The sequence below is a fragment of the Streptomyces sp. NPDC002499 genome (genome assembly GCF_053595415.1).
On record NZ_JBSFXO010000022.1, the window covers coordinates 1 to 53,603 of the forward strand.

Sequence of the window (53,603 nt, forward strand, 5' to 3'; positions counted from 1 at the left end):
CGCGCACCTTGGACTTGGCATCGCGCACGTAATCCCGCGCGTGCTCAAGGGTCTTGAAGGGGTGGTCGGCGGTGCCCTTCCCGGTGTCCTTGCCGGTCGGGGAGACGTAGACGGTAAGGCCGGACGGTCGCGCGGCGGCCTGGGCCGGGGCGACGGTCAGGGGCGCCGCCGCGGCGGCCAGGGACACGGCGGCTATGAGAACTCTTCGCACGGGCACACGGCGGCCCCTGCGCGCAGACGGAACAGACACGGAAATCCAATCGCCTGGGGGATGTGACGCGGGAGGCCGGTCGTCCACCGGCCTCTCCGGACGTCGGTCGGAATGCGCCCGTACGAAGTCGGCCTAGGAGGCGGACGTCTGCGGGGGCAGTGAGGAGTCGCCGGGACCGGCGCTCGTCGAGGGCCGCGCGGGTGCCCCGGGGGCGGCGCGGTCACCGAGGTTGAACAGCCGGTCGCGGATCTTCCGCTCGAACTGGGTGCGCGTGGTGGCGATGTGCTCCACCATCAACTCGCTCGCGAGATCGGCCTCCCCCGCGGCGACCGCCTCTGCGATGGCGAGGTGCTGTCGTGCGGCGACCTCCAGCGAGCCGGGGGCGTCGCCGTGGAAGAGCAGCACGTCGGACTGGGAGGCGAGGCGCCGCACGCCGGCCACGCTCGACCTCAGGAACACGTTGTGCGCGGCGGCGCCCACCGCGTCGTGGAAGGCCTCGTCGGCCTCGGCGAAGGCGTGCGCGTCGCCGCGCTGGGCCGCCGTCAGTGACCTCTGCGCGGCCTCCCTGATGGTGCGGACCTCGATGGGGGTGGCGAGGCCCGCGGCCCGGCGGGCCGTCTCCGACTCGATCACCGTGCGGTACTCCAGGAGCATCAGGACGTCGTCCATGCTCGTCGGGCGGAAGTGCGCCAGGTGATCGTCCACCAGCCCGCCGGAGGCCTCCGCGACGAAGATGCCGGCGCCTCGCCGTACGCTCAACCGGCCGATGGCGGCCAGGACTTTGACCGCCTCGCGGGTGACGTTGCGGGAGGCGCCCAGGACTTCGGCCAGGCCCGCTTCCGTGGGGAGCCGGTCGCCGGGGCGCAGGTTCTGCCCGGCGATGTACTCCAGCAGCTGCTCGGCGACGAGTTCGTACCCCGGCCGGTAGGGACCGTCGGCCCCCGGTGACGCATCGGCCACTGTGCAACCCTCCATGCCTGTGGATTAACCCGGTTCATCGATGATGGTCACTATGGCATCCGGGTTTCACGGAGGGAAGATGTCGAACAGAACCTGATTCATGTGGTGGATGTGGCGGGGTATCGCCAAATGAAACAGGTCTATTGGCCGGAGAGGCGTCTCGGCCCGGGAACGGGAAAAGGTGCCGGCCGAGGAGAAGGATCTCCTCGGCCGACACCCTGTGCTTCCTCTGCGTCCGGGCGGCTCAGCCCGTCGCGTCCACCAACGCCAGTTCGTGCAACCGCTCCGGCGGGCCCGGGCGGGCGTAGTACCAGCCCTGGGCCGTGTCGCAGCCCAGTATGCGGAGTTGTTCGGCCTGGGCGCCGGTCTCCACGCCCTCGACCGTGACCGCCAGGTCCAGGCTGTGGGCGAGGGAGACGATGCCTTCGACGATCTTGAGGTCGACGGGGTCGGCCGGGAACTGCTGCATGCTCTGGGTGAAGGAGCGGTCCAGTTTGAGGATGCTCACCGGCAGCCGGCGGAGGTTGGCGAGGTTGGAGTAGCCGGTGCCGAAGTCGTCGAGGGCGATGTCGACGCCCATCTCGGCGAGCCGGCGCAGGGGTTTGAGGAGGTCGTCGTCGGCGCCGATGAGCGCGGACTCGGTGACCTCCAGGCAGAGGGCGTCGGGCTGGACGCCGGCGCGCTCCAGGATGTCGACGGTGTCCTGCACCAGGCCGGGGTGGGTGAGCTGGCAGGGCGAGAGGTTCACGTTGATGCGCATCGGGCCCGCGTCCTCGAACCGCTCGCGCCACTCGCGCGCCTGGCGGACGGACTGTTCGAGCACCCAGCGGCCCAACGGGACGATGAGGCCGGTGTGTTCGGCGAGCGGGATGAAGCGGTCCGGGCCGAGGACGCCGTGCTGCGGATGCAGCCAGCGCACCAGGGCCTCGGCACCGCGGACGGTGCCGTCGCCGAGGTGGACCAGGGGCTGGTACTCGATGAAGAACTCGCCGCGCTCCAGGGCGATGGGCAGCGCCGTGGTGAGCCCGTGCCGGGTGATGGCGCGGGCGTCGGCCTCCTCGTCGGCGAGCTCGTAGCGGTTGCCGCCCGCGGACTTGGCCCGGTACATGGTGATGTCGGCGCTGCGCAGCACCTCGGCGGGGGTGCGCTCGCCCGCCGGGCCCTCGACGATGCCGATGCTGCCGCGCACCAGGAGTTCCCTGCCGTCCACGCTGATCGGCGTGACCAGGGCGTTCATGATGCGCTCGGCGAGTTCGTCGACCTCGCGCTCGGTGCCGGTCCCGGTGGTCAGGGCCACGAACTCGTCGCCGCCGAGCCGGGCGACCATCTCGCCGGGCGCGGTCGCGCACGCCTGGAGGCGGTCGGCGACCTCGACGAGCAGCCGGTCGCCGGCCGCGTGACCGAGGCTGTCGTTGATGGCCTTGAAGCCGTCGAGGTCGAGGTAGCACAGGCCGAAGCGCTGGCCGGTCCCGGCGCCCAGCGCCTTCTCCAGCCGCTCGAAGAAGAAGGTCCGGTTGGGCAGGCCGGTCAGCGCGTCGTGCGTGGCCTCGTAGCGCAGCCGGAGGTTGAGCAGCCGGCGCTCGGTGGTGTCCTCCATGAGGGCGAGCTGGTACTGCGGTTCGCCGTCCGCGTCACGCAGCAGGGAGACCGTCAGATTGGTCCACAGAGCGGTCCCGTCGGGCCGGGAGAAGGCCTTCTCCACGTGGTAGTGCTCGCGCTCGCCGCGGACCAGCTCGTCGTAGAGCGTCCAGGTCTGGGGCGCGTCCTCGGGGTGGGTCCACTCCTGGACCCGTCGGCCGCGGAGCATCTGGTCGGTGAGGCCGAACATGCGCAGCAGGGCGCCGTTGACTTGCAGGATGTTGCCTTCGAGGTCGGCGATGCCGATTCCTATGGCCGCGCCCTCGAAGACGGCCCGGAAGCGGGCCTCGCTCGCGTGCAGCGCCTGGGCGACCACGCCCTGCGCCTTGAGCGCGGCCGCCGAGATCGCCTCCTGCTCGGCCAGGGTGCGCTCACGCAGCGCCTGGGCGTACCCGGCGGCCATGGCGTGCTGCAACCGGGCCGCGCGGGCCCGCAGGTCCTCCTGGTCGCCGTCCTCGCCGCAGTAGAGCACCAGGTAGGCGTGCACACAGTCCAGCGAGCGGCTGAGCGCCTCGGGGTCGGTGCAGTGCGCGGCGACGAGGGCGGCGCCGACCGCCCTGCCCTCGTCGGCGTCGAGCGTACGGGTGTGCAGTGCCTGGCTCAACCGCCGCGCCAGCGGCAGGAGTTGCTCCTCGAACTCCGGCCGGGTCAGCGACGTCGAGGTCACCGGGAACACCGCCCGGCTCCAGATCGTCGCGAACCGGCGCAGTCTGTCCTCCGGCCCGTCCGGCTCCGCGCTCACGCCGTGCGCCCCACGCCGGCGAACCCGGAGAACGCGTAGGGATCCTCGTCCTCCAGTGCCGTCTCCGGCCGCCAGTGCGGCATCGGCACCAGTCCCGGTTCCACCATGTCGTACCCCTCGAAGAACCGCGCGATCTCCTCGCGCGAGCGCATGATCAGCGGGTTGCGAATGTCCTTGTATACGTCCACCGTGCCCGCGGCCCGCTCCGGGGGGAGCGGGATTCCCTCGTACGAGGCATGGGTGAGGATCAGCTGGCTGCCGGGCGCGAGTGCGTCGCGCAGTTGGGCCACCGCTTCGTACGGGTCGTCCTCGTCCTCCACGAAGTGCAGTATGGCAACGAGGAGCAGGGCCACCGGCCGGTTCACGTCGATCAGCCGCTGCACTTCGGCACTTGCGAGGATCTCCTGGGGCTTGCGGAGGTCGGCGGCGACGACGTCCGCGTCCTCGTTGCCGGCGAGGACCGCCTGGCTGTGCGCGACGGCCACCGGGTCGTGGTCGACGTAGACGACATGCGTGCCGGGCCGGGCCGACTGGGCGACCTCGTGGACGTTGCCGAAGGTCGGGATGCCGGAGCCGATGTCCAGGAACTGGGTGATGCCCTCGTCGACGGCGAACCGCACCGCGCGGCGCATGAACGCCCGGTTCGCCTGCATGATCTTGGGAAGTCCCGGCATGAAGTCCATGGCCTTGCGGGCCGCTTCCCGGTCGACCTCGAAATTGTGCGAACCGCCCAGGTAGTAGTCGTAGATGCGCGAAACGCTGGGCACCGAGATGTCGATGCTCCGGGGGGCCCAGGCGGGACGCTCCATCTATCTCTCCAAGCCGTAGGCGATCCGGTGTTCGAGCTGAGGCTACTGATCGCCTGCCAACGGGGCGAGCCCAAACGGAAATTGACCGTCCGTTCCCGGTCACTGCCTGCGGCACATGCCGTAATCGCCCGCTCAAAAAGGGCAACTCGACGCCCTCCGAAGAGCAAAAGATGCCCGCCGGAACACGAAAGCGGTCCGCCCCCTCCGTGCGGTGCGGAGGGGGCGGACCATTCGATCGTGCGCTGTCCGGTGCGATCAGCCCTGGGGAGGTGATCCCTACTTCTTCGGTGCGCCGATCGGCTTTCCGTCGGGCGCCATGACGTACCAAGTACCGCCGACGCCCTGACCGTTGGTGTCACCGGGAGCCTCGTCACCGGCGAAGGTGTACGCCGGCCAGCAGTCGACGGTCATCTGCTTGATGCCGTCGGGCCGGGTGATGGCCATGAGGCCGCTCTTCTTGAGGCCCTTGGTGTCGTTGGCCTCGACCGGGCCGACGACCGGCCACTTGTCCAGGCAGGCGCCCGTGCAGTTGGAGATCGGGTCGGGCCAGGCCACGTCCTTCAGGAAGCGGTAGACCGTGTGGCCGTTCTTGTCGACGACGATGTCGCCGAGCTTGGCGTCCTTGCGCACGGAGAGTCCGGGCAGGCTCGCCAGCGTGGCCTTCTTGCCGTCGGGGGCCAGCGCGAACCACTTCTTGCCCACGCCCTGACCGGTGATGTCACCGGCCTTGGTGTCCTTCGCATAGCGGTACGCCGGCCAGCCGCCGATGGTGAGCTGCTTGGTGCCGTCGGTCCGGGTGACCTCGCCGAGCAGGGCCTTGTCGATACCGGCGCCGGCCGTGGCGTCGTCCGCGGGCACCGGCGGCCAGGCGGTCGCGCAGTCGCCGTCGCAGCTCGACTTGGGCGGCTCGGCGGTGTCGTCGTCGAATCGGTAGAGGGTCAGGCCCGTGCCATCGGTGAGCACCTTGCCGAGTTCGGCGTCCTCGGCGACGGCGAGCTTGCCCGCGGGAGTCGTCTGGGTGCCCAGATTCTGACCGTCGGCGCCGTAGCCATTGCTGGGGCTGGCGCTCGCGCCGGCCGCGGGGACGCTGCCGTAACCGCCCGCAGGCGCTGTGGCGCCCACGTTCTGGCTGCCCACCCCCGACGTTCCGCTTTCCTGACCGCACGCCGTCGTCAGCGCCAGTACAGCCGCAGCGCTTGCCACGAGTGAGGCGCTCCGCCAGGAGGTCTTCATCTTCAACTCCCCATAATCCCAAGGCTTATCGCAGCGCCCTGCTGCGCCGCCGCACGGCACTGAGTACGCATGGGGTCTGCGGTTGTGTTCAACCGCCCCGCATATTTCTTTCCGGAACCTGTGACACAGGCGCACCAACCTGTGCGACTCGCCCCGTTTCTCGCGCATACGTGCGCATTGCCGGAGACGTGAGCGAGTCCTGATCAAACCCCCGGACCCACTACTTCCCCCGTTAGGACCAATCCTTCTGCGCCATCGCGTGCGCGGGCCCGCGAGGGCTCATGATCTCCGTCGTGCATCGACCCGAACCGACCCGAATCGGCCTCACCGCCCGGCTGTTGGCACCGGTGACGCTGGCCTGGCTGCTGATGGGGGCACCGGCGGGCGTGGCGGTGGCCGACGCGTGCGCGTACGCCTCGACCGGCCCGGACGGCACGGAGGCGGTGGCGGTCGCCGGAAGCCTCGACTGGCCGACCCCTCCGGGCTGCCCCAAGCCCCCGCCGCCTCCGCCGTGTCCCGAGCCCACGCCGAGCCCGACGCCCAGCCCCCCGCCGAAACCGCCGCCGCCCAAGCCGAAGCCCACACCCACACCCACGCCGAAGCCGCCGCCCCCGAAACCGAAGCCCACTCCGAAGCCGACCCCCACGCCGCCGCCCCCGGCGCCGGCCCCGCCACCCGCCGCCCGGCCGGCCCCGCGCCCGCCGGCCCCGACTCCCCCGCCCCCTCCGAAGCCCACGCCCACTCCCCCGCCGAAGCCCTCGGCCAAGCCCGCCCCCGGCCCGAGCGCCAGTCCGGTGAGCTACCCGAAATACCGTGCGCCGGCCCCCAAGCGGCCGACCCACAACAGTCCATCCCCGCTCACCTTCGTCCTGCTGATCACGACTCCCGCCGTGGTCGCCGTCGCCGCGCTGCGGCCGCGCTGATTCCTGGAGGCACCTCTTGCCGGAATGGCTTGTTCTCACTCTCGCGATGCTGGCCGCGTGCGTCGTGGTGGTCATCATCACCTTCCTGCGGCACCGCACGGCGTCCGACGACGAGGACACCAGTGAGACCCCCGACGTCATCGAGTACATGACGATGTGGATCGGTGTGGTGTACGCCATCGTCCTGGGCCTGGCCATCGCCGGGGTGTGGGAGGCCCGCAGCGCCGCCCAGGACCACGTGCAGGCCGAGGCCGTCGCGCTGCACGAGATCTCGGAACGGGTCCGGGTCTATCCGCCCGACGTCCGTGACCGCATTCGGGACGACGTCAACGCTTATGTCGGACAGGTCGTCAACAAGGAGTGGAAGTCGATGGCCGACCGCGGCGAGGTCACCCAGCGGGGCAATGACCTCCTGGAGAAGATCCGCGTGGACGTCACCGACTACCAGCCGACGACGGACTTCCAGGCACAGGCCTACCAGCCGCTGATCGACCAGGTGATGGCGGCCGACCAGGCCCGCAACGCACGGGCGGACGCCATGGGCGCGACCATGCCGGGCGTGGTGTGGTTCGGACTGCTGACCGGAGCCGCGGTCACCATCGGAATGATCTTCGCCCTGCAGATCCGGCGCACCGCGCGTGAACTGATCCTGGCCGGGCTGTTCTCCGCCCTGATCGCCTTCCTGCTGTTCCTCATCTGGGACTTCGACTCGCCCTACAGCCGGGGCATCACGGCGTCGGCGGAACCCTTCCTGCGGCTCTTCCCCCACATCGGGGGCTGACGGCCCTTCAAACGCCGTTCCCCTGAGCGGCCCACACGGTTGCCCCATTCGCACGACTGCGATCGCGCACACGTACACATGTTCCTAGCGTTTCGATCATCGAGGTGCATTTCCGGCGCAAGCGGAACAGGTCCGCTGCTGCTCCTCGGGGACCGGAGGAACCACCATGCGCGCGATACGCGTCGCTTCGGCCGCACTGCTGGGCATCAGCGCCCTCGCTCTTTCCGCACCCGCGGCGGTCGCGAGCCCCGACGGCAACATCACGCCGTTCGGCTTCAGCGTCCTGCCCTCGACCATCGCGGCGGGCGGTCAGGTCACGCTCCAGCTGAACCGTGACGGCGGCTGCCGAGGCACGGCGACGGTCACCTCGGCCGTCTTCGACACGGTGCGGATCCGCCCCGGTCAGTCGTCGGCGACGGCGATGGTCGACTGGGACGCCAAGCCGGGCGCGCTGTACCAGGTGACGTTCGCGTGTGACGGCGCGAGCGGATCGACGGATCTCACCATCGCCGGCGGACGCCCGGTCAATCCCACACCGGTGCCGCTCAATCCCTACCGGGGCGTGCACGCCGGTGAGGGCGGCAGCATCGCCGGGTTCGACGTCAAGGAGCTCGGTATGGGTGCCGCGCTCATCGTGGGCTCGGTCGGGGCGGCGTACCACTTCTCGCGCCGCCGCACCGGCGAGGACGGCGGCTGACCCCGGCGCCCCACCCGCACAGGCCTTCGCCCCGGATCCTGACAAGGGATCCGGGGCGAAGGCCTGTTGTGCGTGCGATCCGACCTCCGAAGGGGGTGAGGTCAGATGCGCTTCTCGGACCGCCTGCGCATCCAGAACAGTCCGCTGCCGACGGCGGCCGCGGCCACGAGACCGCCGCCGATCGCCATGTCGGTCGGCGTCGCCCCGCTGGTGCTGCTGCCGCCGAGACCACCGCGGACACCGCCGATGACGGTGAAGGCGGCGGGGTTGACGACGGATCCGTTGGCGCAGGTGACCGTGATGCTGTGCGAGCCCGTGCGCACGTTGCGGTTGACCGTGGCGGTGCCCCGCATCAGGCTGCTGGTGCCCGAGAGGGTGGTCGCCGGGAACGCGTCCGAGGTCGCGGTGGCCGGTCCGGTGCAGTTGTCGACGGTCAGGGTCAGCTGCCCGCCCCGGGCGATGACGCTGGGCAACGCGACGATGTTGCTGGGACTCAGGTTCATTCCGTCGCGCGCGACGGCCGCCGGAGCGGCGAGTCCGAGTGCGGCGACCGCGACGGCCGAGGCCGCCAGGGCACGAGTGGTACGCATGTGATCCTCCGCGGAAGACGCCCCGGGACCTGTTCCCCGGTGGATCGGCGAGAAAGCGCCTCCCAGACAGACCCTCAGTTGCCTTGCGCGAAGCCGCATTTCGGCGCTGGTCCGTCCTGGTGAGAAGACACGCCGAGGGATAACCGCACAATCGGATATCACCGCAGGTCACGGACCGTCAGAAAATTCCTGCGCACGGCAACTCGGATGGCGCACCAAAGGAGTACGGGAAAGGGAACGGCCGGACCACAGCAGGAACGACGACACGGTGACGGCCACCCGTTCGCTTCTCCCCCGTCGCCGGTTTCGCGCGCGGGACTTAGCGTTCTCGTATGCGCGAATGACGTGGCGACGGCCGCGTCGAGAGGGGTAATCGAATGTCTGCGTTCGAGCTGGCCGACGAGGAGGAGCCGCAGTCGAAGAAGCGTGCTCCTTGGGGCGTGATAGCGCTTGTTCTGCTGACCGGCCTCGCGCTCATTCGGAATGGTTCGGGAGAGTTCGACGTGGGTCCGCCACAGCCCGCCTCGGCGGCCGCGGCCGACAGCCATGTGCCCGGGACCTTCGCCAAGGCCCAGCCGCTGGCGTTCTCCATGCCCGACCGGGTCAGGATTCCGTCGATCCGGGTCGACGCGCCCGTGATGGCGGTCGGCCTGGACTCGGACGGCTGGGTGGGAGCGCCGCCGCCGGAGGATCCGAATCTGGCGGGCTGGTTCACCGGCGCGGTGTCGCCGGGCGAGAAGGGCACGGCGGTCGTGGTCGGCCACGTCGACAACAAACAGGGCCCCGCCGTGTTCTACGGACTCGGGGCCCTCAAGAAGGGAAATCGAGTAGAGGTCGCGCGCAAGGACGGAAAGACGGCCGTCTTCGAGATCTACGGCATCGAGGTCTTCGCGAAGAACGACTTCCCCGGCGACCGTGTCTACGGTTCGAAGGGCACCCCCGAATTGCGGGTCATCACCTGCGGGGGCGGTTTCTCCAAGCAGCACGGATACGACGGGAACGTGGTCGTGTTCGCCCGCCTGGTCGAGGTCCGCTGAGCGTTCCCCGACCGGGCGGGCGGAATTCGGTCTATGCGGTACGCCGTCTCGGCACGCTCATGTGATAGCCGGAATCCAGCAGTTGCGGCAGATAGTCGCGCAGGGCCCGGACACTCTGGGAGCGGTCGCCCCCGGCGTCGTGCGAGAGCACCACGACGCCGGGGGCGGCGCCGCCCTCGACCCGGTGGACGATGGTGCGCGTGCCCGGGGTGGTCCAGTCGAGGGTGTCGACGGTCCAGGCGAGGGGCTCCATGCCCAGGTCGGCGCCGAGTTGGAAGGCGGCCCGGTTCCAGGCCCCGTAGGGCGCGCGGAACCACTGCGGCCGTTCCCCGTACGCCTCCTCGATGACCTCGCTGGTGCGGTCCATCTCGGAGTGGATCTGCTTACGGGTCAAGCGGGTCAGCAGCGGATGGGACCAGGTGTGGTTGCCGACGACATGCCCTTCGTCGGCCATGCGGGCCAGCAGGTCCTGGTTGTCGACGGCCATCTCCCCGCACACGAAGAACATGGCCCGCACGTCGTACTCGGCGAGGGTGTCCAGGATGTGCGGGGTGTAGCGGGGGTCGGGCCCGTCGTCGAAGGTCAGCACCATGGTGCGCCCGCGACCGGACATCTTCAGAAAGGGCTCGTGCCGTACGAGGGTCCGGCCGGGGGTGCTGCGGGGCGGGCCGTATCCGGTCAGGGGCTGGAGCCGGTAGGCGGACGGCTTGAGCGGGCGGCTCGCCTGCGGTCCCGCGGCGGGAGCCGGGGGCTTGGCCTGCCCGCCACCGGTCTCCCACAGCAGCGCGCCGGCGGTGCCGGCCGCCCCCAGAGCGGCGGCGCCGGCGAACAACGCCCCGCGCCGCGTGAGCAACTGATCCTTCTTCATGACTCATGAGTCGCCCGGCCGAGGGCCGACGCACCACAGCAACACCGGCGCGGCGGCAGGAATACACCCACACGGCCCAGCAATCGGGGTCAGCGACGGCGCACCAGGGGGAACGGGAGCGTCTCACGGATCGTCAGGCCGGTGAGGAACATGACCAGTCGGTCGACGCCAATACCGAGGCCGCCGGTGGGCGGCATCGCGTATTCGAGGGCATCGAGGAAGTCCTCGTCCAGCTCCATCGCCTCGGGGTCGCCGCCGGCCGCGAGGAGCGACTGGGCGGTGAGCCGGCGGCGCTGCTCGACGGGATCGGTCAGCTCGGAGTAGGCGGTGCCGAGTTCGGTCCCGAAGGCGACCAGGTCCCAGCGTTCGGCGAGCCGCGGGTCGGTGCGGTGCTGGCGGGTCAGCGGGGAGACGTCGGTCGGGAAGTCCTTGTAGAAGGTCGGCAGCTGGGTGCGCTCCTCCACCAGCCGCTCGTACATCTCCAGTACGACGTCCCCGCGCCCGTCCTCGTCCTTGTACGGCACCTTCGCGCGGTCGCACAGCCGGTGCAGCGCACGCAGTTCGGTGTCCGCGTCGACCGGCTCCCCCAGCGCCTCGGAGATCGCGCCGTAGACGGTCTTGACCGGCCAGGCGCCGGAGATGTCGTACTCCTCGCCGTCCTTGCGTGCGACGGGTGAGCCGAAGGCGGCGGTGGCCGCGCCCTGGATCAGTTCGCGGGCGAGGTCGAGCATCACGTCGTAGTCGGCGTAGGCCTGGTAGGCCTCCAGCATCGTGAACTCGGGGTTGTGCTTGTAGGAGACGCCCTCGTTGCGGAAGGTGCGGCCCATCTCGAAAACCTTCTCCAGGCCGCCGACGCACAGGCGCTTGAGGTACAGCTCGGGCGCGATGCGCAGATAGAGGTCGAGGTCGTAGGCGTTGATGTGGGTGGTGAAGGGGCGGGCGTTGGCGCCGCCGTGGATCTGCTGGAGCATCGGGGTCTCGACCTCCAGGTAGCCGCGCGTCAACAGGCCCTGGCGCAGGGCCTGTACGGCGGTGGAGCGGGCGCGCACCACGTCGCGGGCGGCGGGGCTGGAGACCAGGTCGAGGTAGCGCATGCGGACCTTGGCCTCGGGGTCGGTCAGGCCCCGGCGTTTGTCGGGCAGGGGGCGCAGGCACTTGCCGATCAACTGCCAGGAGGTCACGAAGACGGTGGTCCCGCCCTGGTCGCTGGTGCCCGCGCGGCCGGTGGCGGTGATGTGGTCGCCGATGTCGGTGTCGGCGGTGAAGCGGTCGAGTTCGGCGCCGGACTCCTCGCGGGTGAGGGCGAGTTGGCCGTCGCCCGACCAGTCGCGCAGGCCGACGAAGACGATGCCGCCGAAGTCGCGCACCAGCATGACCCGGCCCGCGACGGTGACCTCCTCGCCCGGCCGGACCTCGGCGAGGGTGTGGGTGCGGGGCGGGATGCCGACCGGGTAGGGGTCGGTGCCGTCGGCGCGCAGCCGGTCGAGCGTGCGGTGCCGGATGCGGACCTGTTCGGGCCGGCCGGTGTGCTCGTCACCGGGCCCGGCCTCGTCCCCTCCGGCGAGGCCGAGCGCCGACAACGACGGCAGGCCCTCGGTCGTCGCGGGCCGGGGTGCCCCCTTCGGGTGCCCTTTTCCCCAGAGCTTGCGCAACGACGGTACGGAGACGAAGCCTTCGGCGATTCCGGAGGCGAGGCCGATCCGGGCGAGGGAGGCGGTGTCGCCGTAGCAGATGAAGCGGGGGTACCACTCGGGGCGGTACTTGGCGTTGGAACGGTAGAGGGCCTCCAGCTGCCACCACCGGGAGAAGAACAGGAGCAGCCGGCGCCACAGGCGCAGCACCGGGCCCGCGCCGATGCGGGCGCCCTCCTCGAAGACCGAGCGGAAGACGGCGAAGTTGAGGGAGATACGGCGCACGCCCAACTTGGGGGCGGCGGCGCACAGTTCGGCGACCATGAACTCCATGACCCCGTTGGGTGCGGAGCGGTCACGGCGCATCAGGTCGAGGGAGACGCCGTCCTTGCCCCAGGGCACGAAGGAGAGCAGGGCGAGCAGCCGGCCGTCCTCGCCGAGGGCTTCCACGAGGAGGCAGTCGCCGTCGGCCGGGTCGCCGAGGCGGTCCAGGGCCATGGAGAAGCCGCGTTCGGTCTCGGTGTCCCGCCAGGCGTCGGCCTTGTCGACGATCTCCTCCATCTCCTGGTCGGTGAGGTCGGCGTGGCGGCGGACGCGGGTGGTGGCGCCGGTGCGCCGGACCCGGTGGACGGCCTGCCGGGTGACCCGCATCTCCCGGCCGGACAGGTCGAAGTCGGCCACGTGCAGGATGGCCTCGTCGCCGAGTTGCAGTGCGCCGAGTCCGGCGCGGGCGAAGGCCTTGGCGCCGTCCTCGGAGGCGCCCATGGCGGCGGGCGCCCAGGCGTGTCTGCGGGCCACGTCCAGCCAGGCGGCGAGGGCGTGCGGCCAGGCCTCCCGGTCGCCGACGGGGTCGCCGCTGGCGAGGCAGACGCCGGCCTCGACGCGGTAGGTGACGGCGGCCTTGCCGCTGGGCGAGAAGACGACGGCCTTGTCTCGGCGGGTGGCGAAGTAGCCGAGGGAGTCCTGTTCGCCGTAGGCCGCGAGCAGGGCACGGATGCGGGCCTCCTCGTCTCCGTGCAGGGCGGCTTCCATGCGCTGCGAACGGAACATGGTGGCGGCGGCGCTGAGCAGGGCGAGCGCGCCGAACAGGCCGAGCGGGAAGTACAGGGCGCGCGGCGGGCGGCCGTCGAAGGAGCGGGTGGAGACCAGGCCGCCGCAGACCCGGTTGGCGGCCCAGGCCAGGCGCTGGCCGTGCGGCAGGGTGCCCGGGAACAGCTCGACCAGCCCCCAGCCGACCAGGATGCCGAGGACCAGGCCGACGAACAGCACGAGCAGGGCGCGGCGGACGGCGGCGCGGCGCGAGGCGGCGTAGAACTCCTTGCGGGCGACGACCAGCAGGATCAGGGCGAGGCCGCAGACGATCAGCGACGGCAGGGAGTCGTAGTACAGGCCGACCGCCACGCCGAGGACGTCGGTGAGGACGAGCAGGCCCAGATAGACGACGACCAGCCACCAGGCGGCCTTCTTGCGGGCGGCGGTCGCGGCGGCCAGCAGGAAGAGGAAGACGGCGTAGGCGAGGTTGGCGCTGACCGGGACGATCAGCAGGTCGAGGAAGCGGACGACCGGGCGCAGCGCGGTGCGCAGCGGTGGGATGAAGGCCAGCAGGACGCACAGGAGGCCCAGGGCGCCGAAGAAGGCCGCGAAACCCTCGGGCACCCTGCTCAGCGGGCCGCTGCCGGGAGGCCGGCTCTTGCCCGCGGTGTCCTTGGGCGTCACGGCCTCCGCGGTGGCCGTCATGGTTCCGACACGGTGGCAGTCATGGTTCCGACTGTAGGAAGACCCCGGCCGCCGCGCCCGTCGAGGCGTCCCGGCCGGGGGCGGGACCTGCGGTTTCCGATAGCCTCTGCGCCGTGACGGAACAGCACTCGCACCAGTTCGAACGGGGCACGGACGGCCCCAAGGTGATCGTGGTCGGCGTGGACGGCTCCGACTCCTCGCTCCGCGCGGCGTCCTACGCCGGTGGTCTGGCCCGGCGGCAGCACGCGTTGCTGGCCATCGTGTACGTGCAGCCGGTGATGGCCGCGGGCGCCGCGCTCGGCGCTCCGGTCGCCGAGACGACGGACGAGATCGCCGAGAACCTGATCGCGGAGATCCGGGACGCCACCGAGCGGGTCAAGGGGATATTCGACGTGCGCTGGGAGTTCCACACGTTCCGCGGCGACCCGTACGGCGGTCTGGCGAAGGCGGCCGACGAACTCAAGGCGGACGCGGTGGTGGTGGGCGCCTCGGAGCAGGCCGGGCACCGGTTCGTGGGGTCGGTGGCCGTGCGGCTGGTGAAGGCGGGCAAGTGGCCCGTCACGGTGGTGCCGTAGGCCGCACTGGTCTCACAGGCCTTACAGGCCGAGCAGGAAGTCGAGCAGCACGGCGTTGAAGGCCTCCGGCCGCTCCAGGTTGGGGAAGTGTCCGGCGTCCTCGATCGTCACGGAGCGGCCGTTCGGGACCGTCCGGGCGAACTTCTCGGCCATCGCGATGCCGTCGTCCGCGTCCAGCGCGCCATGGACGGCGAGGACGGGCACGTCGATCTTCGGCACCCGGCTCCAGGGGTCGTCGAGCGGCACGTACCAGTTCTTCTCCCCCGGGGTGTGCTTGGCGACGGTGTGCGTCGCCATCTCCCGCATCCGGCGCACCAGTTCAGGGTCGATGTCGTCGACGGAGCGGTGCGGTCCTGAGATGTTCTTGGCGAAGGTCTCGATCCAGCCGGCGAGGTCACCGGCGGCCAGCAGCCGGCCCGACTCCGCCGCGCGCTCCGCCGTCCACGGGTCGCTGTACTCGAACGCGCTGGTGCCGCCCCCGGCGACGACCACGGCACGGACCAGTTCCGGGTGTTCGATCGCGGTGTCGGTCGCCACGGCCGCGCCCATGCACGCACCGACCAGGACGGCGGGACCCGCGTCCAGGTGACGCAGCAGCGCGCCCAGGTCGTCGGCCCAGCGGAACGGCTTGCTCGCGTTGGCGGAGAAGCCGTGGCCGCGCACGTCGGGGGCGATGACCCGGTGGCCGGCGGCGACCAGCGCCGGTATCTGGTCGTCGAAGATCCGGTGGTCGACGTATCCGGGGTGGACGAGGACCACGAGGTCACCGGCGCCGCTGTCGCGGTAGGCGAGGTCGCCGTCGGCGGACGCGAAACGGTGGAGATCCGAGTGACCCGGTCCCGCATTGCTCAGTTCCGAAGCAGCTGTCATGACAACCAAGGTGTCATCTTCGGCAGGTTTTGGCAACCAAGGTGTCATGATGGCCGCGTGAACGACATCGACGCACCGCTGCCGCCCGACGATCTCGGCCACCGCGTCAGCGAGGTGTTCGACCTCGTCGGCGCGCTCTACCGGCGTGGTCTGCGCAAGCTGGAGCAGGACGAGGCGGCCGGCGTGGACGGGGCGGTCGAGGGGGTGTCCGTCGGTGTGCGCTCCGTGCTGGTCCTGCTGCACCGGTACGGGTCCATGACGGTGCCTCAGATGGGCCGTGTCATGGCGCTGACCCGGCAGTTCGTGCAGCGCATGGTCAACGACGCGATGGAGCGGGGGTGGGTGGAGGCGACACCCAACCCCGCGCACCAGCGGTCCTCGCTGATCCGGATCACGGACGAGGGCGAGTCCGTCATCACCGCGATCCTGGAGCGCGAGCACGCCCTGAACCGGCAGGTCGGCGGCGATCTGACCGAGGCCGAACTCCGGGCGTGCGTACGCGTCCTGAAGCAGATGCTGCGGACCTTCGACCCCGGGGACTGACCCTCTTCCCGTCGGCTACTTCCCCATCACCAGCCCGTCCTTGCCCGCGCCCCGGCTGAGCACCACCTCCCGGATGCGGTCGCGCACGCTGCGCACGTCGGCCCCCTCGGCGAGCACCCGGTTGAGGTCGACCACGCGCCCCGCGTCGATGTCGAACTGCTGAGGGATGAACTCGGCCCTGGTCACCCGCCACCTCTCACCCGGCGCGGCCGGCGGGGCGAAGGTGAAGCGGGCGATGGTCGACTCGTTGCCGCGCGGGTCCTGGACGCCCTCATAGTTGGTCATCTCGCCGGCGATCTGGTCGCCCATGCCGTAGACCACCCAGGTGCCGTTGACCTTCTCGTAGGCCTGCGGGACGTGCGCGTGGGTGCCGATGATCAGGTCGATGTCGGGGCGGCCGCCGGTCCGGGCCGCGGTGAGCGTCTTCGCCAGGGCGAGTTGCTGCTCGTCCGGGGCGTCCTGCCATTCCGTGCCCCAGTGCAGCGAGACGACGACCACGTCGGCGCCCGCCTGCCGGGCGGCCCGGGAGTCCCTGAGGATCTTGTTCTGGTCGATGAGGTCGACGGCCCAGGGCTGACCCGGCGGCAGCGGGAAGCCGTTCGTGTCGTAGGTGTAGGCGAGGTGGGCGACCTTCGCCGGACCGGCGCGCAGGACGGTGACGGAGCGCGCCTCGGCCGCCGTGCGCGCCGTTCCCGCGTGACCCACGCCCGCCCGGTCGAGCGCGTCGAGGGTGCGCAGGATGCCGGCGGCGCCGTCGTCGAGGCTGTGGTTGGAGGCGGTGGAGCAGCCGTCGTAGCCGGTGGCGGCCAGGGCACGGGCCACCTCGGGCGGGGACTTGAAGGTCGGGTAGCCGGTGTAGTCGCCGTTCGCGCCGTACACGGTCTCCATGTGACACAGGGCCAGATCGGCACCCGAGACGATCGGCTTCACGCCGTCCAGCATCGGCCGGAAGTCGTAGCCCTTGCCGCCTCCGTCGAAGAGCGCGCGGTCGATGATCGAGCTGTGCGGGAGGACGTCACCGGAGGCGACGAGCGTGAATCCCCGGTCGGCCGGGGGCGCCGGCTGCCCGGCCCGGGACGGCGACTGGTGGTCCCGGGCCTGGCAGGCGGCTCCTCCGACGAGGATCGCGGCGAGGGCCAGGACGACCTGTCGTCTGCGTGCAATCATCAGCCCACCTCACTGTGGTCATATTTACCCACAAAAGGTACGGAGCTGAGGGCACCCCCCGAGGCCCCCGACACGCCGGTTCGCCCGTCCGGTGCGCCGGACGGGGCCTCCCGGCCCACCGCGCGTAACGGACGGAACCGTTCATCGAACCGTTCGTCGACGCGATCGACCGTCCGCCGCAGATCCGTGTGCGTGCCCTGTCCCGAAACGGCCCCCTGCGATGCCATACGCCCATGACGGCCGGAACCACCCTCACGAACGGGACGACCGCCGAGCACGAGCTCGTAGCGCTGCAGCGCGAGCACGGCCGGCCCCTCTTCGCGCTCCTGCTCCGGCTCTGTGACGGCGACCGGCAGCGCGCCGAGGACCTCGTCCAGGAGACGCTGGTGCGGGCCTGGCAGCATCCCGAGGCCCTGCGCGCCGACGACTTCGACTCCGTACGGCCGTGGCTGATGACCGTCGGCCGACGGCTCGCCATCGACGCGCGGCGGGCCCGGCAGGCGCGTCCTGCCGAGGTCGGGGACGCGATCCTGGAGAACTCGCGCGTGATCGCCGATCACGCCGAACGGGCGGCGGCCGCCCTCGACGTACGCGAGGCTGTGAAGACACTCACTCCGGAGCACCGTGAAGTCCTGGTGCTCGTGTACTTCCAGGGGGCGAGTGTGGCGGAAGCCGCCGAAACGCTGGGGATCCCTGCCGGTACGGTGAAGTCTCGCGCGTACTACGCGCTGCGTGCCCTGCGTCGGGTGCTCCCCGGTTATGCAGCCGACCTGCGGTGAAACCGAAGGCTTGGTCAAACCTCGGTAAAGCGCCTTGCTGACGACCATGGTTGAGTAATCGGCTGTCTTCATCCGTGTTCCGGACTGGGGCCCGGCGACGGGCATCGCGCACGCACCGGAGGAAGGCAGGAAGGGATGCTGCACAGAGGTCACGAGAGCGCGGACGGCACAGGTGAAGGCGAACTCATCGTCCCCATGGCCTGGTTGTACGCCGAATACATCGCCGACGAGCTGTTGCGGACGGGCGATCTCATGCCGCCGACGTCCTTCGAGTTCCGCGCCGGGCGGGATGCCCTGGCGCTGACCATCTTCCTGTCCGACACCGACGGCGAACTCTCGGGCATCCGGGTGGTCTCCCAGTTGGAGACCTGGCTGTCCCTGACCGCGTACGACCAGCCCTGGCAGGACTGGGTGGGCGAGCGGATGGCCCTGCTCGCCGCCGAGGTGGCCGAATCCGGGGCTCCCGCACCGGACTTGGCACTGGCGGAGGACGCCTGGCGCTGGCTGGAGGAGACGGAGCTGCTCGCACCCGACCTCAACGCGGCGGTGCCGGGCGGCGGTCCGGCGGTCGGTGAGGACGAGGGACCCAAGGTGTGGACGAAGGCGTGGCAACTCGGCCTGCCCCTCGGCCACCTCGCCATCCACCTTTTTTGAGACCTGTTTCGATCCGGACCAATCCGCGCGCCGGGCCGCTACGAATCCCTTGATTGCGATTCTGTGTGTGCCTTGAGTGATTCGACGGTCTGGTGCGTACCGATGGGAGCAACGAGTAACCCAACCCGCACCCAACGGCACGAGGATTCGGCATGAGGTCCCTGGAGAGGCATCGCGACGTCGCCGCGTACGCGCTCGGCGTGCTGGACGAGGCGGACGCCTTCCGCTTCGAGGACCACCTCATGGAGTGCGCGCGCTGCGCGGCACACGTGACCGAGTTCGGGCCCATCACCCGGCAGATGATGCTGTATCGCCGGGCGACCCCGCGCTTCGTGCACCCCATGGCCAAACCCGGTCCGCAACTGCTGGACCGGCTCCTTGGCGCGGTGGCGGCCCGACATCACGCCGGGCGCCGGCGCTTTTTGTACGCGGTCGCCGCGTCCGTGGCGATCGCCGCGGCCGGCCCCGGCATCGCGATGTACGCGAGCGGTGGCGACCAGAGCGTGCAGGTCGCCGCGACCGACGCCAAGACCGGTGTGTGGGCGAAGGTGAAGGTCGCGGACGAGGAGTCGGGCAGCGCGATCCAGGTCGAGGTGAAGGACGGCGCGGGACCGCGCTCCTGTCGCCTGGTCGTGGTCGGCCGCGACGGCTCCGAGGAGACCGTGACGAGCTGGACCGTGCCCGACCACGACGCCCGCCCCAACACCATCCAGGGCAGCGCGGCCATGCATCCCGACGAGATCGACCACTACGAGGTGCGCACGGCGGAGGGCGATCACCTGGTCACGCTCGACCCGGCCTAGGACTCGTCGAGGGCCGCCCTCCTGACGCGGCCGGCGTTCTCCTACTTCAGCAGCTTCGACATCCTCCGGTCCGCGAGGGGTTTGCCGCCGGTCTGGCAGGTCGGGCAGTACTGGAGCGAGGAGTCGCTGAAGGAGACCTCGCGGATGGTGTCGCCGCACACCGGGCAGGCCTCGCCGGTGCGGCCGTGGACACGCAGGCCGCTCTTCTTCTCGGCCTTCAGACGGCCGGCGGCGACTCCGCGCGAGCGCTCGATGGCCTCGGTGAGGGTGCCGCGCAGGGCCTCGTAGAGACGGGTCGTCTCCTCCGGGGTGAGGGACGCGGCGAGTTTGAAGGGGGACATCTTCGCGGCGTGCAGGATCTCGTCGCTGTACGCGTTGCCCACGCCCGCGATGAGGCTCTGGTCGCGCAGCGCCCCCTTGAGCTGGCGTCTCTCGGTCTTCAGGAGGTCCGCGAAGGCCTGCTCGTCGAAGGCGTCGGCGAGCGGGTCCGGGCCCAGGCGGGCGACGCCCGGAACCTCCTGGGGGTCGTGGACGACGTACACCGCGAGGCGTTTCTGGGTGCCCGCCTCGGTGAGGTCGAAACCCGCGCCGGTCTCCAGGGCGACACGCAGGGCGAGAGGGCCCTTGCCGGGGCGGGGCGGGCCGTCGGGGAGCTTGTCCTTCCAGTGCAGCCAGCCCGCGCGGGCGAGGTGGGTCACGAAGTGCGGGCCGCCGTCCGTCTCCAGGTCGAGGAACTTGCCGTGCCGGTGCACGGCGGTGACCTCGTGGCCCTCGACGGCCGTCAGGGGAGGGTCGTACGTCTTCAGGACGCTGATCGCCACGGGCAGCACCCGGACGATCTCGTGTCCGACCAGGTGCTCGGTGAGGAAGTCTTTGAGTGCTTCGACCTCGGGGAGTTCCGGCATACGTCCAGGGTGCCATCCGGCGCCGACAACGCCAGGCGGGTTCAGTCGCCGGGCGGCACCACGAACTCGCACCACACGCACTTGCCGCCGCCCCGCGCCTCCACGCCCCACACGTCCGTGAGCAGGTCGACCAGGAGCAGACCACGTCCCGAGACGCCCGACTCCCCCGCCTCGCGGCGGCGCGGCAGGGCGCTGGAGGAGTCCTCGACCTCGACGCGCAGCCGCCGGTCGCCGTCGGTGAGGACCCTGAGGGTGACGATCGCGGCGCCCTCGGTGTGCATGAGGGCGTTGGTGATCAGTTCGTCGGCGACGAGTTCGATCTCGTCGGCGCGGTCGCGGCCACCCCAGGACCGGACCGCGGCGCGGATCATGTGGCGGGCCTGGGTGAGCGCCTCCGGATCGCCGGGCGCCACGTGCTGCTGGAGCCGGCCGCCGGTCTGCTGGGCCTCGAGGCCCCGGCGCCGCAGCAGGAGCAGCGCCACGTCGTCGTCGCCGTTGCGCTCCTCGGCCACGTCGATCAGACAGTCCGCGAGGTCGCGTACGTCGTCCGGGCCGCTGCGGATGAGGGCGGTGAGGGTCTGCATGCCCTCGTCGAGGTCGGCGCCGGGCAGTTCGACCAGACCGTCGGTGCACAGCAGGAGGGTGTTGCCGGGGTCGAGCTCCAGGGTGGCGACGGGGTAGTCGAGGCTGCCGAACTCGGCGGACAGGCCCAGCGGCAGTCCGCCCTGGACGGGGATGCGACGGCAGCTGCCGTCGGCGTACCGGATCAGCGGGTCGATGTGGCCGGCCCGGACGACCTGGACGACTCCGGTGGCCAGGTCGGCCTCCGCGTACAGGCAGGTCGCGAAGCGGTCGGTGTCGAGTTCGTGCAGGAAGACGGAGGCGCGGGCCATGACGGTGGCGGGGGTGTGGCCCTCGGCGGCGTAGGCGCGCAGGACGATGCGGAGCTGGCCCATCACGGCCGCCGCGTGCGTGTCGTGGCCCTGGACGTCACCGATGACGGCGCCGACCCGGCCGCCGGGCAGCGGGATCAGGTCGTACCAGTCGCCGCCGATGTCCCGCCCGAAGGTGCCCGCGGCGGAGCCCGCGCGGTAGCGGACGGCGACGTCGGCGCCGCGCACGCTGGGGATCGACCGCGGCAGCATGGCCTGCTGGAGGCCGGTGGCGAGGTCCTTCTCCTGCTCGTAGAACATGGCCCGCTGCAGGCTCTGCGCGATGCTGCTGCCGAGGGCGAGCAGCACGTTGCGCTCCTCCGGGGAGAAGCCGCGCCGGTCGCTGTAGAGCAGGCCCATCGCGCCGATCGGGCGGCCCTGGGCGATCAGCGGGAGGTAGGCGGCCGCGGTGATGTGCAGGTCGGTGAGGTACGGCCAGAGGATCGGAAAGCGTTCCGCGAACTCCTGCGGGGACTCGATGAAGCACGGGGTGAGCGTCCGTACGACCTCGCTCATCGGGTAGTGCTCGTCGATCCGGGTGACCTCGGTGCCGGGGACGAAGCTGCCCGCGGGGCCCTCGGCGATCAGGCGGATCCGGCCGGCCTCGACCTGGCCCATGACCAGGCTGGTGGCGCCCAGATGGGTGAGGCCGTGGGTGTCCTTGAGGACGTCGATGACGTCCTGCACGGAGCGGGCGTGCGCGAGGGCGGCCGTGGTCAGCTGGACGACGTTGGTCTGCTCGCGCCGGGCCGCGTCCTGCGCGGCCTGCTCGCCGTGCGCCTCGGTGTCGCTCAGCTCCTGGGTGGCGTCCCGGACGATGCCGATGACACGGCGGGGACGGCCCGTCTCGTCCCGTCGGATGTAGCCCTGGGTGTGGGTCCAGCGCAGGGTGCCGTCTCGGCGGCGGATACGGAAGTAGGCGCCGTAGTTCTCGCTGCCGTCCTTCAGCGCCTGCGAGACCAGGGCGTCCAGCCGGTGGCCCTCGACCGTGGGGACCCGGATCGCGAGGCTCTCGGGGTGGTCGTCGTACTCGTCGGGGCGCAGGTCGAAGACCTCGTGGGCCTGGGCGTCCATGTGGAACAGGCCGCTGTCCAGGTCCCAGTCGAAGCTGCCCATGCGATTGAGCGCCAGGATCGGATCCGGGTGGGCTGGCCAGTCGTCCGGGAGTGACAGGGCGCTCGCTCCCCGATCAACCATGGGCCCACCTTGCCAGGATTCGCCGGATTCTTCGACCCGGCCGGGACGGTTCGGTACGGTCCCGGCCGGGGCGGAGGCCAACCATTCGCCGGGGTCGGGGTCAGCCGTCGAAGGCGTCCGTGTCGTCCGGGATCAGTCCGCCGCCGTCGGGCAGGTCCGGGGTCTCCGGGACGGTCTCGGGCCCGATCTCGTCGTCGGGGTCCGGCGGGGACACGGGCGTGACGGAGTCGGGGGCGGTCGTGGGCGCGGTCGCGGGCGGTGTGGCCGTGACCGTCGCCGTGGCGCAGGCCGTGAGGGTGGCGGGCGGCCGGGACGGGACCACGGCGTCGGTGGCGCCCGGGGTGACGGTCACGGTCGGGGTGACGCAGTCCGTGGCCGACGGGGAGGTGACGGCGTTCTCGTCGCTCTCATCGCTCTCGCCGGTCGGGGACGTGCTGTCCTCCCGCGGTGAGGCGCCGGGGCTCGACCCGCTGTCGTCCGGGCTCGGCGTGGGGGTCGCCAGGCCCTGCGTGGACGTGGGAGTGGGTGGTGTAGGCGTCGGGGTCAGCGGGATCGGCGACGGGACGACGTGATCGTGGTGCACGCCGTGGCCGATGGGCCGCTCGATCCAGGTGTTGTCGACGATGTTGATGATCGTGATGTTGGTGATCACCTGCGGTGCCGGGACGACGACGACCACCTGCGCGGGCCGGTAGCCGGACCAGGGCCGGCCGCTCGTGGCGTAGCCGCCGTGCTGGGCGACCGGCGACCCCAGTGGGTTGCCGCAGGCACAGCGGACGCGGGGTGTGCCGCGGTTGTCCACGAGGACGGCGGTACCGGCCTGGAGGACGGACTGGAAGCCGGTCGTCCGTCCGGCGCGGTAGCCATGGTTGGTGACCCGGGTGTCGGCGCGCAGTGCCACGGGGGCGAGACCGCGCAGAAAGGCGGGGACGGAGGCCTGCGAGATGCCCTCGGCCCGCGCGAAGGCGCGAGACCTGGACGGGTCGGCGTTCAGGTACTCGATCTGCCGGTTCACGTCACAGCTGGCTGCGCGCGCGGTGCCGGCGTAGAGGCCTGGGGTGCTGCCCTGGAGGGCACGGACCCGTGGGCTCGATGCCGTGCGGGCCGGTGACGGAGTCGCCTGCGTGTGCGTCGGCGTCGGCGTGACCGTCGAGGTGGCCGTCGACTCGGTGAACGGGTCGGAGCCCTGCGCCGCGGCCGGCTGCAGGAAGACCTCGCCGCTCGACTTCGTGTCCTTGGCGCCGTCGCCTCCGCAGCCGGCGACGAGGAGCGCCGCCGAGAGCGCGCAGGCCGTGGCGATGGTTCCGGTGACTGTCCGCACCTGATCCTCCCGCCTCACTGAAGGCAGTTCGTCACCATTGTCTGCGTCACTCACTTGGGTTACGCAAGCGGAGGCAGGATATACGGAGAGTGACATAGGGTTCCGACGCGCACAGGACGAGCGGCGACGGAGGGAGGCGGGGCGACCGTGGAGTGGTTCACCGCATCCGGCTACTGGTGGAGCCGACTGCTCTTCCAGCGGGCTCTCGCCGGCGTGTATCTGGTGGCGTTCCTGACAGCGGCCCTTCAGTTCCGAGCCCTGATCGGCGAACGCGGCATGCTTCCCGTCCCCCGGCTGGTCGCACGCGTGCCGTTCCGACAGGCGCCGAGCCTCTTCCAACTCCACTACTCCGACCGATACTTCGCGGCCTGCGCCTGGGCCGGTTGCGCGGTGTCGGCCGCGCTGCTCGCCGGACTGGACTCCCAACTACCGCTGTGGGCCGGGATGTTGCTCTGGCTGCTGCCGTGGGTGCTGTACCTGTCGATCGTCAACGTCGGCCAGACCTGGTACGCGTTCGGCTGGGAGTCGCTGCTCCTTGAAGTGGGCTTCGTCGCGGTCCTGCTCGGCAACGACGACGTGGCCCCGCCGATCGTGCTGCTGTTCCTGCTGCGCTGGATCCTGTTCCGCGTGGAGTTCGGCGCGGGCCTGATCAAGATGCGCGGCGACGCCTGCTGGCGGAAGCTGACCTGCCTCTACCACCATCACGAGACGCAGCCCATGCCGGGCCCGCTGAGCTGGTTCTTCCACCACCTCCCCCGCCCACTGCACCGGGCCGAGGCAGCCGCCAATCACGTCACCCAACTCGTCGTGCCCGTCCTGCTGTTCACCCCGCAGCCGGTCGCCACGGCCGCCGCGTCCCTGATGATCCTGACCCAGCTGTGGCTGGTCCTGTCCGGCAACTTCTCCTGGCTGAACTGGATCACCATCGTGCTCGCGCTCTCCGCGCTGGAACTCCCGGGCGAGACACCGTCGTCCGTGCCAGCCGCCCCGCTCTGGTACGAGGTCCTGGTCCTCGCCGTGACCACCCTGCTCGTCGGCCTGAGCTACCACCCGGTGCGCAACATGCTCTCCCACCGCCAGGTCATGAACCGCTCCTTCGACCCGCTCCATCTGGTCAACACCTACGGCGCGTTCGGCACCGTCAGCCGGGTCCGGTACGAGGTGGTGATCGAGGGCACCGCGGAGGAGGTGCCCCGCGAGGACTCGGAGTGGCGGGAGTACGAGTTCAAGGGCAAGCCGGGTGATCCGCGGCGCCTGCCACGCCAGTTCGCGCCGTACCATCTGCGGCTGGACTGGCTGATGTGGTTCGCGGCGCTGTCGCCGGCCTACGCCGAGCCGTGGTTCGGCGGACTGGTGGAACGCCTGCTGGAGAACGACCGCGACACGCTACGACTCCTGCGCCGCTCCCCGTTCCCGCCCGACGCCCCGCCCCGCTTCGTCCGCGCCCGGCTCTTCCGGTACCGGTACACGAACTGGCGGGAGTTGCGGGAGACGGGCGCGTGGTGGGAGCGGACGTTCGTGCGGGAGTATCTGCCGCCGACGCGGCTGGCCGGGGCGGTTCAGAACTCGTAGCCGTCAGAGGCCTTCTCAGCCGTCTCAGGCTCTCCCGTCGCCGTCAGAGGCCGTAGACGCGGGTGGCCGTGGCCTCGAAGATCTGGGCGTGCGTCGACTCCGGCGTCAACTCCCGTGTCGCGTCGACCACTTGTCCGTACGTCGCGCCCAGCACGGACACCGGCCAGTCCGAGCCGAACATCAGACGGTCGGGGCCGAAGGCGTCGAGGGCCACGTCCACGGCGGGCCGCAGGTCGGCGACGGTCCACGTCTCCGGGTCCGCCTCGGTGACGAGACCCGACACCTTGGCGACCACGTTGGGCAGGGCGGCCAGGGCGCGGAAGTCGGCGGCCCAGGCGTCCACGTTCCCGGACGCGATCGGCGGCTTGCCCAAGTGGTCGAGGACGAAGGTGAGTTCGGGGTGGGACGCGGCGGCCTTGGCACTGGCGGGGAGCTGGTGGGGCTGCACGATCAGGTCGTAGACCAGGCCCGCCGCCGCGAGCGCCGCCAGACCGCGGTGGACGTCGGGGCGCAGCAGCCACTCCGGGTCGGGCTCGCCCTGGACCTGGTGGCGGATGCCCTTGAGGTACCGGCCGCCGGGGAGTTCGCGCAGCCGGGCCAGTTCGTCGGCCACGTCCGGGCGGGTGAGGTCGGTCCAGCCGACCACGCCGACGACGAGGTCGTGCGCGTCCGCCAGGGCCAGGAACTCCGGGGTCTCCTCCGGCACGGTGATCGTCTGCACGAGGACCGTACGGTCGACTCCGGCCGCGCGGGCCTCGGGGACGAGGTCGGTGAGGCCGAAGTCCCGGCGCAGCACGCTGCCTTCGGGGATCCAGTCCTGGTCCCGGACGGACAGGTCCCAGATGTGGTGGTGGGCGTCGACGGTCATGGCAGCTCCCATACGACGGGAAGGCTCGCGTCCGTGCCCCCGTCGGAGTAGTCGTGGACCACGTCGAGGAGCTGGACCATCCGTGCCTGCCAGGCGACGTTGACGGGGAGCTCCTTCAGCGCGGCGAGGAGGCGGGCGTAGTCCTCGCACTCCAGGAGGTGGAAGAGGTCGGTGCCGCTGCGCCAGATGGTCCAGGAGGTGGCGCCTGCCTCGCGGATCGCGGCCGTGAGTTCCTTCGGGACCTCGCGGTGGGCGGCCTCGTACTCGGCGACGCGGTCCGCGCGGACCTTCGTGTGCAGGGCGACTCTCATGACGGCTCCTCGGCGCCGGGCTCGGAGGGCACCGGCGCGTCGGGCGGGATCAGGCCCTCCGCGCGCAGTTCCTCCCAGAACTTCCGCGGCACCGGCGCCGCGAACTGCTCGGCGCAGTCCCGGACTTCGGCCGCCGACCGCGCGCCGACCAGGACGCTCGCGACCACCGGATGCGCGGCACAGAAGGCCAGTGCGGCGGCGCGCAACGTGGTGCCGTGCTGCTCGGCGAGGGCCTTCAGGCGCAGGGCGCGGTCCAGCAACTCCTGTGGCGCGGCGGCGTAGTCGAAGGTCGCGCCCGGCTTCGGGTCGGCGAGCAGGCCGGAGTTGAAGGCACCGCCGATGACGACGGACGTGCCACGTTCCTGGGCCGCCGGGAGGAGGTCGGCGAGGGCCGCGTGGTCCAGGAGTGTGTAGCGCCCGGCGCACAGCACGACGTCGACGTCCGTGTCGCGGACGAAGCGGGTGAGCATCGGCGTCTGGTTCATGCCGGCGCCGATCGCCCGGACCACGCCTTCCGAGCGGAGCTTCTCCAGGGCCGGATAGCCCTCGCGGAAGGCCTCTTCGGCGTGGTCGTCGGGGTCGTGGAGGTAGACGACGTCCACGTGGTCGAGCCCTAGGCGTTCGAGGCTGGACTCCAGGGTGCGGCGTACGCCGTCGGCGGTGAAGTCCCATACGCGCTGATGCGTGGCGGGGACGGCGAAGCCGTTGGCGAGGTCGTCGCCGGTCGCCTCCGGGGTCGGTTCCAGGCGGCGGCCGACCTTGGTGGAGATCGTGTACTCGGACCGCGGGAGCTCGCGCAGGGCCGCGCCGAGCCGGCGTTCGGACAGGCCGATGCCGTAGTGCGGGGCGGTGTCGAAGTAGCGGATGCCCTGCTGCCAGGCGGTGGCGACGGCGTCGTGGGCCTGGTCCTCGCCGAGTTCGGTGTAGAGGTTGCCGAGCGGGGCGGCGCCCAGGCCGAGGGGGCTGACCGGGACTCCGCTCCGGCCGAGGGTGCTCACTGGCCCGCCGGGCGCAGACGCAGGCCCTGCATGCCGCCGTCCACGGCGAGCGAGGTGCCGGTGGTGGCGCCGGACAGGGGGCTGGCGAAGTAGGCGATGGCGCCCGCGACTTCGTCCGCCGAGACGAGCCGTCCGCTGGGCTGGCGGGCCTCCAGCGCGGCCCGTTCGGCGGCCGGGTCGGTGGCCGCGTCCAGCAGTCGGCCGACCCAAGGGGTGTCCGCCGTACCGGGGTTGACGCAGTTGACGCGGATGCCCTCGCGGAGGTGGTCGGCGGCCATGGCGAGGGTGAGGGAGTACACGGCGCCCTTGGTCGCGCTGTACAGGGCGCGTTGGGGCAGGCCCGCCGTGGCCGCGATCGAGCAGGTGTTGACGACGGCCGCGTGCTGCGACTCCCGCAGGTGCGGCAGCGCGGCGCGGGTCACGCGGACGATGCCGACGACGTTGACGTCGAGGACGCGGTGCCACTCGGCGTCGTCGTTGTCCTCGACGGTGCCCTGTGCGCCGACACCCGCGTTGTTGATCACCACGTCGAGACCGCCGAGTTCGGCCACCGCGGCGGCCACCGCCTCCCGTACCGAGGTGTCGTCGCTGACGTCGGCCCGGTAGCCCAGCAGTGGCTTCTCCACCGAGGAGGGGTCGAGGTCGAGGACGGCGACTTGTGCGCCGCGTGCGGCGAGGAGTTCGGCCGTCGCCCTGCCGATGCCGGAGGCGCCGCCGGTGACCAGGGCCTTCAGCCCGTCGAAGTCGGTCATGCCGCCCGTCCCTTCTTCTCGTCCAGGTCGGCGGCCCAGAAGGCGCCGCCGGGAAAGGTGTACCGCGCGATGGACTCCGGCCGCATGGCGGCCGAGAAGCCCGGCGCGCTGGGTGCCGTGTAGTGACCCTCTCTGATCACCACCGGTTCGAGGAAGTGCTCGTGCAGATGATCGACGTATTCGATCACCCGGTCCTCGACCGTGCCGGACACCGACACATAGTCGAACATCGAGAGGTGCTGGACGAGTTCGCACAGGCCGACGCCGCCTGCGTGCGGGCAGACCGGGACGCCGAACTTGGCCGCGAGCAGCAGGATCGCGAGGTTCTCGTTGACGCCGCCGACGCGGGCCGCGTCTATCTGGACGACGTCGAGGGCGCCGGCCTGGAGGAGCTGCTTGAAGACGATCCGGTTCTGGACGTGTTCGCCGGTGGCGACCTTGACGGGGGCGACGGCGGCGCGGATCGCCGCGTGGCCGAGGACGTCGTCGGGGCTGGTGGGTTCCTCGACCCAGTAGGGGTCGAACTCGGCGAGGGCCTTGGTCCAGCGGATCGCCTCGGCCACGTCCCAGCGCTGGTTGGCGTCGATCGCCACGCGGATGTCCGGGCCGACGACCTCGCGGGCGACCCGGCAGCGCCGTATGTCGTCCTCCAGGTCGGCGCCGACCTTCAGTTTGATCTGCTTGAAGCCGTCGGCGACCGCCGCGGCGGCGAGCCGGGTGAGCTTCTCGTCGCTGTAGCCGAGCCAGCCCGGGGAGGTGGTGTAGGCGGGGAAGCCGCGGGCGAGCAGGTCGGCGGTGCGTTCGGCGGCGCCCGCCCGGCCCCGGCGCAGGATCTCCAGGGCTTCTTCGGGGGTGAGCGCGTCGGTGAGGTAGCGGAAGTCGATCTGGCCGACCAGCCATTCGGGCTCGGCGTCGGCGAGCAGGCGCCACAGCGGCTTGTCGGCGCGCTTGGCCGCGAGGTCCCACACGGCGTTGACGACCGCGCCGATCGCCATGTGCATCACGCCCTTCTCGGGCCCCAGCCACCGCAGTTGGCTGTCTCCGATCAGGTCCCGGTACAGCGCCCCCGGGTCGTCGCACACCTCGTCCACGGACCGGCCGACCACATGGTGGCGCAGCGCGTGGATCGCGGCGACCTGGACCTCGTTGCCCCGCCCGATGGTGAAGGTGAACCCGTGCCCCTCCGGCCCCTGCGCGCCGTCCGCCGCTTCCGTGCGCAGCACGACGTACGCGGCCGAGTAGTCGGGGTCCGGGTTCATCGCGTCGGAGCCGTCGAGCTCGCGCGAGGTCGGGAACCGGATGTCATAGGTGTCGACCGCGGTGATGCGGAACGAGGGGACGGGCGTCGCGGACACGTAGGGCCTTTCAGTCGGTGACGGGGAGCGAGGCACGGCCCTAGTCCTGGGCGCGGCCCGTCGTCAGTCGGGCGATCATGAGGGCGACCAGGATGATTCCGCCGTAGATGGCATCGATCCAGAAGGACGGCACCTGGGCCAGGGTGAGCATGTTCTTCACGACACCCAGCAGGAGTACGCCGGTGAGGGCGCCGAACATCGTGCCCCGGCCGCCGTCCAGGCTGATGCCGCCGATGACGGCCGCCGCGAACACCGTGAAGATCATGTTCTGGCCCTGGTTGGCGCCGATCGCGCCGACGTAACCGGTGTACATGAGGCCGCCGAGGGAGGCGAGGACACCGGCGACGACGTACACGCCGAGCCGTACCCGGTCGACGCGGATACCGGCGGCGCGGGCCGCCTCCAGGTTGCCGCCGATCGCGTACAACGAGCGGCCCAGGCGGTGGTACTTGAGGAAGAACCCGGCGATGGCGAAGGCGATGGCGGCCACCCAGACCGACAGGGGGATGCGCAGGAAGGTGCTGGTGGCCAGCGAGAAGAACGAGTCGGGCATGCCGAAGAGCGTCTTGCCCTTGGTGGCGCCGACCAGGAGTCCGCGCAGGATGATCAGCATGGCGAGGGTGACGATGAACGCGTTGAGCTTCACCTTCACCACGAGGATGCCGTTGAAGGCGCCGATCACCGCGCCCACCAGGGGGATCGCCAACAGGGCGAGTCCGGCGGGGAGTTCGGTGCCCCAGCCGGCGTTCGCGGCGGGCAGCACCAGGAGTGCGGCGACTGCCGGCGCGATGCCGACGACCGACTCCAGGGACAGGTCGAACTTGCCGGTGATGAGCACCAGCGACTCGGCCAGCACCACCATCGCGAGCGCCGCGGACGAGGCCAGGATGGAGATCAGGTTGGCTTCGGTGAAGAAGGAGTCGTTGAGCACCGCGCCGAGCAGCAGGAGCACCAGCAGCGCGGGGACGAGGGCGAGTTCACGGGCCCGTCGGACGAGCACCGCCCTCGCCGATCGGGTGTCGGGGATGCTCACCGGCTTCACCGGCGGAGCCTTGGTGTCAGCCATGGTCCACTCCTTCGATGGAGGCGATCAGCTCGTGGTCGCGCCAGCCCGCCGAGTACTCGGCGACGACGCGGCCGTGGAAGAGGACGAGGACGCGGTCGCAGCGCCGCAGGTCGTCGAGTTCGTCGGAGACGACGAGCACGGCGGTGCCGTCCTCGCGGGCGGTGTCCACGCGGGCGAGCAGCGACTCCTTGGACTTCACGTCCACGCCCGCGGTGGGGTTGATGAGGACCAGCAGCCGGGGTTCGGAGGCGAGGGCGCGGGCCATGACGACCTTCTGCGCGTTGCCGCCGGACAGGTCGGAGACGGGTTGCTCGGGGCCCTCGGCGTGGATGTCGAGGCGCTCGATCAGCTCGGTGGCGAAGTCGCGTTTGCGGTCGGTGCCGACGAAGCCGAAGCGGCCGAGCCGTTCCAGGACGCTCATGGTGGCGTTGTCGCCGATGGTCATGCCGGCCACCAGGCCCTGTTCGTGCCGGTCGCGGGGCACGCAGCCGACGCCGGCCCGCAGCGCGGACTGCACGTCGCCGAACGGCAGTGGCTTGCCGTCGAGTTGGGCGGTGCCCGCCGTCGGTGAGTACAACCCGGCGAAGGACTCGGCGAGTTCGATCTTGCCGCTGCCGCTGGATCCGGCGAGCCCGACGACCTCGCCGCGGCGGACGGTCAGGTCGATGTCCTGGTAGGCGTCCGCGGTGAGCCCGCGGGCGTCGAGGAGGACCGGCGCGCTGTCGTCGACGATCTTCTCCTGCACCGCCTGTTCGGCGATCGTCTCCAGGCTCTCCCCCGCCATCGCCTCCACCAGGGCCGCCCGCGGCAGGTCCGCGACGGGGGCCGTGGTGATCCAGCGGGCGTCGCGCAGCACGGTGACGGTCTGGCAGACCTCGTAGACCTCCTGGAGGTGGTGGGAGATGAACAGGAAGGTGACGCCCGAGTCCTGGAGTCCGCGCATGCGGCCGAAGAGCCGCTCGATCTCGCGGTTGTCGAGCTGGGCGGTGGGTTCGTCGAGGATGATGAAGCGGGCGCCGAAGCTCAACGCCCGGGCGATCTCCACCATTTGGCGGTCCTCGACCTTGAGGTCGGCGGTGCGCGCCTCCGGGTCGACGTGCACGTCCCAGGTGTCGAGGAGTTCGGTCGCCTCGGTGCGCAGCCGGCGCCAGCTGATGAACCCGCGGTGCAGCGGCTGGCGGTTGATGAAGAGGTTCTCCGCCACGGTCAACTCGGGGACGACCGTGGGGTGTTGGTAGACGCAGGCCACCTTGCGGCGCCAGGCGTCGCGGTCGGCGAGCGCGGGTGCGGGCTCGCCGTCGAAGCGGACCGTGCCCTCGTCGGCCGCCTGGAGTCCGGTCAGGACCTGGACCAGGGTCGACTTGCCGGCGCCGTTGCGGCCGACGAGGGCGTGGGACTCGCCGGCCAGCACGGTGAGCCGGCCGTCCGCGAGGGCGGTGGTGGGGCCGTAGCGCTTGACGACGCCGACGGCCTCCGCCAGAGGCGTGATCACGGCCGTGCTCATTTGACCGTGTTCCCCCACAGCTTGGGGTCGTCCACGTTGTCCTTCGTCACCAGCGGCGCGGGCAGCTGGTCCTCCAGGATGCCGCTGGGCAGCTTGACGATGGTCGAGTCGTGGTCGGTGGGACCGGGCTTGAAGGTCTTCCCCGCCATCGCGGCCTTGATGTAGTACATGCCGTACTTGGCGTAGGCGTCGGCGGGCTGCGAGACCGTCGCGTCGATCTGGCCCTTGCGGATGGCGTCGAACTCCTGCGGGATGCCGTCGTTGGAGACGATCGTGATGTGGCCCGCCGTACCGGCCGTCTTCAACAGGCCCTTGGACTTGAGGGTCTGCAGGGTCGGCGCCAGGTAGACACCGCCGGCCTGCATGTAGATGCCCTTGATGTCAGGGTTGGCGTTGAGGAGGGTGTCCAGCTTGGAGGCCGCGGTGTCGGACTCCCACTTCGCCGGGATCTCCAGGACCTTGAGCTTGGGGTACTTCGTCTTCACGCAGTCCCGGAAGGCCTCGGAGCGGTCCCGGCCGTTGACCGAGGCCAGGTCGCCCATGATCTGCACGACCTTGCCGCTGGTGATGTGCTGGCCCAGGTACTCGCAGGCCTTCTCGCCGTACGCCACGTTGTTCGCGCGCACGACCATCGCGACCTTGCCCTTGTCGGGCGCCACGTCGACCGCGACCACGGGCACGCCCTTGCGGTCGGCCTGGTCGAGTCCGGCCTCGATCGCGGCGCTGTCCAGCGGGGCCACGACCAGGCCCTTCACGCCTTGGTTGAGCTGGTTGTTGATGTCGGTGATCTGCTGGGCCGGGTCACTGTTGGAGTTGACCGTCTTCAGCGCGTCGACACCCTCGGACTTGGCCATCTTCGGCACGTAGTCGTTGTACGACTGCCAGAACGGCGAGGTCAGCAGCGGCAGGATCACCCCGACCTTGCCGGTTCCCCCGCCGCCTCCCGCGCTGCCGGAGCCGCCGGTGTCCTTGGTGCTGCCGCACGCGGTGAGCGCGAGCGACACGCTCGCCGCCGCGGCCACCGCGCCGAGCATTCTGAACCTGGTGCGCTTCCCCACTGTCCTGCCGGGCATCTGGCGGCTCCTCGTTGAGCTGTGTTCGAGCGGATGACCGCATACTTATCAGACCACTCTGCCGAAAGAACACCCTCCAGCGGCAGATTTTCCTTGATTCAAGCCGTAGTGGTCCGACCACTGTGCCGGTTAGACTTCGGCGCACCCGGTGACTGGAGGAACGGCGTGGACGAGACGGCTCCGCAGAAGGGCACCGTGACCCAGCGCGCGATCGAGCAGGTCAAGGGCATGATCGGCGAGGGTCGCCTGGAGCCCGGCCAACGGCTGCCCACCGAGCGCGATCTCGCGGTCCAGCTCGGCATCTCCCGCAGCTCGATGCGCGAGGCGATCCGCGCGCTCACCGTGCTGGGCGTGCTGGAGGCCCGGCACGGCTCCGGGATCTACGTCACCCAGCTGGAGGCCGGCGATCTCCTGGAGACCTTCGGCGTGGTCGCCGACCTGTCCCGGGGCCCGCAGCTGGTGGAACTGCTCGAAGTACGCCGCGTCCTGGAGTCGACGGCGACCGCGCTGGCGGCGGCCCGGATCACGCCGGACCAGCTCGCCGAGGTGGAGAAGCACCTCACCGCGATGAACGCCACCGACGACCCCGAGGAGATCCTCGCCCACGACCTCGCCTTCCACCGCGAGATCGCGACGGCGGCCGGCAACGACACCATGGCCGCCATCCTGGAGGGCCTGTCGTCACGGACCTTCCGGGCCCGGGTCTGGCGCGGCTACCAGGAGGAGGGCGCCTTCGAGCGCACCAGACGGGAGCACGCGGCGATCCACCGGGCCCTGGTGGCCCACGACCCGGAGGCGGCACGGGCGGCGGCGGCCGCGCACGTGGGCGAGGTGGAGCAGTGGCTGCGGACGCAGCTCAGTGAGCAGGGCCTGTCCGGCGGATCAGCGCCCCAGGCGCGGGGCGAGGACTGATCGGGCGAGGGACGAGTGGTCCCCGGGGCGTTGAACAGGGACGGGCGAGCGCCTCAGCACCCGCCCGTCTCCATCCGGACCTGACGCGTCAGGCCCGCTTGAACCTCAGCGTCACCAGCTCGAACGGCCGCAGCCGCAGAGCGACCTGATTGCCCGTCACTTCGGGCGCGGGCGCCTCTTCCTCGGTGAGCGGTCGCTCCAGCAGGTCCGTCGCCGTCACCTCCGCCAGCTCGAACCCGGCCGTGAGCGTCGCGCGTGCCCGTCCGCCGTGGGCCTCGTGGAAGCGCACGACCACGTCACCGCTCCCGTCGTCGGCGAGCTTGACCGCCGTCACCACGACCGCGTCCCGGTCGACGGCGACCAGCGGCGCGACCTCGCCCGCACCCTCGAGTCGCCGCTCCGGCACATTGATCCGCCAGCCCTCGCGCACCGCGTCCCCGATGCCCGCACCCGGCACCAGCGCGTGCCGGAAGCGGTGGACGCCCTGGTCGGTCTCGGGGTCCGGGAAGCGGGGGGCACGCAGCAGGGAGACGCGGACGGTGGTGGTCGTGCCCCGGTCGCCGTCCGTTCTGACCGTGCGGGTCACGTCGTGTCCGTACGTCGAGTCGTTGACGACGGCCACGCCCCAGCCCGGCTCCTCCAGGTGGACGAAGCGGTGGTTGCAGGCCTCGAACTTGGCCGCCTCCCATGAGGTGTTGGTGTGGGTGGGCCGGTGGAAGTGCCCGAACTGCGTCTCCGACGCGTACCGTTCGGCGTGCACGTCGAGCGGGAAGGCGAGCTTGAGGAACTTCTCCGTCTCGTGCCAGTCCACCTCGGTGTCCACCAACAGCCGCCGCTCCCCCGGTGCCAGGGACAGCACCTGGGTGACCCGGGAGGCTCCGAAGCTACGGGTGACACGCACCCCGTTACCCTCCGGCACGACCTCGTCCGCGTCGGTGAGGTCCGTGACGGTGTTGCGGTAGAACTCGTCCACGTCCCACGCGTCCCACATGTTCGGGAAGTCCGCGTGGAGTTGGAGCAGGTTGGCCGCCCGGCCCGGTGCGACGGACTCGCGGTCCGCCTCGATGTCGTAGGCCGATACGACCAGGCCCTGGCCGTCGATCTCGATCCGCAGTCGGCCGTTGTCCAGGACGTGTCCGCCGCCCTCGCGCGCGGTGACCGCAGTCTCGCCGTCGGCCGCCGCCTCTCCCGCACCACCGGCCGAGATACCCGCGCGGGTGTGCGGGGCCGCGTTGAAGACGAGGGGCGTCGTGCCCTCGCCGGCCAGGGCACGCTGGGCCGCGTCGATGATCGCGGTCAGCTCCTCGGCGAGCCGCGCGTACGTCCGCCGCGCCTCCCGGTGGACCCAGGCGATCGACGAGCCGGGCAGGATGTCGTGGAACTGGTGCAGCAGGACCGTCTTCCAGATGCGGTCCAACTCCTCGTACGGATAAGGGAATCCGGTCCGTACGGCCGCCGTCGCCGCCCACAGCTCGGCCTCGCGCAGGAGGTGCTCGCTGCGGCGGTTGCCCTGCTTGGTCTGCGCCTGGCTGGTGAGGGTCGCGCGGTGGAGTTCGAGGTAGAGCTCGCCGACCCAGACCGGCGGCTCGGGGTACTCGGCCTCGGCCTTCTCGAAGAACTCCCGCGGGGTCTCCCAGACGACGGTCGCCGAGCCCTCCAGGTCCCGCAGCCGGGCCGCCTTCGCGACCATCTCGCGGGTGGTGCCACCGCCGCCGTCGCCCCAGCCGGTGGGGGCGAGGGAGTGCCGGGCGACGCCCTTGTCCTTGAAGTTGGTCGCCGCGTGGGCGATCTCGCTGCCCTTCATGGAGCAGTTGTAGGTGTCGACGGGCGGGAAGTGCGTGAAGATCCGGGTGCCGTCGATGCCCTCCCAACGGAAGGTGTGGTGCGGGAACTTGTTGGTCTGCGACCACGAGATCTTCTGCGTCAGCAGCCACTTGGAGCCCGCCGCCTTGATGATCTGCGGCAGACCTGCGGCGAAGCCGAAGGTGTCGGGCAGCCAGGCCTCGTCGTTCTCGACACCGAACTCGTCGATGAAGAACCGCTTGCCGTGCACGAACTGACGGGCCATCGCCTCCGAGCCCGGCATGTTGGTGTCCGACTCGACCCACATACCGCCGGCCGGCACGAACCGCCCGTCCGCCACGGCCTTCTTCACCTTCGCCCACACCTCGGGCCGGTGTTCCTTCACCCACGCCCACTGCTGCGCCTGCGACATGGCGAAGACGAACTCGGGCTCGTCCTCCAGGAGGGCGGTCATGTTCGAGGTCGTACGAGCCACCTTGCGGACCGTCTCGCGCAGCGGCCACAGCCACGCCGAGTCGATGTGCGCGTGGCCGACGGCGCTGATGCGGTGCGCGGAGGGGACGGCCGGGGCGGCGAGGACGTCAGTGAGGCGCGAACGGGCGCGCTCCGCAGACCCGTTGACGTCCTGGAGGTCGATGGCGTCCAGTGCCCGCTCCACCGCGCGCAGGATGTCCCAGCGGCGGGCCGACTCCACCGGCAGCTCGGCCATCAGCTCGCCGAGCACCTCCAGGTCCAGCACGAGCTGCCACACGGTCTCGTCGAAGACGGCGAGGTCCATGCGGGTGAGCTTGTACTGCGGTTCGTCGCCGGCCGTCTCCTTGTCGCCCAACTGCGTGGGCAGGAAGGGGTGGTAGTCGAGGATGACGGGGTTGGAGGCGGCCTCGACGTGCAGGACGACCTCCTCGCCGCCCTCGACGGGCGCGCCGACACGCACCCACTGGTTGCGCGGGTTGAGGCCCTTCACCGGGGTGCCGTCGGGCCGGTAGACCAGGCCCTCGCACTGGAAGCCGGGCATGTTCTCGTCGAAGCCGAGGTCCAGGATCGCCTCGACGGTCTTGCCGGCCCACGCCTGCGGGACCGTCCCGGAGACGCGGAACCAGCTGGTCCCCCAAGGAGCACCCCACCGGGCGCCCACCTCGATCGGCTCGGGCTCGGCCGCGAGCCCTTCGGCGACCAGCACGGGCTCGCCGGGCGCGTTCCACACCGCCACTTCCAGCGGGACGGACTCCGGATATACGGCGGGGCGGACGCGCTCGTCGAGGACGCGCTTGAGGCGGGCTTCGACCAGGTTGCGGTCGTCATGCATGCGGGGTGCTCCAAGACTGGGTGGACGATTACCGGTGGTGAGCGACGGCTACCAGGTGTGAGTCACCGTGACGGGAGCCGACGCGGTATACAGCTCCCCCACCGCGCTCAGCTCGAACCGTGCGGCCTGCTCACCCTGCTCGGCCCTGAGCCCGGCGACGAAGTACGCGAGCTGGGCGGTGCCGCCGAGGAAGCGGCGGGTGCCGTCGGGCAGGAGGCGGTGCAGCTCGTAGTGGCGTACGGGGCCCGGGGCGGCGCTCCAGCCGAAGCGCAGGTCGCCGCCGGTGGCCGCGGTGATGTCGAAGCCGGCCGGGGCGTCAGGGGTGTCGGGCGTGTCGTGGACGGCGATACCACCGAGCCGCCACCGCACCGAGGCGCCGGCCACGGTCCCGGTTAGCCGCACGCCGATCGCGTGCACGGTCCCGGAGAGCCCTGTGAGCGGGACGGTCACCGTCTGCCACCCGTTGACCGAGTTCACAGGCGAAGCCGCGTCCACCGGCAGATACGTGTACGGCGGTGTCGCCCCCGGTGAACTCGCCTCCGCGGTCGCCACCGCCAGCTCGACGTTCACATCCCCGGCATCGGCCTTGTACGTCAGCTCGACAACCGTGTTCACACCGATCGGCAGCCTGGTCGCGTACACCTCCAGGTCCGTCGGCGCGTCCAGCGCACCGGCGACCAGCACACTGCTCCCACCGCGCCACGCGTCCGCGAAGTCGAAGGTCACGGCGGGCCGCTGCCCCGAGGTGTGCACCGCCCAGCGCCGCGAGGGAAGCCGGTCCTGCACCCCGAGGTGGTTCCACGCCGTGTCCGACGTGACCGCCCCGTCCTCGTACCACCGCAGCCCGTGCCCGGTGTTGAACACGCTCGCGAACGGCAGCGCGCCGACCGTCGACCGGTCGGCGACCGACACGGCCGGCGCCCGCCAGGGATCGGTGGTGTCCGGCCGCGAGGGATCGAGGGACCGCCCGGTCCAGAACCGGTCGTCGGAGGCGTGGAAGTCGCCCGGAGTCCGGCTCGCGGGAAGGTGGTTGCGGGTCCACTCGGGCCGGTAGAGGCCGATCGACGTGACGTGCGCCTTGGTGGTGGGCACGATCGCGTCCCAACTCACCGATGAATTGGAGCCGTTGGACTCGACGTCCACGCCCGCCCACAGCTCGTACCGGCTGCGCCCCAGATCCACGGCCTTCTGCCCCGACGAGGCGAGCGTGCTCGTGCTCCACCGGAAGTCGACGAACATGTCGTCCGCGGCCTGGAAGAAGGCCTGGTTCTGCGTGTTGAGGGCGCCCTGCCAGCTCACCGTGCCGTTCACGGTCATCGAGTCGTACCAGGTCACCCGCTGCCCCTGGGCCACCGCGAGGGCCTTCAACTCCTTGACGAAGCCGAGCATGTCGGTGCCGAGGGCGGTGTTGCCACCGCTGGTCTCGGCGTTCACGAACCACCCGTCGAAGCCGTACGCGGCGGCGACGGCCACGAGTTGGGCGGCGAGCGGGTAGTGCCCGGTCGCGTCCTTCTGCACCAGGTCGCGGGTCCACTGGAGCTGGCCGCCGTACGCGGTGGGCGGCAGGAAGATGTTGCCGAGCACGGGCACGCCGTGCCGGTGGGCGGCGTCGACGATCGGCGCGTTCGGGGCGAGGATGAGCCCCTCCCCCGACGAGCCGCCCCAGAACACCAGCTCGTCCATGTACGCCCAGTGGGTGAGGGCGTAGTAGTCGGCGGTGGCCGCGCCCTGGGACGGGTTGCTGGATGTCGGTCCGAAGGAGACCAAGGACTGGACGCGGGCCTGTTCCGAGCGGGCGGTCGTGTTCGCCTGGGTCGGGGTGAAGCGGGTCGCGAGCGGGACGGACGCGGCGTTGAAGGCGAGGTCCGCGTCACCGGCGGCCGTCCACGCCTTCAGGCTGCGCCAGGTGATGCCCGTGCCGGGGGTGCCCGAGGGGAACGAGTCCGGGTACCAGTACGAGGCGTACGGCGGGGTCGCCGCGGCGGCCTCGGCCTTCGGGGTCACGGCGAAGGCGGGTGCCGACGGCAGCAGGGCGGCTGCCGTGCCGGCGATCAGGACGGTGCGTCTGGTGGGGTTCACGAGCTGGTGTCTCCTGGTGGGGTGGGGAGTACCTGTTCGGGACGGACGACTTCGGTGATGCCACGCGCGGCGAGATGATCCTTGTCGTCCGCGCGCGTGTCCAGGACGGTCGTGGGCCGGACACCGTCGGCGGTCAGCCGGAAGAAGGCGTCGTAGACCGGGCCGCCGGGCGCGCAGAGCGAGCGGACGGCCGGGTCGGCGGGGACCGTGAGTGCGGTGGTGCGGGGGGCGGGGGTGCGCGGTCCGGAGGCGGACGCCGAGGCATGGCCGCGGACGCGGGCCGCCGCGTCCGCCAGCACCCGCGCCGTGTCCTTCGGCTTGCGGTCGTTCGTCAACAGCCCGAGCCCGTATTCGAGTTCGGGGAAGTCGGCGAGATCGCGGGACACGTCGTGGGAGCACCACCACGTGATGCCCCACAGGTCGGGGCAGTCGAGCGCGTTCGTGACGGTCGCCTCGGTGAAGGCGGCGGCGTGCTCGGCCGGGATCAGGGGTGCGGGGGCGCCGACCTCCTGGAGCCAGACGGGCCGGTGGGGATCGTCGGCCCAGGCCTTGCTCAACTCGACGAGGTACGCGGCATGGTGTTCGCTCGGCACGGAGGTACGGCCGTGCCGCTGGGCGGTGCCGTTGAAGACCCAGGAGTGCACGGCCGTCACGGCGCCGTGCCGGGCGGCCTGGCCCGGGGTGAACGGCATGTCGTCCTGGTACCAGGTGGCGTCGTACTCGGCGTGCAGGTGCAGCCTGCCGGGGGCGCCCTGTTCGCAGGCGGCGAGCATGCGCGTGAGCCACGCGTCGATCTCGTCGGACGTCGCCCGGTCGGGGTCGGGATGCGGGCCCGCCGAGAACTGGTTGACCTCGTTGCCGAGGGTCATCCCGATGAAGTTGGACCGGCCGGCGAGGGCGGCGGCGAGGGTGCGCAGGTAGGCGGCCTGGCCGTCGAGGACGTCAGGGTCGGTGAAGAGGTTGCGCCGGTGCCAGGTCCGGGTCCAGGCGGGCAGGTAGTCGAAGCTGCTCAAGTGGCCTTGCAGACCGTCCACGTTGACGTCGAGGCCGCGTTCGGCGGCGGCGTCGACGAGCTGGACGAGCTGCTCGACGGCGCGGGGGCGGATCAGGGTGCGGTTCGGCTGGAAGTACGGCCACAGCGGGAAGACGCGGATGTGGTCGAGGCCCAGTGCGGCGATGGAGTCGAGGTCGGCCCGTACGGAGTCGAGGTCGAAGTCGAGCCAGTGGTGGAACCACCCTTCGCTGGGGGTGTAGTTGACGCCGAAGCGCACGGCAGCAGACATGCGGAGGTCCTTGTGCTCAGGGGAGGTTCAGCCCTTGACCGCGCCCTCGCCGACCCCGCGGAAGAAGTACCGCTGGAGACAGGCGAAGAGGGCGATCAGCGGTGCCACGGCGATGACCGTGCCCGCCGCGACGAGCCGTTCGTCGTTGGCGAAGGTGCCGTGCAGGTAGTTGAGTCCGATGGTGAGCGTGAACTTGTCGGGGTCGCTCAGCACGATGAGCGGCCACAGGAAGTCGTCCCAGGCGCCCATGAAGGCGAAGATCGCGACGACCGCGAGGGTGCCTTTCACCGACGGCACCGCGATCCGCAGGAACCGCTGCCAGACGTTGGCGCCGTCCATGTAGGCGGCCTCCTCTATCTCGTAGGGGAGGTTGAGGAAGGCGTTGCGCATCAGCAGCACGTTCATCGAGGCGATGCAGGCGGGCAGGACGACGCCGATCAGGGTGTTGTTGAGGTCGAGCTCCCGCATGGTCGTGAACTGGGCGATGATGATGCTCTCGGCCGGCACGAGCATGGCCAGGATGAAGACGAGGGTGGCCACCCGCCGTCCCCGGTAGCGCAGTCGGGCCAGGGCGTATCCCGCGAGGGCCGAACCGACGCAGTTGGTCACGACGTTGGCGGTGGCGACCTTCAGCGAGTTGAAGGCGTAGTCCCAGACCGGGATGGTGTCGGCGACCCGGCTGTAGTTGTGCAGGGTGGGGTGGCCGGGCAGGAAGCTCGGCGGGGAGCTGTAGATGTCCTCGGTGGGGCCCTTGAGCGAGGTGGACAGCTGCCACAGGAACGGGCCGACGGTCAGGGCGAGCACGGCGAGCAACAGCACGTAGCGCAGGGCCAGTTCCCACACCCGGATGCGGCGGCCGTGCTCGTCGGTGACCCGGGGTTCGCGGGCGGTGGCCTGCTTCCGGTCGGGCCGCACCTTCTCCAGGACGCTCATGACTCGTCCTTCCGGTCGGCCCGCAGGACGAGCAGCATCAAGACGACGGTGATGACGAAGACGACCACCGAGATGGCGGAGGCGTAGCCGACGCGGCCGGTCAGGCCGGTGCCGGTGCGCTGGACGAGCATGACGAGGGTGGTGTCCTCGCCGGCCGGTCCGCCGCTGGGGCCCGCCATCAGGTAGACCTCGGAGAACACCTTGAAGGCGGCCACCGAGGAGAGCGCGCCGACCAGGACCATGGTGGAGCGGACAGCGGGCACGGTGACGGTGACGAAGCGGCGGATCGCTCCGGCGCCGTCGACCGCGGCCGCCTCGTGCAGCTCGCGCGGCACGTTCGCCAGCGCGGCCAGATAAATGATCATGTAGTAGCCGAGGCCTTTCCAGACCGTGACCGCCATCGCGCTCACCAGGAGCAGCCACTGGTCGCTGAGGAAGCCGACCCGGCCGACCCCGATGGTCTCCAACAGCGAGTTGATCAGGCCGCGTTCGTCCAGCAGCCACACCCAGATCAGGCCGACCACGACGATCGAGGCGACGACCGGGGTGTAGAAGGCGGACCGGAAGAAGGTGATGCCGGGGATGTTCTTCTGCACCAGCATCGCGAGCAGCAGGGGCAGGATCACGAGCGCGGGCACGACGCCGAGGATGTAGAGCGTGCTGTTGCGCAGGCCGATCCAGAACATGTCGTCGTGCCACAGCTCGCGGAAGTTGGCGAGGCCCACGAACTTGCCGGGGATCAGGGTGCGGCGGTCGGTGAAGGAGTTGATCACCGTGGAGACGAACGGGTACAGGACGAACACGCCGGTGATCAGCAGCCCGGGTGCGGCGAACAGCCAGGGGCTGCTGGGCAGTTGACGCCGTACGCGTCGTACCGGCCGCTCGCCCGGCACCCGGGATCCGCGCCGCACCCGGGACTCGGTGGGAACAGTGGAACTCGCCATGTCGGGTCAGCCCTGCTGCTTCAGGAGCGTGTCGCACGCCTTGACAGCGTTGTCGAGAGCGTCCTTGGGGCTCTCCTTGCCCTGCAGCGCCTTGGCCACCTCGTTGCGCAGGGCGGTCTTCATCTGGTCGCTGAACAGCACGGGCGTGTAATTGACCGCGTTCTTCAGCGACTTGGCGGCGGCGATCCGGACGCGGGTCTCGTCGGTGCCGTCCTCCTTGGTGAAGTACGGGTCGTCGAGCGAGCCGGCGGTGCTCGGGAAGATGGCGACCTTCTTGGCGAACGACATCTGGTGCGTGGCGTCGGTGACCCAGTGCGCGAAGGCGATCGCGGCCGGCTTCTTCTTGGTCTGCGCGTTGACCATCAGGCCCATCACGTACATGTTGACGTGGCCGGTGCTGGTGATCTGGTCCGTGATGCCGATGTTCTTGTACAGGTTCGGCGCCTGCTTCTTGAAGTTGCCGAGGTCCAGTGCGCTGCCGGGGTTCATGGCGACGGCTCCGGTGAGGAACTTCTTGCCGGAGGACTCGGGGGTCGCGGTCAGCGCCTGCGGGTCGAGCGCCTGGGCGTCGTACAACTCCTTGTACTTGGTGAGGAGTTCGATGCCCTTCGCGTCGTTGAAGGCGAAGCCGTCGCCCGCCTTGTTCATCAGCTCGACGCCGTAGCGGCCGAAGTCCTCGACGGTGGGCACGTTGGCGAGGGTGGCGACCTTGCCGTCGCTCTTCTTGGCCAACTCCAGGGCGTCGGTGAAGAGTTCGTCGTACGTCTTCGGCGGCTGGTCGGGGTCGAGCCCGGCCTCCTTGAAGAGGGACTTGTTGTAGAAGAGCGGCCCGGTGTTGAGGTACCAGGGGAAGGCGTACGTGCCGGTCATGCCCGGTATCTGGTGGCTGGCCCAAGCCCCGTCCAGATACTCCTTCTTGTACTTCGCTGCGTTCTTGTCGAGGTCGAGCGCGAAGCCGGCCTTGGCGAGCGGGGCGACGAGGTCCGGGGAGACGTTCACGACGTCGGGCAGGGTGCCGCCGGCCGCGTCCGCGCTGATCTTGTCCGGGTACCCCTCGGCGGGCTGGTCGACCCACTTCACGTGGGTGCCCGGATACTGCTTCTCGAAGTCGGCGATCACGCCCTCGAAGTACGACTTGAAGTTCGCGCGCAGGTTCCAGGTCTGGAAGGTGATGTTGCCTTCCACCTTGCCGGAGGCGTCGGAGGAACCGCCGTCGTCGCTCCCGGAACCGCAGGCGCTCAGCGGCATGACGAGGGCGGCTACGGCGGTAGCGGCGAGGGCTCTGCGGGATATGGGCACGGTGACACGGCTCCCTTGGCGGCGTCGGCGGCTGGGACGCCATGGACCTTGCCCGGGGCTCCCGAGGAAAGTCAATGGATTCGGCACAGCTAAAGAAATCTGTTCCCCATTAGTGCAGGTCAGACGGATGTGATCGGCCTCTTGCCACTTCCGACTAATGCGCTTTAGGGTGATCGCACTCAAGCGCATTAGCTGTGCTGTGTCGCATCGTGTTGAATCGTGAGAAATGGGGATCCCCATGCCGGCGAAGCGGTCCCCGGCGCGCCGTCCGACCATGAAGGACATCGCGCGGCGCGCCGGCGTCTCCGAGAGCGCGGTGTCCTTCGCGCTCAACGACCGTCCCGGAGTCTCGGAGGTCACCCGCGACCGGGTGCGCCGGGTCGCCGAGCAGTTGGGCTGGCGGCCCAGCACGGCGGCCCGCGCGCTGTCCGGTGAGGGCGCGGCCACGGTCGGCTTCGTGCTGGCCCGGCCCGCGCACACGTTGGGCGTGGACTCCTTCTTCCTCCAACTCGTCTCGGGCATCCAGGAAGTGCTGGCGGAACGTCATCTCGGCCTGCTCTTCCAGGTGGTCGAGGACGTCGAGGACGAATGCGCGGTCTACCGGCGCTGGTGGGCCGAGCACCGCGTGGACGGCGTACTCGTCGTGGATCCGCGCACCGACGACCCGCGCCCCGACCTGCTGGACGAACTCGGCCTGCCCGCCGTGGTGATCGGCGGCGCACCCGACGAACGTCATCCCGGTCTGTCGACGGTGTGGGCGGACGACGCGGCCGCGATGGCCGCGGTGGTGGACGGTCTGTACGCGCTCGGCCACCGCCGGATCGTGCACATCGCGGGTCTGGCGGGCCTGGCCCATACCGAGCGCCGGGTCCGCACCCTGCGCGCGGAGGCGGCCCGACGCGGCCTGACCGGCGTCCAGTCGGTGACCACCGACTACTCCGACGCGGAAGGCGCGGCCGTCACCCGCCGTGTCCTGGAGGACCCCGCTCCCCCGACCGCCCTGATCTACGACAACGACGTGATGGCCGTCGCCGGGGTGGCCGCGGCCACCGAACTCGGCTTCGCCGTACCGGCGGACGTCTCGGTGGTCGCCTGGGAGGACTCGGCCCTGTGCCGCATGGTCAAGCCCTGGCTGTCCGCCCTGTCCCGCGACAGCGTGGAGTTCGGACGCACCGCGGCACGGGAGTTGACCGCGTTGCTGGACGGAGGGCCGGCGCGGGCGGAGCGGGTGCCGGTGCCTCGGTTGATCGTGCGGGACAGCACGGGAGCGGCGCGCGACCTGGACAGTACGAGGGCGGCTGCGCGCGGCCTGGACTGAACCCGCCGATAGCCCGCGAGGACGGCCCCGGCACCTCTCAGGGCGTCCCGGCGGGGCGCGCGTCCGCGTCCAGGGCCGCCAGGCGGTCCCGTATCTCGGCGGTGCGGGGGGAGTTGAGCGCGGTGTAGAGATCGAGGGCGTGTCGCCAGTGCTCACGGGCGCGGTCGTGAGCACCCGTCTCCTCGTGGACCCCGGCCATCCCGATGTGGGCGCGGGCCTGTTCCTCCTGGTCCTCGATCTCCTGCGCGACGGTCAGCGCCTCGGTGTGCGCCGCGAGTGCCTCGGCCGGCTGGTCCATGCCGTGCAGGGCTTCGCCCAGGCCGTTGAGGGCGCCCACCTCGCCGTACCGTTCGCCGATTCTGCGGAACAGGGCGAGGGCCTTGCGCTGGTGGTCGGCGGCGGTCTCGTACCGGTCGAGCCGGGCGTAGGTCTCACCGAGGTTGGAGAGCGCGTGCGCCTCCCCGGAGCGGTGGCCGAGACCGCGGAACGCGGTCAGGATCCGCTGGAAGGTGTCGGCCGCCGCGGTGTGGTCGCCGAGCCGGTTCTGCACGATGCCGAGATTGCCGAGCGCGGAGGCCTCTCCGAAGACGTGCCCGGCCTCCTGGTACAGCGCCAGGGCTTGCCGGTGGTTGTCCGCGGCTGTCTCGTACTCGTGGAGCAGCTCGTGGATGATGCCCAGGTTGTTCAACGCGTCCGCCTGACCGCCCGGATCACCGGTCTGCCGGAACAGCGTGACGGCCTGGCCGTGGCAGTCCAGTGCCTGACGGTACTGACCCCGCAGTTCGTGGAGCACTCCCTGGTTGGTCAGATTGCGCGCCTCTCCGGTGCGGTTGCCGATCCGCCGGTAGAGGGCGAGCGCCTGCTGGTGGTGGGTCGCCGCCGCCTCGTAGCGCGCGAGTCGCCGCTGGATGACGCCCAGGCAGGTCAGCACGTCGGCCTCGCCCTCGAGGTCGTTCGCCTCCCGGGCCGCGCGGCCGGCGTGGGCGTAGACGACCAAGGCGTCGGCGAAGTGCCCGCCGCTCTCGAAGTAGCGGTGAAGGACGGTGGCCGTGCGGGTGGCGTGCACCGCCCGGCCGCGAGCGGCCGCCTCGGCGCAGACGGTCACCAGGACCCGCTGCTCGGTGTCCAGCCACTGCCGCGCCTGCGCCGCGTCCGTCAGGTGCGGCAGGGCGCCGCTCCGCGCGGTGACACGGGGGCGCAGCCGGCGTTCGGCCGGGTGCAGGAGGTCCATCGCGGCCGCCGCGCCCGCGAGGTAGTGGTCGAAGAGACGGTCGAGCGCCAGGTCCCGGTCGTGCTCGCTGTCCTGGGTCTCGGCCTGCCAGGCGGCGTAGACGCGCAACAGGTCGTGCATGCCGTAGCGGCCGGGGCGCATCGGCTGGATCAGGTGGGCGCGGGTGAGCACCGCGACCGTGCGCCGGGCGTCGTGGAGGGAGATGCCGGCGAGGGCGGCGGTAGCGCGGGTGTCGAAGTCGGGGCCGGGGTGCAGGCCGAGCAGCCGGAAGGCGGTCGCGGCGTCGGCGGGGAGCCGTTGGTAGGACCAGGAGAACACGGCCCGTACGGCTGCCCGGGGGTCCCCGCCGACGTCCAGCAGGTCCAGCCGCTTGCGGTGGTCGGTGAGCTCCTCGCTCAACTCGGCCAACGGCACGTCCGGTTCGGAGAGCGCCAGTTCGGCCGCCACGCGAAGAGCCAGCGGCAGGCGCCCGCACTGCTCCGACAGCGCCGCCGCGGCCTCGGGTTCGGCGTCGACCCGTCCGCCTACGAGGGTCCGCAGCAGGCCGATGGCGTCCGCGGGCGGCAGCAGGTCGAGGACGAGCCGGTGCGCGCCGTGCACGGCCACCAGGCCGGCCAGTGAGTCCCGGCTGGTCACCAGCACCTTGCAGGTGGACGTGCCCGGCAGCAGCGGGCGTACCTGTTCGGCCGACGAGGCGTTGTCCAGGACGATCAGCAGGCGTCGGCCGGACAGCTCGGTCCGGTAGCGTGCCGCGCGGTCCTCCGGCTCCTGCGGGATGTCCCGGCCGGGCACCCCGAGCGCGGCGAGGAATCCGGAGAGCGCCTCCGCCGCGGACACCGGCTCCTTCACGTCGAAGCCGCGCAGGTTCACGTAGAGCTGCCCGTCGGGGAACTCCTCCCGCGTTTGGTGGGCCCAGCGGACCGCGAGGGCGGTCTTGCCCACTCCCGCGGTGCCGGAGACAGCGGAGATCACGACGGCGGTGGCGGGCTGCCGGCCGTCGCCGACGGCGACCAAATGCGCGGACAGTTCGGCCAGTTGCTCGGCTCGACCGGTGAACGCCGGTACGTCGGCAGGTAGTTGAGCCGGTACGGGCCTGGCGGGCGCTGTCGCCGCGGCGGCCGGCACGGTCTCGCGCGGCGGTGGTTCGCCGGTGCTGCGGAGCACGGAGTCGTGGACGGCCCGCAGTTCGGCGCCGGGTTCGGAGCCGAGTTCCTCCATCAGCCGCCGCCGGGCCAGGGTGTAGCACTCCAGCGCTTCGGCGTTCCTGCCGGACGCGGCCAGCGCCCGGACGAGCTCGGCCGCCAGCGGTTCCACGAGGGGATACTCGGCGGTGAGGCCACGCATCCGACCGACCACTTCCAGCGGGTGTCCGGTCCTCGTCTCGGTCCGGGCCCAGGCGATGGCCGCGTCGAGGCGCTCCTGGCCCAGGGCCGTGCGCATCCGCTCCGCCCATGTTCCGGCCAGGCCCGCCAGGGGGATTCCGCGCCACAGGTCGAGCGCCTCGCCCAGCAGTTCACTGCGGTCGTTGTCGTCCCGGTGCGCGTCGCGTGCCCGCGCCACGAGTCTGCGGAAGCGCAGCAGGTCGACCCGTTCCCCCTGCGCCTCCAGGACGTATCCCCCGGTCACCTTGAGCAGGCGCAGCGGCGGCCGGTCCTCGCACCCCTCCGCCCGTGCCGCCTCCTCCAGTAATCGCCGGATGCGGCTCACGTGGGGGTAGAGCGCGGCGCGTGCCCCGCTGGGCGGCGTGTCGTCCCAGATCCGGTCCACCAGTGACTCCATCGTCACCGGACGACCCGCGTCGGCACCGAGCGCGGCCAGTACCGCGCGCTGCCTGGGCTGTCCCAGGTCGAGCCGGCGGCCCGCGGCCCATAACTCCAGCGGCCCCAGCAGTCGAAGATCCATGGGCGCATCCCCCGGCAGGTCAAACAGTCACGTCCGGTCTCCGACGCACCACAAGGATTCCACAAGAACTCCACAACAACCCGGTGCGAGCGTGGAGTTGTCCGGGGCGGCGCCCCGGACCGGCGAAGGAGGGGGAAGGCCATGCTCCGGACAGTCGAGGCGGCCCGGAAGCCGAGCAGGCTGCCGGACCACGGCAGGCGGAGCGGCCGACTCCAGGGTGTGGCGGCTCTGCTGTGTGCGGGGCTGCTGACCGGCTGCACGGCGGGGGCGGCTGCGACAGGGGAGCAGCCGCCCCCGGCCGCCGCAGGGGTCCGACACTCCGCGGATCTCGGTCTGTTGCTGCCGCTCGACGCCTATCGGGCGGACCCTGGCGAGCAGTTCCGCATCGACCGCGCGTACGCGACGCTGTTCCAGCGGTGCATGAAGCGGTTCGGGTGGTCCGTCCGCGCCACGAGCGCGACGGGGTCCCGGTTCCTGGCGGAACCGAACCGGGACAGGTACATGCTCACCGACGCGCGAGCCGCCTCGACGCGCGGCTACCACCCGCCGCAGAAGGAGCTGGACGCGGCGCGCAAGGCGGCCGCGAGCGAGTCCGGGCACCAGAGCACCACCTATCTGACGGCCGCGAGCGGCAAGGGCGCGGCGCGGGTGAAGGGCCGGGCGGTGCCGCCGGGCGGCTGTTCGGGCCAGGCGGCGAACCGGCTGACCAGCGCCGAGGAGCGGGAGGCCCAGCAGCTCGTGGAGAACCTGCGGGGCTGGAGCTGGTCGCGTTCGCAGCGCGACAGCCGCGTGACCGGTGTCTTCGACGCCTGGGCGGCGTGCATGACGAAGGCGGGTTTCCACTACCGGACGCCCATGGGCGCCAACGACGACCCGGCGTTCGCCGGGGACCGGCCCACCGCACGGGAGATCTCCACCGCGGTGGCCGACGTCCGCTGCAAGAAGGAGACCGGTGTCGTCCGCGTCTGGGCGGACACCGAGGCCGCCTACCAGAACCGGGCGATCGAGGAGAACCGGCCGGCGCTGGAGAAGGCCAGGAAGGCGGTCGGGAGGCAGCTTTCCGCGGCCGCCGAGGTGCTCGGGGAAGGACGGGACGGCTGACCGTCCCGCGCGACCCCGGCACGCGCAGTCCCACCCAGTGCACTACACCGGCACGCGCAGTCCCACCCAGTCCACTACAGAGGAGCAATCCATGAAACGACTTCTGTCCGTCGCGGCCGTGGCCTTCGTGCTCGCCGGGGGCGCGGTGACCGCCCTGGCCGTCCCCGCGTCGGCGGCGTGCACCGACCGGGTGTGCGTCTACGAGCGCACGGGTGGCGGCGGCACGGCCGCGGGGTTCACCACCGCCGACAACAACTTCTCCAACAACCGTTTCGTCGACGGCACCAACGTCAACGACCGCATCTCCTCGATGAGTTGCACCACCACACGGCGGCCGATCTTCTACACGGACTCCTACTGGCGCGGCCAGGGACAGCGGGTGTTCTGCGACGGCCGGCCGGAGAACGCGGTCTGGGACAACCAGTTCAGCTCCTTCTACTACGCGATCGACTGATCAGGGAGAGACACGATGAAACACCTCCGCAGCGCCGCGGTGCTGTTGCTCAGCGTCGGACTGGGTGCCGTCGCGACCATGCCGGCTCAGGCCGCGGACGTCTGCACGGACTCCGTCTGCGTGTGGGACGGGACCGGACTCAGCGGTGCGATCGCCGGGTTCACCACCGCGGACAACAACTTCGCCAACAACCGTTTCCAGGGCAGCAGCACCACCGTGAACGACCACATCTCCTCGATCGAGAACCACAACGGGAGTTCGGCGCGCTTCTACACCAACTCCTACTGGCGCGGTAACACCCAGGACGTCCCGGGCGGTTACTGGGCGAACGCGCGGTACGACAACGCGTACAGTTCGTTCCGCTACCTCATCTGAAAGGCCTGACCTGATGCTCGGCATGGTTGTCTGGGATGTCTCCTCTCGCGCTTCGACGCGAGGGCGGTAGCGACCGACTGCCTCGAAGCCCACGCCTGTCCACCGGACGGACGTGGGCTCGGCCTGCTCCTCGTCGAAGTGCTCTTCGTGCCCCCGCACGTTCGATCACGAGGAGTACACGGTGTCCACGATCAACTGGACCCAGGACCACACCCACCGTTCCGCCCACTGGCATTCCGAGAACGGCACCCCTCCCCCGAAACGAACCGTCGTCGCCGACGACCGGACGAAGGCGGCCGACGCCTACCGGCAGGCCTGTGAAGGAACGGCCCTCCTCTGGCAGGGCGACTTCCACAACGCCCGGCAACTGCTCCAGGCGTTGGGCCGCCGCCTCGACCGCAGACCGCCCAGCACCGGCACCTCCCCGAGCGACTCCTTCCGCCTCCACCGACGCGCCAGCGGTCACCGCGCCCGTGTCCTCGGCAAGCTTCTGGTGCTGTTGGACGACGACCACACCCTGGCGTTGCGCAGGGCACCCGACGTCCGCCGGGCGTGCCTGGAGGCGTACGGCCCCGCGAAGGAACCCACGGCGGTCTCCCTCCGCGAACTCCTGGGAGTGATCGGCGCTCACCAGTGGCGGCTGAAAGGCGTCGACGTACCGGCGCTCGGCGCACGCGTCCACCCGCACTACGGAGTGTTCGCACCCGTCAGAGGCGAGTACGTCGACCTGGTCGCCCACACACCGCTGCCACCGTCGATCCGCCGACGCCCCGCCACCGGTACGGCGTTCGACCTCGGCACCGGAACCGGTGTCCTCCCCGCCGTCCTGGCCCGCCGCGGTGTCGACCGAGTCGTGGCCACGGACATCAGCCCCCGCGCCCTGGCCTGCGCCGAGGAGAACGTCCACCGGCTCGCGCTCGTCGACCGGATCGAGGTGACCGGCCCCGGCCTGTTCCCCGAGGGCCGCGCCGACCTCGTCGTGTGCAACCCGCCCTGGCTCCCCGCCCGCCCGACGGGCCCCGTCGAGCAAGGCGTCTACGACCCGGACAGCACCATGCTGCACGGCTTCCTCGCCGGCCTCTCGGCCCACCTGCGACCGGGCGGCGAGGGCTGGCTCGTGCTGTCCGACCTGGCGGAACACCTCGGCCTCCGGACCCGCCCGCATCTGCTCGACACCATCCGGGCAGCCCACCTGCGCGTCGTGGAAAGGATCGACACCAAGCCCCGGCACCCCCGCGCCAAGGACACCACCGACCCGCTCCACGCGGCACGGAGCGCCGAGACCACATCCCTGTGGCGTCTGGTCGCCACACCATGACCGGCGCCCCCGAAAACGCAGTGACCCCTCAGTGCCGGACGGCTCCCTGCACCAGGAAGTGCACGCCGCTCTCCTCCCCGTCCACCGTCGCCCCCGCGTACTTGAGCATGCGCCCCATGCTCCGGTTGAGCTCGAAGGGGAAGTTGAGCGTCGGGGCGGAGACCGCGTCCAGGACCGCGGTCTGCTCCGGCGTGAGCCGTACGTCGAGGCCCGCGAGGTTGGCCTCCAGGTGCTGGAGCGTGCGCGGGCCGATGAGGGTGGAGGTGATGCCGGGGCGGTTCTGAACCCAGGCGAGTGCTACGGCGGCGGGGCTCGCGCCGATCTCGTCGGCGACCCCGGCCAGCGCTTCGATGACGGTGAACTGGGCGTCGCTGGGGGCGCCGAGCACCGACGCGCGCCGGGAGTCCGAAGGGCCCTGGTCGCGCCGGTACTTGCCGGAGAGATAGCCGCTCTTGAGGGGACTCCAGGGGAGTACGCCCATGCCTGCGTCCTGGGCGAGCGGGATCAACTCGCCCTCGATGGTGCGTTCCAGCAGGGAGTACTCCATCTGGAGCGCGGTGACGGGGGTCCAGCCGCGCAGCAGGGCCATGGTGTGCGCCTTGGCCGTGAACCAGGCCGGGGTGTCGGAGAAGCCGACGTAGCGGATCTTGCCGGCGGTGACCAGGTCGTCCAGGGTGCGCAGGGTCTCCTCGACCGGCGTGGACCAGTCGTGGTTGTGCAGCCAGTACAGGTCGATGTAGTCGGTGCGCAGCCGGCGCAGCGACTCCTCCAGCTGGCCGAGGATCGCCTTGCGGCCCGCGCCGCCGCCGTTGGGGTCGCCGGGGTGGAGGTTGCCGTAGAACTTGGTGGCCAGGACCAGGCGGTCGCGCAGGCCGGGGCGGGCGGCGAGGAAGTCGCCGAGGATCGCCTCCGACTGGCCGCCGGTGTAGAAGTTGGCGGTGTCGACGAAGTTGCCGCCGCGGTCGAGATAGGTCTGGAGGATCTTCTCGGACTCCTCGACGTCGGTGCCGAAGCCGCCGGCGTCGCCGAAGTTCATCGCCCCGAGGCAGAAGGGGCTCACGTTGAGGCCGGACCGGCCGAGGCCGACGTACGAGTCGAGTGCCATGGGATGCTCCTCAGAGTCTTGCGCCGTGGTGCGGCGGGAAGGGACTCTTCGAGCAAACCAGCCTGAGCAGCGCGGTTGTTAGTGCGATCCCCTCGACCTCTTGCACGATCCTCTCGACCTGTCGAGAAGCGCGGCGCGACGCCGGCCGACGGACCGGTGCCTGGGAAGTCCCGCGCGGCCGCCCCCATGAACGTCAATCGCCGGACACCGCCGCGTACTTCATGTGACGCTTTGCCCATGACCTCCGAAGACCCGTTGGCCGACCGGCTCCAGCTGGACCGGCCGCACTCCGCCCGCGTGTGGAACTTCCTGCTGGGCGGCAAGGACAACTACGCCGCCGACCGCGAGGCCGGCGAGATGATCGTCCAGATGTTCCCGGACATAGCGCTGCTCGCACGGCTCCAGCGCCGCTTCCTCGTCCGGGCCGTGCGCTACCTCGCCGCCGAGGCGGGCGTACGACAGTTCCTGGACGTCGGCACCGGCCTGCCCACCGTGGACAACACCCACGAGGTCGCGCAGCGCATCGCCCCCGAGAGCCGGATCGTCTACGTCGACAACGACCCGTTGGTCCTGGTGCACGCCCAGGCCCTGCTCACCAGCACCCCGGAGGGCGCCTGCGCCTACCTGGACGCCGATGTGCGCGATCCGGAGACGATCCTCCAAGAGGCCGCGAAGACCCTGGACTTCAGCAAGCCGATCGCGCTGACCATGCTGGGCATCCTGGGCCAGATCCCGGACTCCGACGAGCCCGCCGCCGTCGTGGCGCGTTTCCTCGACGCCCTCCCGCCGGGCAGCTATCTCGCCCTGAGCGACGGCACCGACACCAACGAGGCGCTCAACCAGGCGATTTCGGTCTACAACGCGAACTCCGCCAGCTCCTACCATCTGCGCGGGCAGGAGCGGATCGCGGCGTACTTCGAGGGCCTGGAGGTCATGGAGCCGGGTATCGTCCCGACCTCGCAGTGGCACCCGGAACCGGTCGACGTGGGGCGCGACCCCTCCGACGTGGACGCGATCTGCGGCATCGGCCGCAAGGTCTGAGTCTCCCGATGGGCCTGGGTGGTCCGACCGTTTGACGGTCGGCGACGCGGGCGCCGGTGCCGTACTCGACCGGGTGCTGGGCCAGGTCGAAGCGTTG

At 70.9% G+C, this 53,603-nt stretch carries 46 protein-coding genes; 17 read left to right on the top strand and 29 right to left on the bottom strand.

Annotation, left to right across the window (positions count from 1 at the left end):
* The 5 genes from ACWD5F_RS44345 to ACWD5F_RS44365 all read right to left on the bottom strand — a co-directional run.
* On the bottom strand, positions 1–211 hold a 211-nt coding region (locus ACWD5F_RS44345; RefSeq protein WP_451261817.1), incomplete at its 3' end, for a hypothetical protein.
* Between the two features lie 132 nt (positions 212–343).
* Positions 344–1,186: a FadR/GntR family transcriptional regulator gene (locus tag ACWD5F_RS44350; protein WP_451261818.1), complete on the bottom strand. Its 843-nt coding sequence runs from the start codon at positions 1,184–1,186 to the stop codon at positions 344–346.
* Positions 1,187–1,415: 229 nt separating this feature from the next.
* On the bottom strand, positions 1,416–3,551 hold the full coding sequence (locus tag ACWD5F_RS44355; RefSeq protein ID WP_401711483.1) for a putative bifunctional diguanylate cyclase/phosphodiesterase: 2,136 nt from the start codon (positions 3,549–3,551) through the stop codon (positions 1,416–1,418).
* Complete coding sequence (locus ACWD5F_RS44360) at positions 3,548–4,360, bottom strand: SAM-dependent methyltransferase (RefSeq protein WP_451261819.1); 813 nt, start codon at positions 4,358–4,360, stop codon at positions 3,548–3,550. Before ACWD5F_RS44360 ends, ACWD5F_RS44355 begins: the two co-directional genes overlap by 4 nt.
* Positions 4,361–4,636: 276 nt before the next feature.
* Positions 4,637–5,593 (bottom strand): SCO0930 family lipoprotein, encoded by a 957-nt coding sequence (locus ACWD5F_RS44365; RefSeq protein ID WP_401711489.1) that lies wholly within the window; start codon positions 5,591–5,593, stop codon positions 4,637–4,639.
* A 293-nt stretch (positions 5,594–5,886) separates the two neighbouring features.
* Between ACWD5F_RS44365 and ACWD5F_RS44370 the strand changes: the two genes are divergently transcribed.
* From ACWD5F_RS44370 to ACWD5F_RS44380, 3 genes are all read left to right on the top strand, one after another.
* Positions 5,887–6,516, top strand: a complete 630-nt coding sequence (locus ACWD5F_RS44370) for a hypothetical protein (protein WP_451261820.1) — start codon at positions 5,887–5,889, stop codon at positions 6,514–6,516.
* Between the two features lie 16 nt (positions 6,517–6,532).
* A complete protein-coding gene (locus ACWD5F_RS44375) occupies positions 6,533–7,297 on the top strand; it encodes a bestrophin-like domain (protein WP_451261821.1) in 765 nt (254 codons plus the stop codon).
* 166 nt (positions 7,298–7,463) lie between these two features.
* Positions 7,464–7,994, top strand: coding sequence for a hypothetical protein (locus ACWD5F_RS44380; RefSeq protein ID WP_123996529.1), 531 nt, complete (start codon positions 7,464–7,466; stop codon positions 7,992–7,994).
* A 101-nt stretch (positions 7,995–8,095) separates the two neighbouring features.
* On the opposite strand, the gene ACWD5F_RS44385 is transcribed toward ACWD5F_RS44380, so the two are convergent.
* On the bottom strand, positions 8,096–8,584 hold the full coding sequence (locus ACWD5F_RS44385) for a hypothetical protein (RefSeq protein ID WP_451261822.1): 489 nt from the start codon (positions 8,582–8,584) through the stop codon (positions 8,096–8,098).
* A 377-nt stretch (positions 8,585–8,961) separates the two neighbouring features.
* Here ACWD5F_RS44385 and ACWD5F_RS44390 point away from each other — a divergent pair, with 377 nt between their 5' ends.
* The gene (locus tag ACWD5F_RS44390; protein ID WP_451261823.1) at positions 8,962–9,621 is read left to right on the top strand and encodes a class F sortase; all 660 of its coding nucleotides are present in this window, start codon (positions 8,962–8,964) and stop codon (positions 9,619–9,621) included.
* A gap of 31 nt (positions 9,622–9,652) precedes the next feature.
* On the opposite strand, the gene ACWD5F_RS44395 is transcribed toward ACWD5F_RS44390, so the two are convergent.
* Positions 9,653–10,489 (bottom strand): polysaccharide deacetylase family protein, encoded by an 837-nt coding sequence (locus ACWD5F_RS44395; RefSeq protein WP_451261824.1) that lies wholly within the window; start codon positions 10,487–10,489, stop codon positions 9,653–9,655.
* An 89-nt stretch (positions 10,490–10,578) separates the two neighbouring features.
* A complete protein-coding gene (gene lysX / locus ACWD5F_RS44400; RefSeq protein WP_451261825.1) occupies positions 10,579–13,857 on the bottom strand; it encodes a bifunctional lysylphosphatidylglycerol synthetase/lysine--tRNA ligase LysX in 3,279 nt (1,092 codons plus the stop codon).
* Between the two features lie 113 nt (positions 13,858–13,970).
* On the opposite strand from lysX, the gene ACWD5F_RS44405 reads away from it, so the two are divergent.
* The gene (locus tag ACWD5F_RS44405; protein ID WP_451261826.1) at positions 13,971–14,432 is read left to right on the top strand and encodes a universal stress protein; all 462 of its coding nucleotides are present in this window, start codon (positions 13,971–13,973) and stop codon (positions 14,430–14,432) included.
* Positions 14,433–14,453: 21 nt separating this feature from the next.
* On the opposite strand, the gene ACWD5F_RS44410 is transcribed toward ACWD5F_RS44405, so the two are convergent.
* Complete coding sequence (locus ACWD5F_RS44410) at positions 14,454–15,302, bottom strand: alpha/beta fold hydrolase (protein ID WP_451261828.1); 849 nt, start codon at positions 15,300–15,302, stop codon at positions 14,454–14,456.
* 57 nt (positions 15,303–15,359) lie between these two features.
* Between ACWD5F_RS44410 and ACWD5F_RS44415 the strand changes: the two genes are divergently transcribed.
* A complete protein-coding gene (locus ACWD5F_RS44415) occupies positions 15,360–15,845 on the top strand; it encodes a MarR family winged helix-turn-helix transcriptional regulator (RefSeq protein WP_401711509.1) in 486 nt (161 codons plus the stop codon).
* Positions 15,846–15,860: 15 nt separating this feature from the next.
* Here ACWD5F_RS44415 and ACWD5F_RS44420 read toward each other — a convergent pair whose 3' ends face one another.
* Positions 15,861–17,012, bottom strand: coding sequence for a CapA family protein (locus ACWD5F_RS44420; RefSeq protein ID WP_451261829.1), 1,152 nt, complete (start codon positions 17,010–17,012; stop codon positions 15,861–15,863).
* Between the two features lie 233 nt (positions 17,013–17,245).
* Here ACWD5F_RS44420 and ACWD5F_RS44425 point away from each other — a divergent pair, with 233 nt between their 5' ends.
* From ACWD5F_RS44425 to ACWD5F_RS44435, 3 genes are all read left to right on the top strand, one after another.
* Positions 17,246–17,791 (top strand): sigma-70 family RNA polymerase sigma factor, encoded by a 546-nt coding sequence (locus ACWD5F_RS44425; RefSeq protein WP_401711516.1) that lies wholly within the window; start codon positions 17,246–17,248, stop codon positions 17,789–17,791.
* Positions 17,792–17,926: 135 nt separating this feature from the next.
* Complete coding sequence (locus ACWD5F_RS44430; protein WP_401711519.1) at positions 17,927–18,445, top strand: hypothetical protein; 519 nt, start codon at positions 17,927–17,929, stop codon at positions 18,443–18,445.
* A 152-nt stretch (positions 18,446–18,597) separates the two neighbouring features.
* Positions 18,598–19,248, top strand: a complete 651-nt coding sequence (locus tag ACWD5F_RS44435; RefSeq protein ID WP_401711522.1) for a zf-HC2 domain-containing protein — start codon at positions 18,598–18,600, stop codon at positions 19,246–19,248.
* Between the two features lie 41 nt (positions 19,249–19,289).
* Here ACWD5F_RS44435 and ACWD5F_RS44440 read toward each other — a convergent pair whose 3' ends face one another.
* The 3 genes from ACWD5F_RS44440 to ACWD5F_RS44450 form a co-directional block, all read right to left on the bottom strand.
* Positions 19,290–20,153: an Fpg/Nei family DNA glycosylase gene (locus ACWD5F_RS44440; protein WP_401711524.1), complete on the bottom strand. Its 864-nt coding sequence runs from the start codon at positions 20,151–20,153 to the stop codon at positions 19,290–19,292.
* A 41-nt stretch (positions 20,154–20,194) separates the two neighbouring features.
* Positions 20,195–22,282, bottom strand: coding sequence for a SpoIIE family protein phosphatase (locus ACWD5F_RS44445; RefSeq protein WP_451261830.1), 2,088 nt, complete (start codon positions 22,280–22,282; stop codon positions 20,195–20,197).
* 100 nt (positions 22,283–22,382) lie between these two features.
* Entirely contained in the window at positions 22,383–23,603 is a 1,221-nt protein-coding gene (locus ACWD5F_RS44450) for a DUF6777 domain-containing protein (protein WP_451261831.1), read from the bottom strand.
* A 147-nt stretch (positions 23,604–23,750) separates the two neighbouring features.
* Between ACWD5F_RS44450 and ACWD5F_RS44455 the strand changes: the two genes are divergently transcribed.
* Positions 23,751–25,175, top strand: coding sequence for a lipase maturation factor family protein (locus tag ACWD5F_RS44455; protein WP_451261833.1), 1,425 nt, complete (start codon positions 23,751–23,753; stop codon positions 25,173–25,175).
* A 43-nt stretch (positions 25,176–25,218) separates the two neighbouring features.
* Here ACWD5F_RS44455 and ACWD5F_RS44460 read toward each other — a convergent pair whose 3' ends face one another.
* Genes ACWD5F_RS44460 through ACWD5F_RS44495 form a run of 8 tightly spaced genes read right to left on the bottom strand, consistent with a single transcriptional unit; the run spans position 25,219 to position 33,102 of the window.
* The gene (locus tag ACWD5F_RS44460) at positions 25,219–26,043 is read right to left on the bottom strand and encodes an amidohydrolase family protein (RefSeq protein WP_451261834.1); all 825 of its coding nucleotides are present in this window, start codon (positions 26,041–26,043) and stop codon (positions 25,219–25,221) included.
* Positions 26,040–26,354: an L-rhamnose mutarotase gene (locus ACWD5F_RS44465; protein ID WP_401711540.1), complete on the bottom strand. Its 315-nt coding sequence runs from the start codon at positions 26,352–26,354 to the stop codon at positions 26,040–26,042. Before ACWD5F_RS44465 ends, ACWD5F_RS44460 begins: the two co-directional genes overlap by 4 nt.
* Complete coding sequence (locus ACWD5F_RS44470) at positions 26,351–27,352, bottom strand: aldo/keto reductase (RefSeq protein WP_451261835.1); 1,002 nt, start codon at positions 27,350–27,352, stop codon at positions 26,351–26,353. The genes ACWD5F_RS44465 and ACWD5F_RS44470 overlap by 4 nt, the downstream gene beginning before the upstream one ends.
* Positions 27,349–28,104 carry an SDR family NAD(P)-dependent oxidoreductase gene (locus ACWD5F_RS44475; protein WP_451261836.1) on the bottom strand — a complete coding sequence of 252 codons (756 nt, stop codon included), beginning with the start codon at positions 28,102–28,104 and terminating at the stop codon, positions 27,349–27,351. The genes ACWD5F_RS44470 and ACWD5F_RS44475 overlap by 4 nt, the downstream gene beginning before the upstream one ends.
* Complete coding sequence (locus tag ACWD5F_RS44480; RefSeq protein WP_401711548.1) at positions 28,101–29,459, bottom strand: L-fuconate dehydratase; 1,359 nt, start codon at positions 29,457–29,459, stop codon at positions 28,101–28,103. The genes ACWD5F_RS44475 and ACWD5F_RS44480 overlap by 4 nt, the downstream gene beginning before the upstream one ends.
* A 40-nt stretch (positions 29,460–29,499) precedes the next feature.
* Positions 29,500–30,525, bottom strand: a complete 1,026-nt coding sequence (locus ACWD5F_RS44485; protein WP_401711551.1) for an ABC transporter permease — start codon at positions 30,523–30,525, stop codon at positions 29,500–29,502.
* Positions 30,518–32,017: a sugar ABC transporter ATP-binding protein gene (locus tag ACWD5F_RS44490; protein ID WP_451261853.1), complete on the bottom strand. Its 1,500-nt coding sequence runs from the start codon at positions 32,015–32,017 to the stop codon at positions 30,518–30,520. The genes ACWD5F_RS44485 and ACWD5F_RS44490 overlap by 8 nt, the downstream gene beginning before the upstream one ends.
* A gap of 8 nt (positions 32,018–32,025) precedes the next feature.
* On the bottom strand, positions 32,026–33,102 hold the full coding sequence (locus tag ACWD5F_RS44495; protein WP_401711557.1) for a sugar ABC transporter substrate-binding protein: 1,077 nt from the start codon (positions 33,100–33,102) through the stop codon (positions 32,026–32,028).
* A gap of 165 nt (positions 33,103–33,267) precedes the next feature.
* Between ACWD5F_RS44495 and ACWD5F_RS44500 the strand changes: the two genes are divergently transcribed.
* On the top strand, positions 33,268–34,014 hold the full coding sequence (locus ACWD5F_RS44500) for a FadR/GntR family transcriptional regulator (protein ID WP_401711560.1): 747 nt from the start codon (positions 33,268–33,270) through the stop codon (positions 34,012–34,014).
* 88 nt (positions 34,015–34,102) lie between these two features.
* Here ACWD5F_RS44500 and ACWD5F_RS44505 read toward each other — a convergent pair whose 3' ends face one another.
* The 6 genes from ACWD5F_RS44505 to ACWD5F_RS44530 are packed head-to-tail and all read right to left on the bottom strand — an operon-like array spanning position 34,103 to position 43,661.
* Positions 34,103–37,123 (bottom strand): alpha-mannosidase, encoded by a 3,021-nt coding sequence (locus ACWD5F_RS44505; protein WP_451261838.1) that lies wholly within the window; start codon positions 37,121–37,123, stop codon positions 34,103–34,105.
* Positions 37,124–37,171: 48 nt separating this feature from the next.
* Complete coding sequence (locus ACWD5F_RS44510) at positions 37,172–39,202, bottom strand: endo-beta-N-acetylglucosaminidase (RefSeq protein WP_451261839.1); 2,031 nt, start codon at positions 39,200–39,202, stop codon at positions 37,172–37,174.
* On the bottom strand, positions 39,199–40,485 hold the full coding sequence (locus ACWD5F_RS44515; RefSeq protein WP_451261840.1) for a glycoside hydrolase 5 family protein: 1,287 nt from the start codon (positions 40,483–40,485) through the stop codon (positions 39,199–39,201). Before ACWD5F_RS44515 ends, ACWD5F_RS44510 begins: the two co-directional genes overlap by 4 nt.
* A gap of 27 nt (positions 40,486–40,512) precedes the next feature.
* Positions 40,513–41,418: a carbohydrate ABC transporter permease gene (locus ACWD5F_RS44520; protein WP_451261842.1), complete on the bottom strand. Its 906-nt coding sequence runs from the start codon at positions 41,416–41,418 to the stop codon at positions 40,513–40,515.
* Positions 41,415–42,362 (bottom strand): carbohydrate ABC transporter permease, encoded by a 948-nt coding sequence (locus tag ACWD5F_RS44525; protein WP_451261843.1) that lies wholly within the window; start codon positions 42,360–42,362, stop codon positions 41,415–41,417. The genes ACWD5F_RS44520 and ACWD5F_RS44525 overlap by 4 nt, the downstream gene beginning before the upstream one ends.
* 6 nt (positions 42,363–42,368) lie before the next feature.
* Positions 42,369–43,661: an ABC transporter substrate-binding protein gene (locus tag ACWD5F_RS44530; RefSeq protein WP_451261845.1), complete on the bottom strand. Its 1,293-nt coding sequence runs from the start codon at positions 43,659–43,661 to the stop codon at positions 42,369–42,371.
* Positions 43,662–43,899: 238 nt separating this feature from the next.
* Here ACWD5F_RS44530 and ACWD5F_RS44535 point away from each other — a divergent pair, with 238 nt between their 5' ends.
* The gene (locus ACWD5F_RS44535; RefSeq protein ID WP_451261846.1) at positions 43,900–44,979 is read left to right on the top strand and encodes a LacI family DNA-binding transcriptional regulator; all 1,080 of its coding nucleotides are present in this window, start codon (positions 43,900–43,902) and stop codon (positions 44,977–44,979) included.
* A 37-nt stretch (positions 44,980–45,016) separates the two neighbouring features.
* Here the strand turns inward: ACWD5F_RS44535 and ACWD5F_RS44540 are convergent, their stop codons facing one another.
* Positions 45,017–48,112 (bottom strand): AfsR/SARP family transcriptional regulator, encoded by a 3,096-nt coding sequence (locus ACWD5F_RS44540; RefSeq protein WP_451261847.1) that lies wholly within the window; start codon positions 48,110–48,112, stop codon positions 45,017–45,019.
* Between the two features lie 141 nt (positions 48,113–48,253).
* Here ACWD5F_RS44540 and ACWD5F_RS44545 point away from each other — a divergent pair, with 141 nt between their 5' ends.
* The 4 genes from ACWD5F_RS44545 (at position 48,254) to ACWD5F_RS44560 (ending at position 51,360) form a co-directional block, all read left to right on the top strand.
* Positions 48,254–49,213, top strand: a complete 960-nt coding sequence (locus ACWD5F_RS44545) for a hypothetical protein (RefSeq protein WP_451261848.1) — start codon at positions 48,254–48,256, stop codon at positions 49,211–49,213.
* Positions 49,214–49,304: 91 nt separating this feature from the next.
* Positions 49,305–49,667, top strand: coding sequence for a peptidase inhibitor family I36 protein (locus tag ACWD5F_RS44550; RefSeq protein ID WP_451261850.1), 363 nt, complete (start codon positions 49,305–49,307; stop codon positions 49,665–49,667).
* 15 nt (positions 49,668–49,682) lie between these two features.
* Entirely contained in the window at positions 49,683–50,042 is a 360-nt protein-coding gene (locus tag ACWD5F_RS44555; RefSeq protein ID WP_401711589.1) for a peptidase inhibitor family I36 protein, read from the top strand.
* Between the two features lie 181 nt (positions 50,043–50,223).
* Positions 50,224–51,360, top strand: a complete 1,137-nt coding sequence (locus ACWD5F_RS44560) for a methyltransferase (RefSeq protein ID WP_451261851.1) — start codon at positions 50,224–50,226, stop codon at positions 51,358–51,360.
* 28 nt (positions 51,361–51,388) lie between these two features.
* Here ACWD5F_RS44560 and ACWD5F_RS44565 read toward each other — a convergent pair whose 3' ends face one another.
* Entirely contained in the window at positions 51,389–52,465 is a 1,077-nt protein-coding gene (locus ACWD5F_RS44565) for an aldo/keto reductase (RefSeq protein ID WP_401711595.1), read from the bottom strand.
* A gap of 237 nt (positions 52,466–52,702) precedes the next feature.
* On the opposite strand from ACWD5F_RS44565, the gene ACWD5F_RS44570 reads away from it, so the two are divergent.
* Positions 52,703–53,506, top strand: a complete 804-nt coding sequence (locus ACWD5F_RS44570; RefSeq protein WP_451261852.1) for an SAM-dependent methyltransferase — start codon at positions 52,703–52,705, stop codon at positions 53,504–53,506.
* The last annotated feature ends 97 nt before the right edge of the window (positions 53,507–53,603 follow it).

What these genes read in the sequence shown, in the direction of transcription:
- ACWD5F_RS44350 (WP_451261818.1), bottom strand. Translation starts at nt 1,186, where the DNA reads ATGGAGGGTTGCACAGTGGCCGATGCGTCACCGGGGGCCGACGGTCCC.
- ACWD5F_RS44360 (WP_451261819.1), bottom strand. Translation starts at nt 4,360, where the DNA reads ATGGAGCGTCCCGCCTGGGCCCCCCGGAGCATCGACATCTCGGTGCCC.
- ACWD5F_RS44365 (WP_401711489.1), bottom strand. Translation starts at nt 5,593, where the DNA reads ATGAAGACCTCCTGGCGGAGCGCCTCACTCGTGGCAAGCGCTGCGGCT.
- ACWD5F_RS44380 (WP_123996529.1), top strand. Translation starts at nt 7,464, where the DNA reads ATGCGCGCGATACGCGTCGCTTCGGCCGCACTGCTGGGCATCAGCGCC.
- ACWD5F_RS44385 (WP_451261822.1), bottom strand. Translation starts at nt 8,584, where the DNA reads ATGCGTACCACTCGTGCCCTGGCGGCCTCGGCCGTCGCGGTCGCCGCA.
- ACWD5F_RS44390 (WP_451261823.1), top strand. Translation starts at nt 8,962, where the DNA reads ATGTCTGCGTTCGAGCTGGCCGACGAGGAGGAGCCGCAGTCGAAGAAG.
- ACWD5F_RS44395 (WP_451261824.1), bottom strand. Translation starts at nt 10,489, where the DNA reads ATGAAGAAGGATCAGTTGCTCACGCGGCGCGGGGCGTTGTTCGCCGGC.
- lysX (WP_451261825.1), bottom strand. Translation starts at nt 13,857, where the DNA reads ATGACGGCCACCGCGGAGGCCGTGACGCCCAAGGACACCGCGGGCAAG.
- ACWD5F_RS44410 (WP_451261828.1), bottom strand. Translation starts at nt 15,302, where the DNA reads ATGACAGCTGCTTCGGAACTGAGCAATGCGGGACCGGGTCACTCGGAT.
- ACWD5F_RS44420 (WP_451261829.1), bottom strand. Translation starts at nt 17,012, where the DNA reads ATGATTGCACGCAGACGACAGGTCGTCCTGGCCCTCGCCGCGATCCTC.
- ACWD5F_RS44425 (WP_401711516.1), top strand. Translation starts at nt 17,246, where the DNA reads ATGACGGCCGGAACCACCCTCACGAACGGGACGACCGCCGAGCACGAG.
- ACWD5F_RS44430 (WP_401711519.1), top strand. Translation starts at nt 17,927, where the DNA reads ATGCTGCACAGAGGTCACGAGAGCGCGGACGGCACAGGTGAAGGCGAA.
- ACWD5F_RS44435 (WP_401711522.1), top strand. Translation starts at nt 18,598, where the DNA reads ATGAGGTCCCTGGAGAGGCATCGCGACGTCGCCGCGTACGCGCTCGGC.
- ACWD5F_RS44440 (WP_401711524.1), bottom strand. Translation starts at nt 20,153, where the DNA reads ATGCCGGAACTCCCCGAGGTCGAAGCACTCAAAGACTTCCTCACCGAG.
- ACWD5F_RS44445 (WP_451261830.1), bottom strand. Translation starts at nt 22,282, where the DNA reads ATGGTTGATCGGGGAGCGAGCGCCCTGTCACTCCCGGACGACTGGCCA.
- ACWD5F_RS44460 (WP_451261834.1), bottom strand. Translation starts at nt 26,043, where the DNA reads ATGACCGTCGACGCCCACCACCACATCTGGGACCTGTCCGTCCGGGAC.
- ACWD5F_RS44465 (WP_401711540.1), bottom strand. Translation starts at nt 26,354, where the DNA reads ATGAGAGTCGCCCTGCACACGAAGGTCCGCGCGGACCGCGTCGCCGAG.
- ACWD5F_RS44475 (WP_451261836.1), bottom strand. Translation starts at nt 28,104, where the DNA reads ATGACCGACTTCGACGGGCTGAAGGCCCTGGTCACCGGCGGCGCCTCC.
- ACWD5F_RS44485 (WP_401711551.1), bottom strand. Translation starts at nt 30,525, where the DNA reads ATGGCTGACACCAAGGCTCCGCCGGTGAAGCCGGTGAGCATCCCCGAC.
- ACWD5F_RS44495 (WP_401711557.1), bottom strand. Translation starts at nt 33,102, where the DNA reads ATGCCCGGCAGGACAGTGGGGAAGCGCACCAGGTTCAGAATGCTCGGC.
- ACWD5F_RS44505 (WP_451261838.1), bottom strand. Translation starts at nt 37,123, where the DNA reads ATGCATGACGACCGCAACCTGGTCGAAGCCCGCCTCAAGCGCGTCCTC.
- ACWD5F_RS44515 (WP_451261840.1), bottom strand. Translation starts at nt 40,485, where the DNA reads ATGTCTGCTGCCGTGCGCTTCGGCGTCAACTACACCCCCAGCGAAGGG.
- ACWD5F_RS44520 (WP_451261842.1), bottom strand. Translation starts at nt 41,418, where the DNA reads ATGAGCGTCCTGGAGAAGGTGCGGCCCGACCGGAAGCAGGCCACCGCC.
- ACWD5F_RS44525 (WP_451261843.1), bottom strand. Translation starts at nt 42,362, where the DNA reads ATGGCGAGTTCCACTGTTCCCACCGAGTCCCGGGTGCGGCGCGGATCC.
- ACWD5F_RS44535 (WP_451261846.1), top strand. Translation starts at nt 43,900, where the DNA reads ATGCCGGCGAAGCGGTCCCCGGCGCGCCGTCCGACCATGAAGGACATC.
- ACWD5F_RS44540 (WP_451261847.1), bottom strand. Translation starts at nt 48,112, where the DNA reads ATGGATCTTCGACTGCTGGGGCCGCTGGAGTTATGGGCCGCGGGCCGC.
- ACWD5F_RS44545 (WP_451261848.1), top strand. Translation starts at nt 48,254, where the DNA reads ATGCTCCGGACAGTCGAGGCGGCCCGGAAGCCGAGCAGGCTGCCGGAC.
- ACWD5F_RS44550 (WP_451261850.1), top strand. Translation starts at nt 49,305, where the DNA reads ATGAAACGACTTCTGTCCGTCGCGGCCGTGGCCTTCGTGCTCGCCGGG.
- ACWD5F_RS44555 (WP_401711589.1), top strand. Translation starts at nt 49,683, where the DNA reads ATGAAACACCTCCGCAGCGCCGCGGTGCTGTTGCTCAGCGTCGGACTG.
- ACWD5F_RS44565 (WP_401711595.1), bottom strand. Translation starts at nt 52,465, where the DNA reads ATGGCACTCGACTCGTACGTCGGCCTCGGCCGGTCCGGCCTCAACGTG.
- ACWD5F_RS44570 (WP_451261852.1), top strand. Translation starts at nt 52,703, where the DNA reads ATGACCTCCGAAGACCCGTTGGCCGACCGGCTCCAGCTGGACCGGCCG.